This is a genomic window from Streptococcus sp. CF8-6 (assembly GCF_024295845.1).
Lineage (GTDB): Bacteria > Bacillota > Bacilli > Lactobacillales > Streptococcaceae > Streptococcus > Streptococcus oralis_BO.
The window spans coordinates 170742-226030 of record NZ_JANCOF010000002.1; the positions used below are offsets into that span (position 1 = coordinate 170742).

The following is a 55289-nucleotide window of genomic DNA, read 5'->3' on the forward strand; positions in this document are numbered from 1 at the left end:
CCCATGGTCTTAAATCAACTCTTACCCAAGTTAATGACTGGTACCAAGTTATACTCACGAGTGCTCCGTTTCTTTGGAATTGGGGAGAGTCAGTTGGTGACCATTTTAGCGGATTTGATTGACCATCAAACCGATCCGACTTTGGCGCCGTATGCCAAGACGGGAGAAGTTACCTTGCGCTTGTCTACAAAAGCAGTTAGTCAAGAAAAGGATGATCAAGCACTGAACATCCTAGAAAATCAAATCTTGGATCGTCAAACTTTCGGGGGAATTTCTCTACGAGACATTTGTTATGGATATGGGGAAGAAACCAGCCTAGCAAGTGTCGTTGTAGAAGAGCTAAAGAAGAGACAGAAAAGCATTACTGCGGCAGAAAGCTTGACGGCAGGTCTCTTTCAGGCTACTTTAGCAGACTTTTCAGGTGTTTCAGCTATCTTTAATGGCGGTTTTGTCACTTACAGCCTAGAAGAAAAGTCTAAGATGCTGGATATTTCCGAGAAAGAGCTAAAAGAACACGGGGTCGTTTCTGAGTTTACGGCTCAAAAAATGGCAGAGCAGGCACGACTTAAGACTCAGTCTGACTACGGAGTTAGTTTGACGGGTGTGGCAGGGCCAGATAGCCTAGAGGGGCATCCAGCTGGTACAGTTTTTATTGGACTGGCACATGCAAAAGGGACAGAGGTTATCAAGGCTAATATCGCAGGACGGAGTCGAGCAGATGTTCGACAGATTGCGGTCATGCATGCTTTTAACCTAGTTCGCAAGGCTTTATTAAGTGACTAAATTTTGGTATAATAAAAGATAGGTCTAAGGACCAGTAGAATATAGGAGAACAAAATGGCGAAAAAACCAACAAAAAAATTAGATGAAATTGGGAAAAAATTTGGAGCTGACCGTGAAAAAGCATTGAACGATGCTCTTAAATTGATTGAGAAAGACTTTGGTAAAGGCTCCATCATGCGTTTGGGTGAGCGCGCGGAGCAAAAGGTTCAAGTGATGAGTTCAGGCTCATTGGCTCTGGACATTGCTCTTGGTTCAGGTGGTTATCCTAAAGGACGTATCATCGAAATCTACGGACCAGAATCATCTGGTAAAACAACAGTTGCCCTTCACGCTGTTGCGCAAGCTCAAAAAGAAGGCGGTATCGCTGCCTTTATCGATGCGGAACATGCCCTTGATCCAGCCTATGCTGCAGCCCTTGGTGTGAATATTGACGAATTGCTCTTGTCACAACCAGACTCAGGTGAGCAAGGTCTTGAAATTGCAGGGAAATTGATTGACTCAGGTGCCGTTGACCTCGTCGTTATCGACTCGGTTGCAGCCCTTGTACCTCGTGCAGAAATCGATGGGGACATTGGAGACAGCCACGTTGGTTTGCAAGCTCGTATGATGAGCCAGGCCATGCGTAAACTCGGAGCTTCTATCAATAAGACCAAAACGATTGCCATCTTTATCAACCAATTGCGTGAAAAAGTTGGTGTCATGTTTGGAAATCCAGAAACAACTCCTGGTGGACGTGCTTTGAAATTCTACGCTTCAGTCCGTTTGGATGTTCGTGGAAGTACACAAATCAAGGGTACTGGCGACCAAAAAGATACCAATGTCGGTAAGGAAACCAAGATCAAGGTCGTGAAAAATAAAGTAGCTCCACCGTTTAAGGAAGCTTTCGTTGAAATCATGTACGGAGAAGGGATTTCTAAGACTGGTGAGCTCTTGAAGATCGCAAGTGATCTCGATATTATCCAAAAAGCGGGAGCATGGTACTCTTACAAGGGTGAAAAAATCGGACAAGGATCTGAAAATGCTAAGAAATATTTGGCAGATCACCCAGAGATTTTTGATGAGATTGACCATCAGGTTCGTGTTCAATACGGTTTGATTGAAGATGAAGAGGGAACCACTCCTACCTCTGTCGCAGAAGATTTGGCACCTAACCAAGAAGTGACGCTTGACCTAGGCGATGGACTTGAAATCGAAATTGAAGATTAAAGATAAAACGGCTCTTTGTCAACTGTAGTGGGTTGAAATCAGTTAAGATCGAGAAAGGACGAATTTCGTCCTTTCTTTTTTGATGTTGAGAGCGATGAGAATTCTAGTTTTAAAGTTGTCAAAGTTCCGAAAGCCAAAAGCGTTTCGTTTGATGAGTTTAATGAGATTATTAGTCGCTTCCAATTTTGCGTTGGAATAAGGTAACTGAAGGGCATTGACGATTTTCTCCTTGTCCTTGAGAAAGATTTTAAAGACAGTCTGAAAAAGAGGATGGATCTGCTTTAGATTGTCCTCAATGAGTCCGAAAAATTTCTCGGGTTCCTTATTCTGAAAGTGAAAAAGCAAGAGCTGATAGAGATTATAGTGGTGTTTCAAGTCTTCTGAATAGCTCAAAAGCTTGTCTAGAATTTCTTTATTCGTCAAGTGCATACGAAAAGTAGGGCGATAAAATCGTTTATCGCTGAGTTTACGGCTATCCTGTTGAATGAGTTTCCAGTAACGTTTGATAGCCTTATATTCATGAGATTTTCGCTCAAACTGATTCATGATTTGGACACGCACACGACTCATAGCACGGCTAAGATGTTGGACAATGTGAAAACGATCTAGAACGATTTTAGCGTTTGGGAGTGAAACGGTCTAGGAGACTGTTTCAGCCTGAGCTTAGAAATTCGAAAGCGAAGCTGTTTAGCTAAGTCATAGTAGGGACTAAACATATCCATCGTAATGATTTTCACCTGACAGCGAACAGCTTGCTCGTAGCGAAGAAAGTGATTTCGGATGATAGTTTGTGTCCTACCTTCAAGGACAGTGATGATGTCGAGCTTTTCAAAATCTTGCGCAATGAAACTCATCCTTTCCTTAGTGAAGGTATACTCATTTCAAGACATAATCTCTGGAAGACGAGAAAAATCATGCTTAAAACGGAAGTCATTAAGCTTGCGAATAACAGTTGAAGTTGAAATAGACAGCTGATGAGCAATATCGGTCATAGAAGTCTTTTCAATCAACTTTTGAGCAATCTTTTGATTGATCATACGAGGGATTTGATGATCTTTCTTGGCGAGGGAAGTCTCAGAGACTATCATTTTCGAACAATGATAGCACTTGAAACGGCGTTTTCTAAGGAGAATTCTGGTAAGCATACCAGTTGTTTCAAGGTAAGGAATTTTAGACGATTTTTGAAAGTCATATTTCTTCATTTGGGTTCCGCAATCAGGACAAGATGGGGCGTCGTAGTCCAGTTTAGCGATGATTTTCTTGTGAGTATCCTTATTGATGATGTCTAGAATTTGGATATTAGGGTCTTTAATATCGAGTAGGTTTGTGACAAAATGTAATGATTTTATAAGATTCTTTCTAATGAGTTGTTTAGTCGCTTTTCATTATAGGTCATATGGGACTTTTTTCTACCTTGAATATACAATATAAGTGCACAATAAAAACTCATAAGATTTTCTAGTAAAATATGTAGAATTGCCGTTTATATTTCCTGCCAATTACTGACATAGTATAACCAAAGCCTGTCTCTTTTGGAGAAATACCCGTCGGAACACAAGTATCTTGTTCATTCAGCATAGTTTTCTCTTTCTAATAAATGATCTGTATCTCAATTAGTAACCACACTTATAGTTAGTTGTAAAAGTATCTCAATTGTAGTAAGCAACTTCCGCCCTTTTCGCTTTACTATCTTATCGTATAAGTCAAGCAGTTCTTTATTAAGAACCTCATATATAATAAAGAATACACTAAACGGCTATAATAAAATCCATAATCTATTTTTGTTGAAATAGTATTATACAAAAAATCAGAATATAAATATTGCTTGCGTACAGAAAAATGCGTTCTAATAACCCAAAGAAGGGTTTTAAAAAAGGTAAAATAAGTGCGGCGACCAATCCATATAAACCAATCTTTATCAGCCATTCTATTGCCAAGAAGAAAACAGCTAACGAAGGTACTAATGCACTCATTACATCGGTCAATTGAAAAAGAAAAATGGCCAAGACGGTAAACTGTAAAATAGCAAATAGCAAGTGCAAGCGGCCGCTGATTGTTTTGCGGCTTCCTTCAATATCTGTTGGAAAAACCATAATTCCGAAATAGCCCACCAAGGCCAGTACCAATAACCAAATAGCTTTTTCTTTAAAGGCAGTCTCATAGTTCCAACAGATAAGAGCACCTATCAAGAAAATATTACGGAATGTACTGACAATTCCTGCCCAGTTAAAAAGATATTTATACTCCCCTACACCGTAGTCACTGACAGCATGTCTGACTGGACTGTAGATACCCTTATTTTTTATATGCAAGTCTAACATTAAATAGAAATAGACTAAAATACAAAGGATGACTAAAAAACTAAAACAGCTGGTCAACATATAAAAGAACCTTCTTCCTTAATAAATATAGAATTCAAAGCAGATGAAACAACCTCGGTTTAGTATAGTCTTCGCCTTTATATCAGCAAAAATATACTGGTATTATTGCTGATATGCACAGCAGATGAAAAAAGGAGATTATCTGTTTTGTGATAAGTATAAGCAAAGACAAGACCTGACATAAAATGAGGTAAAACGCCTAACAATTCATTGGCTGTAAAATGATTGACATGAATCATGGCAAAACAAAGACTGGATAAAAAAATCGCCACTCCCGCAGAGCAATATTTTTTTAAAAAATTTAGCAAAATATAGCGATAGATAATTTCTTCAACAAAAGGTCCTAAGACACCTAAAACCAAGATTAGCAGAGGTACAGGAAATAAATTCATTGCCGATCCAATATTGGTATCGTTAGTTAAGTTTGCCTGGTCAATGTTAAAAAATGAATAGCCTAACTGAGCTAAAAAACTGCCTGCTATCGTAAAGAGGGTCATCGCTAAAAAAACAAGCAGTGTAATCCCCAAACTTTTCAGCTTATGCTGTTTTATCCACAACAAATTTTCCTTTAACCGATAGCGCAACACATAGAGTCCAAATAAAGCTAGGAAAATATAAGCCAGCAGCGGGATAATCATCCTAAGTGACTGATTTCCATATGAAAAATGTATAAAATGCGGAATTACAAAAAGAAGAAAATAAATACCCGCAATTAAGGCTAATCCTCTTGTTTCTTTCGTCATTTCTGACCTCCAATATTAATGATTGTATTTTTGAAAATGAGAATAGATGAAAAAGATTAAGAAGCAGAGAAAAAGGAAACTAAAAAATAGGATATTTGTCAGACTAACGAGCGAGCAGCATAGGAATACACCAACTAAGCCAAGCATTTGCCCGATTTCCACCTTACTAACCGAATGAGATGTCGATTTTAGCAAAACTGTCCGACCGCATAATTCATCTAAAGAAATATGATAAATATCTGCTAACTGTATTAGACTGATGCCATCTGGAATCGTTTTGTCATTTTCCCAGTTAGAAACTGTTTGCCGGGAGACACCAAGCAAATTAGCCACTTGAATCTGACTATAGCCAAATACTTCTCTGCTTCTTCTTAACTGGTTTCCAAGCATTTCTCTTTTCATCATCATCATATCGTTTTTCTCCTTTTTGGTCTAGGTTAAATTCTTTAACATTTAGGGGGGAGCTAAGTCAAAATTCTTTGACAGGCCCTATTGTACAACTTTTAACCGATTAATCCGTTTTATGTTATTTTTTCTCAATTTTCTCTTAAGAGTAAAAGAATATCATTTTTAATATAATTCGTACTTCTTATCATCTTAATAAATTCGTAAGGATATTTAGTCCTCTTTCTAATTCTTCCATATTCTCTGGCGAACAGATGGATACTCGTAAGGCTGACTGCTCTATGATACCGCCGACAAAAAACCGTTCTGCACAAAGAATTTCTACACCATGCTGCCGGGCAAGAGTTTCAACTTCATATCCTTTCCATTCCTTTGGTAATGGCAGCCATTGAAATAAAGCAAAAGGATTCTCAGAAGTAACTTCAGGGAAGAACTGACGGTAAAGACGATTGCGTTCTTCTGACAATCGGTTTTTTTGCTGGATAATTTCTTGGGCTTGTCCACTTGAAATGAGTTCACTGGTAATTTCAGCATTTAACAAAGAGATATGAGTATTGATATTGTTAGCTGTAAGTGAAATCTTTTTGATAAATCGGTCAGGCACGACCATATAGGCGATCCGCAAGCCAGGAAACAACGCTTTTGAAAGCCCATGTATATAAAAGGTACAGTCAGGAATCAGGCTGGCTAATGGAGGCAGCTGTTGCTTATTGATAAAGGCATAGGTATCATCTTCAATTAACAAAAGCTGATGTTTTATGATGATATCAGCTAAAGTTTTTCGGCGCTGTGCGGTTAAGGTAGCACCAGTTGGATTATTGTTTGTCGGCACTAGATAAATTCCCTTAATCTGATGCTGTTGGCACTTTTTCTCCAAATCTTCAGGAAGAATGCCTTTAGTATCAGATATGATGGGAATCAATTCAATCCGAAACTGACGGGCTAGGGAGATGAAATTGGTATAGGTAAAGGTATCTGTGGCAATCTTATCACCAGCCTGAAATACCGTTAAAAAAAGCAAAACAAGTGCGTTTTGAGTGCCGGAGGTTAGAAAGATATTCTCTTGAGAAGTACTGAGAGAAAAATTTTTCAGCCAATAGTGGGCAATTCTTGTGTGCCAGTCGGTATCATTAACCGTATCAAAGCGAAAGAGTCTATCAATAGAAGGGCTCTGCAGCAATCGCCTAACGGTATCTGATGCAATAGTGTTCAGTTGATAGTAAGGTCTCAGATTACCGAGTGGAATTAGTGACTGATTCTTTTCAAGCGTCCCTAAAGGAGTTGCTTTATTTGGCGACACAAACGTTCCCTTACCAATAACAGCATAAATGATTCCTTTTTGTTCGCATAGTTTAAAAGCTCGTGTAATAGTGCTGAGATTAATATCTAAAAAGTCTGCTAACTCACGCTGTGGCGGCAATTTGGTTTCAGCTGCCAGCCGGCCACTGACAATATCTTGCTCTAGCAACTCTGCCAGTGTAAGGTACAGAGGGGCTTTTAACAGTTTCTTATTAGGTTTCCACGTCATGGGATAATGTTCAAATGAATTAACAGACATATTCTCTCCTTATAAAATTATCTTGCCGACAATTTTTTGGATAATAAGAGCCAATTTTTTATTTATAATGATATTGTACGAATTGTATGGTTTTAATCTTATTATAGCAGATTAAAAGGAGAAAATAAATGACGGACTTAACTAAAGGAAATGAATTAAAAACTATACTCTATTTTTCTGTTCCCATCCTCTTAGGAAATTTATTTGAGCAATTATATAATGTGACAGACACTGCCATTGTCGGAAATCTTGTGGGGACAAAAGGATTGGCAGCTGTTGGTGCTAGTGCTCAAGTAGTAGCCTTAACAGTTGCCCTTTCAACAGGAATCTCCATTGGAGCCAGTGTACTTATCTCCCAGCTTTATGGAGCAAAACGTTTCCAAAAGATGAAAGATATTCTTGATACGAACTTGATTTTCACGAGTATTCTAGCTTTTATTTTAACAATTTTGGGGATTTTCTATTCGAGCATATTTCTAAGACAATTAAATGTACCTCAATCTTTATTAGCTGATGCGGATGTTTATTTAAAAATTATCTTTTTAGGCTTGGTGCCGCTTTTTGCATACAATACTTTAGCGAATTGTTTGAGAGGGATTGGAGATTCTAAGACACCAACTTATATTTTAATTAGTTCGGTTTGTCTGAATGCATTTTTAGATGTAGTTTTTATTGCTGGCTTTCATTGTGGTGTTGCTGGTGCCGCCGGTGCTACTGTCATCGCTCAGTACTTTTCTTTCTTTGTCTGTTTATTGTACATGAAGCAAAAATATCCAGACTTATTTCCTCATTTATCCGATTTAAAATGGAGCAGCAAAGAATTGCGTTCATCGTTATCTATTGGGCTTCCTGCTATGCTGCAGCAGGTTTTCATTAGTTTTGGCTTTCTGGTGATTCAGTTTCTTGTTAACAGTTTTGGAACAAGCGCTATTGCAGCCTATACAGCAGCGTCTAAGGTTGACTCTTTTGCAGAAATGCCTGCTGTTAATCTCGGACAGGCATTGATGAATTTTACAGCTCAAAATGAAGGGGCTGGGAAAAGAGAGCGCATTAGCAAGGGTGGTAGAAGTACCTTATTATTTTCAATCAGTTTATCAATCTGCATTTCTGTTATGATTTTTGTTTTTGCTCCAGCATTCATTTCCATTTTTAATCATGATGCAGCCGTCATTCAAATCGGTCAACAGTATTTGCGTATTGTATCAAGCTTTTATCTGATTTTCGGAGCGATGCAGGTGTTAAATGGCTTATTATTAGGTTATGGAAAATCTCTTCTTCCTTTGATTGCTTCTATCACAACTTTCTGTATTCTTCAAGTGCCTTTAGCCGTCTTGCTATCCCGTACTTCCCTAGGATTTAATGGCATTTGGATGGCCGCCCCTTTTGGCTGGACGGCAGGCTTTCTGATGCGACTGTTTTATTATAGATATATTTTAAGAAGAGCAAACTCTCTGTAGAATGAATAAGCATAAACTATGCTGGCTTTTCTATCTCTAATCCCTTTTTATTCTTTTTACAATGAAAAGGGATTTTATTATACTCTTAGAATTGACAAAACAATGTAGACAGTGTATACTAAAAATGTAGACGATGTATACTTTTGGAGGAGAGATATGAAACGCAACACAGCAGAATTGAAAGAAAGACTTATTCAGACAGGAGTGGAAGAGATCAAAAAACATGGCATTGATCAACTTTCGCTGAGAACTATTGCTAAATCTTGTGGTGTGACCCACGGAACTCCTTATCGCCATTTTGAAAGCAAAGAAAATTATTTAAAAGTGGTTTTAAAACGCCTCTCTACTTTTCTCAATCAAGAAATGCAACAGGAAATTGATTTGGAAGCTTCTGCTCGTCATCAATTGGCTAAAATGGGATTTAACTTCATCACCTTTGCCAAACAGTATCCATATTTCTTTGAAGCTCTCTTTGTTAAATTTCCTTTCAAATATATGAAGGTCACACAGGATACTATTTCGCTGGATTCAGATTTACCAGGTTTTGAAGAATTTAAGCGTATTGTTTTGAAGCTCCGTAAAGAGGAACAGTTCACCAATAGTGAAGCTGAAACATTGTTTCACTTTTGGAGTTTCGTTTCAGGTCTTGCCGTTCTGGCGAACAGTCCCATTGGTTATGATTTTGATAACAAAGCGATTCAAACTACTATTGAGCATATGCTTGATATTTATATCAAAGGAGAACGATCATGAATATTTTAATCATCTATACTCACCCAACCCATCAAAGTTTTAACGGAGCGATTCTCAAGCAGGTTCAAGCTAACATTTCGAGCAAACATTCTGTTAAAACCTTAGATTTATACAATGAGCAATTTGACCCGATATTACGATTTGATGAAAGTCATAAACGGCGTGACTTAGACAAAGTTGTTGAAATGGAGGAATACCGTGATTTGGTTACTTGGGCAGATCATCTAATCTTTATTTTCCCTCTTTGGTGGAGTGGCATGCCTGCCATACTTAAAGGGTTCATTGATCGTGTCTTTGTAGCTGGTTTTGCTTATTCTTATAAAAAAGTCGGTCTTGAAGGACATTTACAAGGAAAATCTGCTTGGATTATCACGACTCATAACACACCTTCTTTTGTAACACCTTTTGCTCAGGACTATGGTAAAGTCCTGAAAAATCAAATTTTAAAAACTTGTGCTGTTGCACCGGTTAAATTGACTCAATTAGCAGGTGTCGAAAAGATTTCCGATGATAAACGCCAACAATTTTTGGAAGACATAGCTCAGATCGCCAGCTGCATTTGATAAATGTCAATAAAATTATAAAAACAGACTTTTCTTGGAATTTTGACTGTATGTCAGGTAGAGAGCAAGAAGAGAGGAGATGCTGATGTTAGAATTAAAGCATATTACAAAGATTTACAATAGTGGTGAGGAAGAAAACCGAGTACTGAATGATGTATCCATCCGTTTTGGTGAACATGAATTTGTCTCTATCCTAGGCGCTAGTGGCAGCGGCAAAACAACTCTCCTCAATATTATTGGTGGTTTAGATAGTTATGATGAAGGAGATATGATTGTAGATGGCACTTCTACGAAATCTTTCAAAGATAAAGATTGGGATAGTTATCGTAATGGGACCATTGGTTTCATCTTTCAAAATTACCAGCTCATCAGCCATTTGTCAGTATTAGAAAATGTTAAAATAGCTCTATCTATCTCAGGTTTATCCAATAAAGAAAGTCAGGAAAGAGCTGTTGTAGCTCTGAAAGATGTTGGACTGGAGCAGCATATTCACAAGAAACCCAATCAATTATCTGGTGGTCAGATGCAGCGAGTGGCTATTGCTCGGGCCTTGGTAACCAATCCTAAAATTATTTTAGCTGATGAACCTACTGGCGCACTAGACAGTAGCACTAGTATACAAATTATGGAATTGATTAAGAAAATCAGTCAGGGTAAGTTGGTTATCATGGTGACTCATAATCCTGAGTTGGCAGAAAAATGTAGTAGTCGAATTGTCCGATTATCAGATGGAAAGATTATCGAAGATACAGCCCCAAATCCTCAAATTGATTCCAATAAGGGTTACAAGCTGGGCAAAACTTCTATGTCTTTTGCTCGGGCAATTAGCTCTAGTTTTAAAAATTTACTGACTAAGAAAGTTCGGAGTATTTTAACGATTTTTGCAGCAAGTATTGGAATTATAGGTATTGCTTCTGTTTTAGCGATTTCATCTGGGATGAATGGCTATATTAAAAGTATGCAGGAAGACACCCTTTCCACTATGCCCATAACTATATCAGCAGCAGACTCAGGAGGAATTCGAACTTTATCCGATCGATTAGCAGAAAAAACTGAAGAACCAATCAAAGAAATCAAGGTAGCTGAGCAAGGGAGAACACATCAGAATCGTTACACTGAAGATGCTCTAGGGGGAAAAGACGGCGATTTCATCTCATATATGAAAAAGCATGCTAAATCTTACTACAAAAGTCTAAATTTCAATACTGGTTATACTCTTAAGGCTTTTGTCAAGGATACAGATGGTCAGATCCATCAGATTCAAGATAATGTGGTACGAACTTTGATGGCAACTACTACCAACTTTGCAGTTCTTCCAACAGATGAAACCACCATTACGGATAAGTACCGATTAGTTGCTAGCGAAGATAAGATATTTAAGTATCCAACTGCTAATCAAGTTATTCTATTTTTAGATTCAGATGGTAGTTTAAGCGAACAACAACTTGCTATGTTAGGTTATAAGGGAAAAAATAAAGTAAAGATAGAAGAACTTCTTGGTAAAGAAATCCATGTTCTTACAAATGACCAATATTTCCGACAAATTGGAGAGCGCTTTATTCCTAATGAAGTGACAGACAGCCTTTATCAAGAAGGGCAAACTCTGAGAATAACAGAAATCATGCAGCTAAAGGATGCTACCACAACCCCATTTAATGGAACGATTGGCTATAGTCAAACTTTTCTCAATCAATTATTGGAGGTAGAAAAAAGTTCAGCTATTGTTCAAGCACAGGAAAAAAGCCAGACCCGTAGTGTCTTGGACATCAGTGGCGAGGTTCTGTCAGAAGAAAGCTACCAAACAATGATGCAACAACTAGGAGGTGACAACACACCAACAAGTTTAAGTTTTTATGCCAAGTCTTTTGAAGATCGAAAGAAGATCCTGCAAACTATACACACCTTTAATGAAGATGTGGCCAAAAAATATGGCAAAAACAGCAATGATTATGAACGCTATTCTGTCTCCTATACGGATATGGCAAAAACAGTATCAGAGGCTTTTACTGATATTATTGGTTCTGTAACCTTTATTCTAACTGCCTTTTCAGGCATCTCACTGTTAGTTTCTTCCATTATGATTGGAATTTTAATCTATGTTTCTGTTGTAGAGAGAACGAAAGAAATCGGAATTTTGCGAGCTCTGGGAAGCCGTAAGAAAGATATTTCGCGCATCTTTAATGCTGAAGCAGGGCTGTTGGGTTTGAGCTCTGGGGTATTAGGTATCGGAATAGCAACACTTCTGACTATTCCTATTAACCAATTGGTAGTTGATTCGTTGAATATCAAAGGTTTCACAGCTAACCTCTCTCCTGAGAATGCAGCTGTATTAGTGGTTCTTAGCATTATTTTGACATTCTTTGCCGGCTATATTCCTTCCAAGATTGCCGCTCGCAAGAATCCTGTTGAAGCTCTTCGAACCGAATAGAGCAATGCATGAATCGGGAAATTCTATTCCTTTGGGTAATCTGAGATAGAGTCCTAAAGAGTATCTAAAAATAGTTTCATAATTTCTGTAGTAAGTAAAATTATCCTACTTCACTAATTTATCATACCATTCGTAAAAACCAATAAAACACCGATAAGTATTTGAAATAGGGAATAGAGAATATTGGTTAAAATGATAGAAATTGTCTTGCCACACTAACAGATTTGCTATTTTCATTTCCTCAAAACAACTAGCTGTTAAAGTAGGATAATTATAGCTGCTAACGGCTCTGATGGTGAAGTAATTGACAAATGAAATCACAACACCGGATAAAGATTGATGATTTCTTAATTCAAAAAATAGGAAGAAAAACTAAATCATAGAGCTCAGAAATGTCTAAATTGAATAATATCTTATGAAGTATTTATGAGGAATTTGTGTACCTAATTTGATAATTCAGTACCTAATAAATAGGGAGAAAAATATAGATGAAAACATTAATCATAGTGACACACTCAGATATGGGACATTCAACCATTAATAAACATTGGATTGAGGAATTGGGGAAATATCTAGAAGAATATACAATTTCATGAATTATATAAAGAATGCCCAGAAGGTACTATAAATAAAAAAAGAGAATAGTAATTAGTTGAATCTCATCAAAACTTAGTTTTTCAATTTTCTATATTTAATTTTTCTAGTCCGTCATTGCTAAAAAGTGGATAGATAATGTATTAATTTATGGTTCGTCTTATGGTAAAAATGGAGGAGATAAATTACAGAGGAGAAAAATAGCATTAGCAGTATCTGCTGGGATTCAGGAAAAGGATTATCAACCTGATGGGAAATATTATTATACTCTTGAGCAGAGATTAGTTCCTTTTAAGATTTTATTTAAATTTTTATTGTCGCTGAAATTATCGTGATCTCTTTGCTTTTTATGGTTCAGAGAGGACACCCGGTTTCAACAAAGTAAGAAATTGAGAGAAGCGCATCTGCCTATATTCAATTTTTAAAACATATATAATATTGGTCGTTAGGAGGTATTTATTATGGCTGTTTTGCAACTTCATAGAAAATTAAGTTTTGTCAATGACAGAGGCTTGCTTTATCTGATAGTGGACGATGTCAATCAAGGCAAAGTTACTGCAATTGTAGATAAGCAAATTGAACTATCGGCAGGAAAACATTCTCTTTATATTAAAGACATTCTGGGATTTACAAGTCAGACATTACTTCTAGATATCAAAGAAAATGACAATGTCTCTGTTACAGTTGGAAACGCCCCCTCTTTCATTGTGTTAGTTGTTTTACTCCTTATCTTATTTATTCTGTTTAAGACTATGCCGTTTACAGCTGGTCTTTCTCTGGTGAATTGGGGGCTTCCAATTTTATGGATTATTTTCTTACTTTATTTAGTAGTTTTTCGCCGCCATAATCTTTATGATATTTCAAAATAAGGCAAACTTGCAGAGCAGTATGCTCAGTTCTCCTAGTTTTGTTTAAAGAATAGAATGAACAAGTTGAGAATTTGGCAATCAGATATTTTAGGTTGGGAATAATATATTGTAAGTAAGGGATTTTAGTAGTATAATGAGGACAGCCCGTTTGAATAACTACCACATTTTTTCTTACGGTATAATACAACAGGTTTTTTGTTAACTTATTCCACCTATCACTATGAATATAAACTATATAAATTAGCCAAAATTTGATGATAGAGTGATAAGCTAAAAATCTGGATTTAGTCATATAAATTAAGATTGTTATGAACTAAATTATTAGTGATCCCTTTGTGGAAGGATGTAAAGAGACGACTATCACGGAAGTGTTGTTTGCGATTGTCGTCGGAAACAGATCTCACAGTAGAATATTGTACAATTCATTGGCAATCATTAACAAGGAGGAGTTTAATTAGACGATGAAAACAATCGGTTTAATCGGGGGTATGAGTTGGGAAAGCACCACTTCTTACTACCAAATTATCAACGAAACTATCAAAAGGGAACTAGGCGGTCTGCATTCTGCTAAAATCCTGCTTTACAGTGTGGATTTTGCAGAGATTGAGCATTATCAGGCTGTTGGAGACTGGGACAAGAGTGCGCAGGTGCTGGCGGACATTGCCCAGCGCTTAGAGCAGGCGGGTGCGGACTTTATCGTCATCTGTACCAATACCATGCACAAGGTTGCGCTGCAGATTCAGAAGAAAATTGCAATTCCAATTTTGCACATTGCGCAAGCAACTGCTCAAGCCCTGGTAGATGATGGTATTCGAAAGGTTGGACTCTTGGGGACTAAGTACACCATGACCCAAGACTTTTACAAGGAGAAATTACTAGAATCTGGGCTAGAAGTGCTGATTCCAGACCAAGCAGGCATTGCGGACGTCAATCGGATTATCTATGATGAACTCTGTCTGGGAGATATCAGAGAAAGTTCAAAACAGACATATCTTACCGTTATAGACGATTTAAAAAATGCTGGTGCAGAAGCCGTTATCCTAGGCTGTACAGAGATTGGTCTTCTAGTAAAGCAATCTGATATAGCTCTTCCTCTTTATGACACAACAGTTATCCATGCAGAGAAAGCAGCGAAGATGGGGATTGAGTGAAAGAATGGTTGTATTTAGCTTAAGTTCTTAAGACTATGAGTCAATTATTGGGGGATTTACCCACTACAAATATTATAGAGCCATCATAAAAACGCATAATATCAGGTATTCATAACCTTGATATTATGCGTTTTATTGTGAGAAAGTTCATTAGACTTCTCTTCCTTGAAACAACTAATGATCACTAAAGCGTCTGTATTTGATATGAAAATCAAAATAATGCTCATCTTGTAATTTTTGGAAGATGTCGCGATAGGCTTCCTCGTCGAAATGGTCACCGCGGTAGAGAATTTCAAAACTCAAGCCATCATACTCTAGAAAAGCGTTAGCTGTTTTAAAGCCATTTTGTTGATAGAAGCTCATACGAGCTTTTCTTTGTTCCAAGTTATCGCATTCTTCATCCAATCGCTCCACTTCAAGCAACATGGTCCGCTGATAAAAATCAGTTAGTTTGTCGATAATTTCCTTCCCATACCCGTGACTTCTTAAGTGAGGCATGATGGCGAAAAAGCTAATATAGAAGGCCTTTTGGTTGGAGATGGCAAAAGCAAAGCCAACAAATTCTTCTTCGTTATAAAAAGCAAAAAAGTGGGCGTCATCTCGGTCCTGGTAGCGCAAAAACTCAGAAAGAGGGACTCGTTCTTCCTCGGGGAAAGCTTCGTTATTTAGCTTTTCAACTTTATCAAGATCTGGAAACACATCGGTTATTAATTGACTGGTCAAACTCATAAATGACCTCCTTTTCTTGATTATAGCAAATTGTCTCTCTGTAAGCAATTGATTTCAGGATTCGTTAAAGAATCTTGTCGGTCCTCTGGAAAGCTGATATAATATCTTTATGAATAAAAAACGAACAGTGGACCTGATTCATGGCTCCATTCTTCCCTCACTTTTGAGCTTCGCCCTTCCAATTCTGTTGTCCAATATCTTCCAACAACTATATAATACAGCTGACGTCTTGATTGTAGGGCGGTTCCTTGGACAAGAATCCCTAGCAGCTGTAGGAGCAACGACGGCTATCTTTGATCTGATTATCGGCTTTGCCCTCGGAGTTGGAAATGGGATGGGAGTTGTCATCGCTCGTCTTTACGGTGCTCGTAATTTTGCTAAGATTAAAGAAGCTGTTGCAGCAACTTGGATTCTGGGTGCCATCCTGAGTGCTCTTGTCATGCTGATAGGCTTCTTCCGTCTTTATCCACTCTTGCAATATTTAGAGACACCTGTAGAAATCCTTCCTCAATCCTATGAGTACATCTCCATGATTGTTACCTGTGTAGGGGTTAGTTTTGCTTACAATCTTTTTGCAGGCTTACTGCGCTCGATTGGCGATAGCCTTGCGGCTCTTGCTTTTCTTATCTTTTCAGCTATCGTTAATGTGATCTTGGATTTATATTTTATTACGCAACTGCATCTGGGAGTTCAGTCTGCGGGTCTTGCAACCATTATCTCGCAGGGTTTGTCAGCAATCCTCTGTTATTTTTATATTCGTAAGAGTGTTCCAGAGCTTCTTCCGGGTCTCAAACATTTCAAATGGAATAAGGCTCTCTATGTGGATCTCTTGGAGCAGGGACTAGCCATGGGTCTGATGGGGTCAATCGTCTCTATCGGTAGTGTCATTTTGCAATCCTCTGTCAATAGTTTTGGTGCAGTCATTATCAGTGCTCAAACGGCAGCACGGCGAATCATGGCCTTTGCCTTATTACCAATGACGGCTATTTCAGCATCGATGACGACTTTTATCTCTCAAAACTTTGGGGCGAAACGTCCCGAACGTATTGTCCAAGGCCTTCGTTTAGGGAGCTATTTGAGTATGTCTTGGGCAGCCTTTGCCTGTGTTTTCCTATTTTTTGCTAGTCCTAGCCTAGTTTCTTTCTTGGCGAGTTCGACAGACAGCTACTTGGTAGAAAACGGGACCTTGTACTTACGTATCAGTTCTGTATTTTATCCATTTTTAAGTCTTTTATTGATTTATAGAAATAGCTTGCAGGGATTGGGGCAAAAGGTCCTTCCTCTCGTTTCCAGCTTTATAGAACTAATCGGGAAAATCGTTTTTGTGGTTTTGATTATCCCTTGGGCAGGCTATAGGGGGGTTATCCTTTGTGAACCCCTTATCTGGGTTGCCATGACCACCCAACTGTACTTTTCACTTTTCCGCCATCCCCTGATAAAAGAAGGCAAGGCAATCTTGGTAGCCAAAGGACAATCCTAGCTGGATTTGCTGAATAAAATCCATTTCCTCTAGTGAAAATCGAAAAAACTTGTGTTATAATAAGAAAGATTAAAATGTGAAAAAAGGAGATTCCTAATGGGACGTAAATGGGCCAATATCGTAGCCAAGAAAACGGCTAAAGATGGAGCTAACTCTAAAGTATATGCAAAATTTGGTGTAGAAATCTATGTAGCAGCTAAAAAAGGGGATCCAGACCCGGAATCAAACACTGCTTTGAAATTCGTTATCGATCGTGCGAAACAAGCCCAAGTGCCAAAACACGTTATCGATAAAGCGATTGATAAAGCAAAAGGAAACACAGACGAAACCTTTACAGAAGGACGTTACGAAGGTTTTGGACCAAATGGTTCTATGCTGATTGTTGATACTTTGACTTCAAACGTCAACCGTACAGCGGCTAATGTCCGTGCTGCCTTTGGTAAAAACGGCGGAAATATGGGTGCTTCAGGTTCGGTTTCTTACCTCTTCGACAACAAGGGTGTTATCGTATTTGCTGGTGAAGATGCAGATGCAGTCTTTGAGCAATTGCTTGAAGCGGATGTGGATGTGGATGATGTAGAAGCAGAAGAAGGAACAATCACTGTTTACACAGCTCCAACAGACCTTCACAAGGCTATCGTTGCCCTTCGTGAGTCAGGTGTCGAAGAATTCCAAGTGACAGAATTGGAAATGATTCCTCAGTCAGAAGTGGAATTGTCAGGGGATGACCTTGAAACCTTTGAAAAACTGTACAGTGTTCTTGAGGACGACGAAGACGTACAAAAGATCTACACAAACGTAGATGGATTCTAATAAATAAAAACAAGCCCTTGAAAACATTGGTATTTCAAGGGCTTTTGTTATGTCTTTGTGTAGAAAAGGGGCAGGTAAGGGGCAGAATTAAAAAACACTATCCAAAGTTTTTACAAGTTTATCTTCCATATCTTGAGTTGTATGGGAATAAATCTCAAGTGTCATTTTTGCGTTTGCATGTCCGACACGATCCATAATTGACTTAATTGGAAGCCCGGCTTCCGCTAAATAGGAAATATGAGAATGTCTGAAAATATGACTTGACAGATTTTTTTCTATTCCAGCTTTTGCGCCGTATTTTTTTATAATTTGAATGAAAGATGGTAACGTTATTGGGCTATTCCAAACCTCTAAGCAAAAGATATAATCATCATCTTTTAGTGGTTGATAACGTTCAGTGAGTCGAACCACTTGACGTTGTATGGCCTTTATAACTGCATCTGATACCAGTATTGTTCTAATGGATTTTGCGGTTTTTGGCAATGTTTTTATTTTGTTGATTGAGTCAAAATTACCTGTAATTTCAATCTTATTATTTTCAAAGTCTATATTTTTGAGTTGTAATGCCGTCAACTCTCCATACCTCATACCAGTGAGAGCAAGAACCGTTACCATATCGGCATATTTTTGCTGATACGGTCGATCATTCAGTGCATCTATTAATGCTTTGATTTCATCCATAGTCAAAAACTTGTTGCGCTTTTTTTCAATATCTTCTAAAGTTTCCGGTTTTTTAGGAATAACCGTGTAATTAACCTCATTATTTTCAATATAAGAGTATTGAACTGCATAATCGAAGATACTTTTGAGTCTACTGCGGACTCTATAAGCTGTATGATATCCTTTGCTATCAATAATATTTTCAATCTTACTCTGGATATACCGTCTATCAATATTAGCTAGTAAAGTGTTAGATGGTATTTCTTTTTTCATAGTCGCATCAACAAAAGTATAATTGTGCTTAGTAGATGCTTTGACTGTTTTAGACCAAGAATTGTAAAAAAGGTTATAGATCTCTTCAAATGTAATGCTTTCTACTTGTTTTGTGCTGATTTTTTTCTTTATCTTTTCTTGCAGCAAGATGGCAGCTTGATTTTTAGCTTGAGGGGTTTTCTTTTCCATTGTGACTGATACTTTTTTTAATTTCTCAGTATATGGATCCTTATACCGTTCAAAAAATTTATATTTGCCGGTTGGTAATTCTTCCATCCACATTTGCTTTTCACCTCATTTCTTGGTAAAATAGACATAGAAAAGAGGGCTTTTTAATGCCTGTCTTTCTATACATCCTACTCCACGCTCAGAGTCGCCAAACTTTTGAGAGCGTGGGGCTTTTTTGTTTTGTCTAGACTTTGTAAATGTCAACGACCTCTCCGATTGTGCGGATGTCGTCATTCTCTGACAAGTGAATTTCCTCGTATCCACTATTTAGACTTTGAAGATACCAGGAACCGTCATAATCTCTTTTCAATTTCTTGACGAAGTTCTTACCGTTAATTTGGAAGATACCGATTGAATTGATATCTACCTGACTGGTAACTTTGATGAACAATAGATCATTATCTTCAATGAGTGGTTCCATACTATCGCCTGCCACTTTAGCGATGGTGTCATAACTTTCTGGGACATCTTCAGTTCTAAGTTTCACTTCCATGTGAAGATTATCTTCCTGGAACGTTCCATGGCCTGCAGCAACCAGTCCCTCAACATAGTCTATAATGTAGTCATCTGTTCTATACTTTTCTAAGACCGTGGTCGCTTTCATGTTGATTTGCTCGTTTAATAGAACTGTAGCATAGTCGATTACATTTGCTTGTCTATCTTCGTCTAGTTGATTGAAGATGGTTAGAATTTCAGCCTGATCAATATCAATGCCGTTAAAATAATCTAGTGGGACATCGAAATAATCAGCAAGGATTTTGACAGATGAGAGTCTAGGTTCCTCTCTATCATTTTCCCATTTTGAAATTTTACCTTTATTAAAATTGATAGTGTCAGGATATTCCTTGTTCAATATATCCGCTAACTCTTCAAGAGTTAGATTATGGCTTTTTCTAAGCTCTTTTATTTTGTTTCCTATCATTGTTGTTGCTCCTTTTTCTATAATGATAATACCATAAAAGTTTCGTTAACGCAAATTATTTTAAAAAAATTAAAAAAAGTTGTTGACAACGAAAAAATAAAAGTGTATACTTAACTCATAAAATAAAGTTGCGAAAACGACAACTTGGAAAGGAGAGGTCTATGGAAGGTTCACTAGTACTGGATAAACCATACCACAATTTAAAAGGTATCATCGTTTCTAAAGGTTTGAAACAGAATGATATTGCCGACAAGTTAGGGATGGATAAGTCTACACTTAGCATGAAAATCAACCGATATAAAGGGCGAGACTTTACATTCTCAGAGGCAAGTAAGCTGGCAGAATTGCTAGGTGTCAAGATGGAGGATTTCTAGCAGTATTTTTTTACTCTAAAAGTTGCGAAAACAACAACAAAGAAAGGAGAAAGCAATGAAAGAAATTGAAAAAAATGCCCTCAATGATGTTTTGAGGACAATTATACTTATAAACGGAAAGATTGAAGAAATTGCTGAAATTCAAAAGCAGCAGGAAATACTTATTTCTTATCTTCGAGGGATGATAGCAGGCTCTGAGTCTGAGTGATTCTATCTTGAGATTGTTGAATAATTGACTGATAGCCAAATTGTGATTCGTTTAAATTTAAACCACGAATGATTCCGGGAGAATAGTTTGACTGATTTTTTTCAAGAAGATTTAGTATTTTGTCTAGCTTTTTAGTTAGTTTATCATCAAGCTCATCTAATGTAACGCTTTTATCAAGACTACTCTCAGGCATTTTGAAGTTTTCAAAACTTTGAATTTTAGATTTCAAATTTTCTTTAGATTCTTCAATTTTCGATACATCTGTATCATAGAAAACGGTACGAGTCGTCATAACATCAAAAGGAAGTCTTTCTCCTACTCTTATGATTGGGACAAGAGGCAGTTCAAGCGCCTGTCTAAAACCTAACTCGTAGAATGCGTTGGGATTATGGTCTGTCATATCTGCTATAACCATAGGAGCAGTTTTAAGGTAATTGATAATTGTAGCGTTGATGTTATCTACCGCATTGACGTGGTCAACACGAACAGGTTTATAACCAAGTTCTTCACAAACAGGGGCGATAAGATACTTATATACATTGTCAGCTCGTTCTCTGGTAGGTGTTCCAGATTCACCAATAGCAGTTACAATAAAACAAATTTTTTCAGTCATAATTATACTCCGCAAATTTTATTATCTTTATTATACCAAATTTAGAAAGGAATATTATGAACGAAATTTTTAATTTTCACGGGCAAGAAGTCCGTACTATGACAATCAATGATGAACCATGGTTCGTTGGAAAAGATGTCGCTGACATATTAGGATATAGCAAAGCAAGAAATGCAATTGCTCTTCACGTTGACGAAGAGGACGCCCTAAAGCAGGGCATCCCTACTAGCGGTGGAATGCAAGAAATGTTGATCATCAACGAATCAGGATTATATTCGCTTATCCTATCTAGCAGATTGCCACAGGCGAAAGAATTTAAGCGCTGGGTGACATCAGAAGTCCTTCCAGCTATTAGAAGGCAAGGTGGTTTTATCCGTGAGGACCTAGATGAAGATGCCTTTATCGCTCTCTTTACTGGACAGAAGAAATTGCGTGAGCAACAAGCCAGCATGATTGAAGATATCGACTATCTCAAGAATGAACAACCAATTCATCCAAGCTACGCTCAATCTCTATTGAAGAAGCGTAAGGCTCGAGTAGTTGCTTGCCTTGGTGGAATTGACAGTCCAGCTTATGCTGACAAACGCTTTGCTCAGTCGGTATTTAGACAAGCTGAGATTGATTTCAAGGAGCATTTCAACATTAGTCGCTATGACTTACTACCAAAGAAATTCGCTGAAGCTGCATCGAAGTATTGGATAACTTGGGAGCCATCTACCAACACTAAGATGAAAATCATGGATTTGAACGCTTTTAACATAGCTCAGAGAGGATGAAAATTAGACCACAAAAAAGCACCTGACCGAAGTTAGGCGCTCAACAAAATTACTACTTAAATTATAACATGAAAGGGGCAGATATGGAAGCAATTGAAGTTGTGAGAATTAGGGATGTGATCATTGAGAAGGTTTCGGCCAACGATGAAGAATTAGAACACATCTTTGGATGCACAAAGCGACAAGCAGGAGACATGAGACGAGAGATGAAGAAATTACCTAGTCAACAGAAGCACCTCAGAAACGATGGCCAACTTGTCACAATTAAAGGGTTTGACGCATACCTGCAATATAGAGGTAGTCGAGAATGGAAAAAAGAAATGGAAACAAGCAAGAAAATGAGGTCGGTCGGATGAACGCTTTCATCGCATCACTGACTTTAAAAAGAATTAGAGGTATAGAAAATGGAAATTAAATATGTTTATGAAAAGACACAATTAGGGTGGGGTTGGCAAGTTGCCCTAGACGGACAAAAGCTATTCTATCCTTTTGGCGAACTAAAAGGTTTGAAACGCTTTGTGAAGGAAAATTTGGATATTTTGATCCAGAAGCTAGAAAGTGAAGAAAACTATGGACTAGCCTTCTATGCCTGTGGGTATAACGGACAGTCACAACAAGAGTACATAGATTGTTGGAAAAAACAAGGTTTGACCGTGTTTTAATTCAAGGAGAATAATATGACAGAACCAACTTTATCAAGCCAATTGTTTGGCTTAGCAGTGATTTTCATTGGAATGTTTATCTTGCTGCTATTTACAGCTAAAAATGAAAAAACGGATGAGCAAAATGTTGTGGTCATCATCGAAGAAACCGAGGATTTCGGAGAAGTCGCACGAAGAAACCTGAGAATGTGTGATAGAAAATCAACCTATGACACACAGCCTCCTATTGGACTGACTTCATCAATCGAGGATGTGCCACAAGTTTTTAGAGCATGCATCGAAGACTATGACAGGCTTGCTTGTGATTACCAGGAAGAAGCAAGTAACAATGATTTTCTAAGAAAGCAAAATGCAGACCTCTTAGAAGAAAATGGGCGTTTGCTTTATCAGGAAATGACTATGGAATCTAGAAGAAATCAACGCAAATGGGGAGCTAGAGCATAAAAACAACAAAAACTAAAGGAGGGAAGTCATGTCTGAAATCAAATGGATTAAGATTACGACGGATATTTTTGATGATGAAAAGATACGCCTTATTGATGCACTACCAGATCATGATGCAATTTTGGTTATATGGTTTAAAATCCTAGCTCTTGCTGGCAAACATAATCGCAACGGACTTTTGATGATGTCAGATAAAGTTCATTACACTGATGAGATGCTTGCAACAATCTTTCAAAGGCCTCTGAATAGTGTAAGAATGGCTCTTGGAATTTTTGAACAATTCGGAATGATTGAAATTATCGATGGTGTTATCACGCTGCCAAATTGGGAAAAGCATCAAAATATTGATGGGATGGAAAAAATCAAGGAGCAAACACGCAATCGTGTTGCAAGGCACCGTGAGAAACAGAAAAATCTTGCTCTTGGTAACGTTACATGTAACGTTACAGTAACGGGCGGTAACGCACTAGAAGAAGAAGCAGAAGGAGATAAGACTAAGATTAAGAATAGATTAGATAAAGATAAGAATATAACTACTACTAGTAGTGAGTATATCTTAGAACTTTTTCAGTCTGAGTTTCGTAGATTACTATCAGGTTTTGAGATTGAGGAAATTAATCATCTGTTAAAGGAAAATGATGTTGAACTAGTTAAAGAAGCATTGAGGACCGCTGTTAATTTAGGAAAATCAAACGTTAAATACATAGGTGGTATTTTGCGAAATTGGCAGATGAATCAAGTTACAACAGTTGAACAGGTTCAACAATCTCAAAAACAACATCAAGAAAAAAAATCAGGCAAGGAGGCGACAGACGAATGGGGATTTTAGAACTTATCGAGCAATTTGAAGATGACTTTTATCCGATAAGCGAGGAAAAGAAGTCACTGCTTGCAAAACAATCTCTTTCTACCGTTACTGCTTGCCTGTCAGATATGGCTAGCTGGAAAGCTTGTGGAGGTAAGGTATCATGGTAACTGATGCTTTAGAAGAAATGGCTCTCTCTTATCACAGAAATACTGAAGAACAGGATGAAATTTGCGACAAACACAAAATTCCTTTGATTAAGATTATTCGTACAAATGATGTTCTCTGTCGCTTATGCGAATCGGAACGGATTCATGCAGAGAATCAATTAAGAGTAAATGAGCTTGCTGACGCAGAATACGAGAGAGAACGGAAGTTCTATCTTGAGAGATTCTCTCTCTATGATGATGTACTGAAAAATGCTACTCTTGATAACTTTGACACACCAACTGAAAAAGAGGTTGAAAAGTTGAAGTTTGCCAAAAAAATTTGTAGAGAGTGGGCAGGTGGAGCGAGAAACAATGTTGTTTTTCAAGGCGAAGATGGAACGGGTAAAAGCCATCTTGCTTTTGCCATGATGAAAGCTTTATCAGAAGCTACAAAAGAAATTGCTATCTTTATCAATGTCACTGACTTGCTGATGAAAATCAAGGCGGACTTTAGTCAGGAAGAGTTCCTGGTCAATAAAATCGCTAGTGCAAAGTTTTTGGTCTTGGATGATCTTGGTATGGAGAAGGACAGTGAGTGGTCCTTCAGTATTCTTTACAACATTCTCAACAAAAGGGCCAATACGGTTATCACGACTAATCTGACTGCACAAGAAATTCAGAAACGCTACGGTCGGCCGTTTATGAGCCGGTTGATGAAGGGTGTAGACAATGATCATCTGATGGTTTTTAATGACCTGAAAAATAAAAGGAAAGAGTATTTTTAGATATGAATGAAATTAAAGAAAAAGCCTTGGCTAAGTTGCTAGAGGAATTAAATCAACCACATGATGCTGCACTTGACCGTGTTCATAACTGGATATGCGATCAGGAGGATGAGGAATTATTTAAAGGAATCTTAAAAGAGCGATACTCTCTGAAGTGTGCTTTAAGCCATGCTAAAGAAAAAGCTCGTAAATTTGCTGAAAACGGAGTCGCTTGTATCGATGATGCTACTGTCTTCAGATGGGTTAGAGAGTACTTTATCTCAAATTCACAAGTATCTAACATCAAGCAGGTACCTGTTGAATCTGTCAAGAAGAAGGTAGAAAAGCCTAAAAATCCTTCTGAAAATAAAGCTGATGCGGTCAAAATTAAGAAAGAGAAAGGAGCAGTCGAAAAGCAAATGAGCATTTTCGATTTCTTGGACGAATGAAATATGAACAATGCAAGCGAGAAGCTGACAGACGATTGAAACCACCTGCAGATTTTTGGAGCTGGTGCTACTCGCAAATCACAACGTATAGATGGAGCAATAAGGACAAGACAATAATCGCTTCAGACTTGGACCTTGGCCATTGTATTGAAAAGCGACTGACAAAGTCGTCACGGCTCACTTTTTATGACAAGACCTACTTTTTCTCAATCATTCTCAGCACGTCTAAACGCATCGAGATTCAATCTTATGAATTTAGCTCGAAGCTAGTCGAAGGGAAACAATTTATTGATTTTCAACTTACTAATTTAGAACGATTTGAAAATGACAAACACATAAAGATTGGCCAAGATTTCAACGGACAATTTTATCCGTATCTATTCGCCAATTTCTTTAGTGGCGGTTTTTACACAGGAAATATTTTTTATCCAAACAACTGGGCTGAGAGACTTAGAAAAGTATCTGAGCTCAAATATTTGAAGTTTGGATACATCGATTACTGGGAAATTGAACGGCTTTACAAATACAAGTTTGAAATTGAATTCGCTCAGAAAATTCATGCTTATAGGTTGGCCAACGAAATCATGTATCCAAATTATAGGTTTGGATTCACAAGAAGCGTAGATATGCGAACCTTGAACCGCAGATGGCTTCAGAAGAATAAACATTTTTTCAAAAATTCAAATCGCAGCTTTAACGAATTTGAATTGAGCCGTCGATTAAAAGAACGGAACGGCCAACTAGTGCCTGGCATTGAGTCTTATCTGACTTACCACGATATCAAGCATATACCGAAAGGTATCGGGATCAATAAGTTTCAGAATTGGGTTATCAAGAATCATATTGACTTCAATGAATACCTTGACTATCTCAAGATGCTACGAGAAATGGGCATTGAGCCTGAAGGTGATGCTATGCTTGTGCCAAAGGATTTCACGGCCATGCATAATCACACAGTCGGATTATACAATCAATTCGTCGAAGAAAAACAAAAACTGGAAGATAAGAAGAAACGCAAGCAACTTGAAGCTGAGTTTAAACTTAGAGAAGGAATGGATAAGACAATCAATGGATACGCATTCCATGTCCCTAGAAAAGTGGCTGAGCTGATCTATGAGGGCAAGAAGCTACATCACTGCGTAAGCTCATACACAGACAAGCATTTTAAAGGGGATACCTTAATAGTGTTTGTCCGTTTATCAAACCAACCTAAAAAACCTTTGTACACACTCGAAGTGAGACAAGGGAAGATAGCTCAGTTTCGTGGCAAGTATAACCAAGATGTACCAGCTGAAGTCTGGGACATAGCCAAGGAATGGATGAAACAAACGAAATTAGTACCAAAGTCAGCATAAAGGAAAAAGGAGTTGGAAGATGATGGAAGAATTAAAGAAAAAAGTTAATGGAGTATACGGCTGGTCGGTAGAAGACGGGAAGCCCAAACTTCCCAAGCAAGATTTACCACAAGCAGTGAAAGACCGGGCGGACTATTTTTGGGAAATGGCAGAAGATGGTATGACGTTTATGGGAGCGATGGAATGTATCTTCGCCGATAAAAAACCTACAGACTATGATTTGGGTGCTACTAAGGATTGGTTGCCAAAATCTAAGGAGTTTGATGATTGGGTCGGCTATTCACCAGGCATGTCTCAGTTAGTTATTGCAGTTTATTTAATTTATGGAGGAAAGGAAGATGAATAAGCAGGAAGGGATTGAAGTTGAGGAGGTGGAATAAATGGAAAATTTAATGTTTTGGGGGATGTTTATTGCTTGTTTGCTGATTTCGGCTATGACATTTTATATTATGTACTCTCAAGCGATGGTCAACAGAGATTTGGAAAGAAAATACTATGACTTAAAACAAGAAATTTTAAGAGTTTTTGGTTGGGATGAATATGACTGGGCAAATAATTTTAGGGATTATGCTCGTAAAGTTGAAGGACTTATCAAGTTTAAAAAAGAAATTGAACAACTTGAAATTATTAAAAAAGCATTAGAAGTCAAAAGTTTGGAAGAGTTGCAAAAGAAGAAAGAACAGATTGAAAGTGTAATCAAAACGCTAGAAAAATAAGGAGGTGGAGTGATGAATGAACAGTTCGTTTTAGAATTACAGAAATTGCTGAATTGCTTTCCTGATTCATACGTAAATCGCAACCTTGAGGTAATTCTTATACCTAAGACCAATACTTACTTTTCTCTAGTCGGTTGTGGCACAAAGAGGGACATAATTGCAAAAGTCTTAATGTGGTGCACTAGGGATATAGCGAAAGTTAGACCTTATCAACAACACAAACGAAATATCGCCTTCTATGTAGACAATCGTGACCGTTTGAGAAAATATTTAGGTTCTAATATCGATGTAGATGTGGTTTATCATCACCTAGGAAATGGAATTAACAAAGAACTCACACACAGATTTATCGAGAGCGGTTTTGATATGAACTTACTTTATAGAGAAATTAAGAGCAAGGAGTAGAGTGATGGAAGAAGTTATTATGGCTACACTGCCTAACAAAGAATTAAATCGTTTGATTTAAATTGAAATCGCAGTTGAAAATCTAATCGAGAACGGAGTTCTTGATCAAGATTTGTTCAATGAGTATTTGAGAGAAATATAGATTAAGGAGGTCACAGATTGAAACGAAAAAGCATATCTAAAGTCATGAGACAAAAAGTTTTGGATAAATACGGTGGTCACTGTGCTTATTGTGGCAAGGTTTTGGACTTGAAAACTTTGAGAGTGGATCATCTACACCCTCACTATTTAGGTGGAGAAGATAGTTTTGAAAACTATATGCCAGCGTGCTATCAATGTAATTTCTACAAATCTACTCTTCTGTTAGATGAATTCAGAGAGCAGATGTCTACCTTGCACGAGAGAATCAGTAAGCCGTTCATAGCAAGACTTGGTTTAGATTATGGAATTATTAAAATTGAACCGTTCGACGGAACGTTTTATTTTGAGGAGGAACACGAGAAGTGAAACGATTTATCGCAATATGGATATTATTATCTGCAGGATTGAATGTCTGGCAGAGTATCCAGATTAAGAAATTAGAAGAAAAACGCCCAATTATCGTCTATAAAGCAGATAATCAAGGCGCAGAAATCAAAGGCAGAGTCGTCCACAAGGAGCAGATTGGCGAACTCTACACGATCACAATACAGAACTACGGCATTTTCGTAGTCACGCAAACAAGCTACAAATCATTGAGGATTGGAGACGAGGTGAGATTATGAAACCTAAAAAATATCCGTATTCAGGAAGAAGAAAAAAACAAGAAACGCCGTCGCCAATATTTTCTGCACGACCAATTTTTAAAGAAGTTCCAATTGTAGAAGAAGTTAAGGTTGAGTTCAAAGTTGAAGCCAGTACAGGGCGTATATATCCAGAAACGATAATACATTTAGATATTTCTGGATATGGAAATAGAGTACATTCAGTGCATCGCTTCCCTGGTATCTTACTGAGTGTCGGTGAGTCAATCCAACTAAAGATACTCTTTTATAAAAAACTTAGAGATTTTACTACAGATCGTTTCTTGACGTTTAGGGAATCTGATTGGAAGTTCTTTATCCGTGACCTGGTCAATGAATTTGCGCATTAGAAAATTATTGAGGAGAAAAAATGAAACCAGAAAAAATTGACAATGTAAACAAGCCAAGCCATTACCAAGGCTCAAAAGGTCTTGAAAGTATTGAAGTGATTGACAATTTTATTGGCAAATTGCCAGGCAAGGCAGCATGGTGCTGGGGGAATGCTATCAAGTATCTATTGCGCTTCCAAAAGAAGAACGGTCTTGAGGATTTGAAAAAAGCACGCAAAAATCTTGATTGGCTTATCGAGGAGATGGAATATGAGAATAAAAACATCAAATGATTCTATTATCAACGTTGATAGCGTGAAACGTAGCATCACAATTGAAGGAGTTGAGTTTGGTTCAGATTGTAGTGCTTTGGTATCTAAGAACAAAGACGGGACAGGAACAATCACTCTGATATTTGAAGGAAAAATTATTTGAAATAGAAATGAGGTGAGAGATGCCTTTTTTTCCAGAAATCAACGAAGCCAAAACTAAAGAAAATGCCAAGAAAATTTTAAAAGGATATCCTCGATGGCGTCGTGTGGCCAATGATCAAAATGGTCAAAAGGTGACGACTACATACTCTTTCATGCCTCGCAATCCAGGAAGCGACACGACTAGTCAGGTTGAGAAGCTTGCTATCAGAAAAGTAGATGCAGAAATGGAGTTAGATGCGATTGAGCAGGCAGTCAGCGAGCTACATGATCCATATTACCGCAGAATCATATATGAAAAGTATATGGTTTGGCATCGAAAAAAAGATGAGACGATATACAACGAACTTTCAATCTCAGAGAGCTCATATTATGAGATTCTTGATAAAGCTTTATTGGCATTTGCAGAACTCTATCGAAACGGTGAACAGGTTTCGATTATGGAGTAAATGCGGAGTAAGTCGGGAGTAAATATATAATTTTTTGTGCTAAAATTATATTATGAAATATTTGTAAAAGACAGGCACACCCTGTCTTTTTGTCTGGTTTGGAGGTGATATCGTGAAAAAAGTAGAACCTATTCGTGAACTTGATGACATTGAACGGATGAAAGACTTTTTGAAATCAAAGAGTGAGCGAAACTATGTCCTAATCATGTGCGGTCTGTATTCTGGAATGCGCATCAGCGATATCATACCTCTTCAAGTCAAGCAAGTGACAGGCGATAGGATAGAAGTCATTGAGAAGAAAACAGGAAAGGTTAAGCGATTCGCTATCAATCCAGAGTTAAGAAAAGCTCTAAATCATTACATAAAAGCAAATGATCTACAAGGATACGATTATCTGTTTCCAAGCAAAAAGAAAGTTAGGACAGACGGTGTGCGGATCGCTCACATCGGAAGAGTTGCAGCTTACCAGATTTTAAAACAAGCAGCTGAACATGTTGGCTTGAAGAACATTGGAACACACTCCATGAGAAAGTCGTTTGGGTATCATCATTATAGACGAAATCAAAACGTAGCGATTTTGATGGAATTGTTTAATCATTCATCACCAGATATTACTCTGGATTATATTGGTATTAAACAAGATGAATTGGATGATTCGATGATGAATTTTAGTTATTAAAAACCTATTTATTTAACACATTGAAAAAATGTAAATTAGTTTTTAATAAAATAGTTGTAATCACTTGATATACTTGACTTTTGAGAATGTTAGTTTTATTTAACAGAATATAAGATATGTTAAATATACGAGGGTGTGAGAAGCTAAAAAAACTCCCCCCCTGCATCATAAAATTTAGCCCCTACCAACTAAAAAGAAAGGCCCCTCCCTAGATGAATACCCCCAAGGAAAGACCGGACCGGAGCGGTCCTCACAGAGTTGCTTTTGAAAAGAATAAAAATATCATTCTCAAAACAAGAAATACTTGTGGGATTTGTGGACTCCCTGTCGATAAATCATTGAAGTACCCACATCCTCTATCTCCGGTAATTGACCATATCATTCCAATCAATCGAAACGGTCACCCATCAGATATTCAAAACTTGCAGCTAGCCCACTGGCAATGCAACAGACAGAAGTCTGATAAACTGTATGCTGACGATAGATCAGCCAATGCTACTGTTGTAGGTAACAGGAACTTGCCACAGTCCAGGGACTGGACTAGGTATAGAGCTTGATAGTTCAATTAAGAAATAAAGAAACCTTTTTGCAAAAAAGAAAAACAAAAAAATATTTAAAACTTGAAAAAATAATAGATATGTGTGAAGTAAGTCCTAGCTGAGGATAGGGGGGTATCCCCCCTCCCACTAGGCGCTCGCGAGCTTCACGCCGTCACTGTACATTTTTTCTCGCGCCAAATCATCACAATGAAAGGAGAACGATTTGGAATTAAGAGGGATTGAGTATCTTAGGAGAAAGTTGAATCTCTATCGGAGTAGAGTCAATCTGAGATACAAGCATTATGCAATGCAGCATTATGAAGCACCTACAGGAATCACAATTCCTGCACATATCAGGGCAAAGTACCAAGCTGTCCTTGGTTGGGCTGCAAAGGGAGTTGATAGTCTTGCAGATCGTTTGATTTTCAGGGCATTTGCTAACGATGATTTTAACGTCACAGAAATTTTTGATCGTAACAATCCTGACATCTTTTTTGATAGTGCTATTTTAGCTGCACTGATTGGTTCATGTAGTTTCGTCTACATTTCGAAGGGTGAAGATGATGAGGTGAGGTTGCAAGTCATTGAATCGAGTAATGCAACTGGTGTCATTGATCCTATCACTGGCTTGCTTGTGGAAGGTTATGCGGTGTTGGCTCGTGATGATTACAATCGTCCAACGCTTGAAGCCTACTTCGAGCCTAATGCTACTCACTTCATTCCGAAAGATGGGGAGCCTTACTCGGTTACGAATGAGACGGGTATTCCTTTGCTGGTTCCGGTCATTCATCGTCCTGATGCGGTCCGTCCGTTTGGTCGGTCTCGTATTACCAGGGCAGGGATGTATTATCAGAAATACGCTAAGCGAACTTTAGAGCGAGCTGATATTACGGCAGAGTTCTATTCGTGGCCACAGAAATACATTCTTGGACTTGATCCTGATGCGGAACCTATGGAGAAATGGAAAGCTACTGTATCAAGCTTGTTGACGATTTCTTCAAGTGATAAAGGCGAGAAGCCAAGCGTTGGACAGTTTACTACCGCTAGCATGTCACCTTTTACTGAACAGCTGAGAACTGCTGCTGCTGGATTTGCTGGGGAAATGGGCTTGACCTTGGATGACCTTGGTTTTGTTTCAGATAATCCATCATCTGTGGAAGCCATTAAGGCTAGTCACGAAAATCTTCGTCTTGCTGGTCGGAAGGCTCAGCGGTCGCTAGGTGCTGGATTGTTAAATGTCGCTTATGTTGCAGCTTGCTTGCGTGATGAGTTCCGTTATGCAAGAAGTCAGTTTGTAAGAACAACAGTTAAGTGGGAGCCTTTGTTTGAAGCTGATGCGAATACCATGACTATGATTGGTGATGGTGTTGTCAAATTAAATCAGGCATTACCTGGTTACATCAACGCAGAAACCATTCGAGACCTTACTGGTATCGCTGGAGACATGTCTGCTAAGCCAGCAATCAGCGAGGTAGTGACAGATGGAACATGATATTTTACCTAGCCTCTTGAAAGAGGTTCAAGAGAGATTTGAGCAAGATTTTGGTAAGAGCGAGATTGTCAGGAATGCTTTTGCTACATTGAAGGCGAAAAAAGCTACTTACAAAACAGCAAATGAGTTCGCGATTGAAATTGGTGAGATTCTCTCTAAGGTTCTAGGAGCTTCTCTAAGCGCCGATAAATTACCGGACGGAAAAATGTATTACAATATCGCTCAGCGTTTGCTGACGGACGTGCTAGGACGAAATCACGAGCTTGTAAGTGGTTATGCTAGTGATGTTCAGAAGAATTTGAACGATAAAGCGAAAATCGGTCTGAAAGTTCAAGTTCCTGAATTAAATCTGGATCGAATAGCTGGCATAGTCAATCGCTTTTCGTCTGAGGAGAATTTTGAGGATGTCAGTTGGTTGCTTGGTGAACCTATTGTGAACTTCACCCAATCAATCATTGATGATAGTATTCGTAAGAATGCGGAGTTTCATGCTAAAACGGGATTGGTACCGACGATTAGTAGGCAGTCTACTGGACGTTGTTGCAAATGGTGTGATAGTTTAGTAGGAAATTACATATATGGTGAAGAACCAGCGAATTTCTACAGAAGACATCAGCATTGTACTTGTGTAATTGATTATCATCCTAAAAACGGGAAACGTCAGAATTCTTGGACTAAAAAATTCAGCAAGGATAGTTCAAACGAGCTAGAAATTCGTAAGCAAATGAATATTGATGTGCGTGATAATAATCGCAAAGCAGATATTCAGGAATACAAGAAAATAGTTGATGTTTTAGGAGTTCAAAATGCCCCTATTTCACTAGCAAAGTTTCAGGATTTGAAGTATAATGGTGGTGAGGGATATCAAGAACTAAAAGACCGTGTTCGTTGGTCTCAGGCTAGCTTTCCTACTGAAAAATCTTTCAACGGGCATTTCAGAAAGCATAGTGAAGAATTTGGTAATATTACACAATCGCAGTATCTTGAACTAGGGAGAACACTTTTAGGTGAACCTATTGGAGATAATGTACTTGGTTATGATACGGAATACCGACGTGTAAGATATGATTTAGAAAAAAACATATTTGCATTGGGTGATAACAAAAGGGGACGTGTTACAACGATCCTAAAACCAGAGGAAGGAGTGAATTATTTTGAGCAAGATTGGAAAAGGCAACTTGGTGATGATCAATGATGAAGAGTATGTACATTGTCCGGTCTGCGGAACATTGACTGCTGTTTATGACATTTGTGATCATTGTAATTGGCAAAATACGGGTGAAACCAACATTGATGGAGGTCCAAACAAGATGACCTTAACAGAAGCTAAGCAAGCTTATGTTATGGGTGAACCGATTAAATAAAAGCACTTAACTGAAGTTGAAGTTAGGTGCTTTTATTATGCTTTGAAAGGAGTCAGAAAATGAAGTACAGAAAGAAACCTGTTGTGGTTGAGGCAGTTCTTTGGAACGGGAATAACTATAAAGAAGTAATTGACTTTGCAGAAAATAAGATTTGGTTTGATGCACTTGGGAATATATGCATTGATACACTTGAAGGTGATATGATAGCCAAAAAAGGGGATTATATTATCAAAGGAGTTCAAGGTGAATTTTATCCATGCAAACCAGATATTTTTGCAGAAACTTACGAAGAAGTAGAGTATCTGAATATTTTAGCTAGTATCTAGGAGGTGATCCAATATCTCCCAGCGATAGGGTTATCATGCGATGACGATTGAAAGGAAATTAGAATGGCGAGGAAGAAGAAACTTGGCAATCAGAATCCTACTCAATCGGTGATTTTAAAATACGTCAAGAAAAATTCAAAAGCTAAAGAAGCGATTGAACTTTACGAACGGACTGGTCTTTCTTGCTATGCTTGGCAGAAGAATCTTTTATTACCTATGATGGCTGTTGACAAGAACGGTCTTTGGGTGCATCAGAAGTTTGGTTACTCTATTCCTCGTCGTAATGGGAAATCTGAACTCCTATATATAGGTGAAATTTGGGGGCTACATGAGGGATTGAATATCCTACATACGGCTCACCGGATTTCTACGTCACATGCCTCTTTTGAAAAGGTTAAACGATACCTCGAAAAAATGGGTTATGTAGATGGTGAGGATTTTAATTCCATTCGGGCGAAGGGTCAAGAAAGAATCGAGCTGTATTCGACAGGTGGTGTTATCCAATTCCGTACTAGGACATCAAATGGTGGTCTTGGTGAAGGTTTTGATATGCTGATCATTGACGAGGCTCAGGAGTACACGACTGAGCAAGAATCTGCTTTGAAATACACGGTTACGGATAGTGAGAACCCTATCACAATCATGTGTGGGACACCTCCAACACCAGTATCAAGTGGTACGGTCTTTACTAAGTACCGTGAGACTTGTCTTTTCGGGAAAGGGAAGTATTCAGGATGGGCTGAGTGGTCGGTTTCTGATGAAAAGGAAATTGACGATGTGGAAGCCTGGTATAATTCCAATCCATCCATGGGCTATCACTTAAATGAGCGTAAGATTGAAGCAGAGCTTGGTGAGGATAAGCTGGACCATAATATTCAACGTTTGGGATTTTGGCCGACTTACAACCAGAAATCTGCTATTTCTGAAACTGAGTGGAATGAGCTCAAGGTGGACGATATTCCAGAATTGTCTGGCAAGCTGTCTGTTGGTATCAAGTATGGCCAAGATGGAACGAATGTGGCATTGAGTATTGCTGCACGAACCAAGGATGGACGTTTCTTTATCGAGACAGTCGATTGTCAATCCGTTCGTAATGGGAATGAGTGGATGGTTGCTTTCCTGCGTCAATCAGACGTGGCTCAAATTGTCATCGATGGCGCAAGTGGGCAAAAGATACTGGACGAAGAGTTGAAGGACTACAGAATCAAGAATGTGATTCTTCCGACGGTGAAAGAAATCATCGTGGCCAACGCTCTTTGGGAACAGGGAATTTACCAGAAAACCATCTGTCACGCTGGCCAGCCATCGCTATCAAAAGTAGCCACTAACTGCGATAAGCGGAATATTGGTTCGAATGGTGGTTTTGGATATCGATCGCACTTTGACGATATGGATATTTCTTTGATGGATAGTGCATTGCTTGCGCACTGGGCTTGTGCTACGACTAAGCCTAAGAAAAAGCAAAAAATCAGTTATTAAAATAAGCGGTTTTGTGACTGCTTTTTTTGATGCCCAAAATTACCGAACTGCCGGGAAAGCAGGAGAAAGGAGACATGAGAATGTCAGAATTTAAACCAATCACAACACAAGAAGAATTTGATGCTGCTATTAAGGATCGTTTATCTCGTGAGAAAGCGAAGTATAGTGACTATGACCAGCTCAAATCTCGAGTTACAGAATTGGAAACAGAAAATGTCGGCTTGAAGTCAACAATCGAAGCTAACAATCAAAGTAAGGCGGATGCTGACAAGCAACTTGAAGAAATGCAGAATCAAATCGCTGGTTATGAGACGGCTAGTCTGCGAACTCGAGTAGCTTTGCAACATGGACTGCCTTACGACCTTGCAGATCGTTTGCAGGGAACTGATGAAGAAAGCTTGAAAGCTGATGCAGAGCGCTTAGCTGGGTTTATGAAACCAGTAAGTAAAATTGCACCAGTAAAATCAACTGAACCAATTGTCCCTAAAGAGGATGATGACAGAGCTATGGTTAGAAACTTGGTTCAAAATTTAAATATCGAAGATTAAAGGAGAAAAAATATGTCAGAAGCTCAACTTTCAAAAGGAAATCTATTTGATCCAGAACTTGTAACAAAGGTAATCAACAAGGTGAAGGGTCATTCGTCAATCGCTAAGCTATGCCCTCAAAAACCAATTCCGTTTAATGGACAAAAGGAGTTCATTTTCGATTTCGATTCTGATATCGATATTGTAGCAGAAAATGGCAAAAAGACTCATGGTGGTGTAAGCCTCGAACCTGTAACTATTGTGCCGCTCAAAGTTGAATACGGTGCCCGTGTATCTGATGAATTTTTACATGCTTCTGAAGAAGCAAAAGTTGATATGCTCACTGATTTTGTTGAAGGTTTTTCTAAAAAATTAGCTCGTGGTCTTGATATCATGAGTATTCATGGTATTAATCCACGAACAAAACAAGACTCTACTATTATTGGTGATAATTGCTTTGACAAAAAAGTTACTCAAACAGTACCTTTCAAAGATACTAACCCAGATGAAAGCATGGAAGATGCTGTTGGTATGATTGATGGATCAGAACGCGACATCACTGGAGCAATTTTGGACCCTATTTTTACCACTGCACTCTCTAAAATGAAAAATGCTGAAGGTGGGAAATTGTATCCTGAATTGGCATGGGGTGGTGTACCTGAAGCAATCAATGGTTTGACAGTGGATAAAAACCGTACTGTATCCTACTCACAAACAGATCCTAAAAACACAGCAATCGTTGGAGACTTCGAAACTATGTTCAAATGGGGATATGCAAAAGAAGTTCCAATGGAAATCATCAAGTATGGTGATCCTGACAATAGCGGTCGCGACCTTAAAGGGTATAACCAGATTTATATCCGTTGCGAAGCATACATTGGATGGGGCATCATGGATGCTGCTAGTTTCGCTCGTATCGTGAAAACGGGAGGTTAATCATGGCTGAGTATGTAAACCAAAAGACAGGAGCAACAATCAACACTAACACAGAAATTTCTGGGGGTGATTGGGTTCCAATTGCAGCATACAAACCTTTGGACTCATTGACCAACGCAGCATTGAAAGAAATCCTTGATGAAAAAGGGATTACTTATGATAGCCGCTCCACAAAAACTGAATTGATTTCGCTGATTGAACAAGCGGACACTGAAGTCCAGTAGTCGCTTGACTGGAGGTAGAAATGGAAAACTTTGCAACAGTCGAAGATTTGAAAAAATTGTGGCGAGCGTTGAAATTCGATGAGGAAAAACGAGCCGAAGCGCTGTTGGAAGTTGTTTCTCATTCTCTTCGCGTTGAAGCTAAAAAAGTTGGCAAAGATTTAGATGGGTTAGTGGCTACTGATCCATCTTTTGCCATAGTAGTCAAGTCTGTAACCGTGGATGTGGTCGCTCGCACCTTGATGACCTCAACGGATCAGGAACCAATGACTCAAATGGCTGAGTCTGCTCTTGGATATTCCTTCAGTGGTTCTTATCTAGTCCCTGGTGGAGGTCTTTTCATCAAGGACTCTGAATTAAAACGTTTGGGTCTCAAAAAACAAAGATATGGGGTGATTGATATCTATGGGACGGATTAAAGGAATTACTGTAACGTTGATTGGAAAAACTAAGACTGGAAAGGATGACTTTGGGCATCCTATCTATGAGAATACTGAAATCCAAGTAGATAATGTCCTGGTTGTTCCAGCTTCGACAGAAGATGTCACTACTCAGCTTAGTTTGACTGGGAAGAAGGCTTCTTATACGCTAGGAATCCCAAAAGGCGATCAGAACGAGTGGAAAGACCGTGAGGTTCGTTTCTTTGGGCGCAAATGGAGCACGATTGGCATTCCTTTGGAAGGCATTGAAGCCATGCTGCCTCTGGACTGGAACAAGAAAGTGATGGTTGAAGCGTATGAGTAATTTCAAAGTCAATCTTATCGGTGCGGGTGTAGGAGCCCTTTTGAAATCCAAAGAGATTCAGGACATTCTGAACAAAGAAGCGACAGTCATTAAAAAAAGATGTGGCCCTGGTTATGAACAAGATAGCCACGTTGGTAAGACAAGGGCAAATGCTATGATTTATCCAGCAACGCGAAAAGCGAAGAGGGATAATTTGAAAAATAACACGTTGTTGAAGGCGGTGCATTAGATGATTGAAATTATTATCAAGAAATATCTTGACGGTCATTTAGATGTACCGTCATTTTTTGAGCATGAAGCTGAAGCTCCCGATAGCTTTGTCATTATTCAAAAGACAGGTGGAAAGGAGCGAAATCATTCTGGTAGTGCGACCTTTGCTTTTCAAAGCTATGGCCCAACTATGCAGAAGGCTGCAGAGCTTAATGTGAAAGTGAAAAGTGCTGTGAAGGGATTGATTGAATTAGATTCAATCTGTGGTGTCCACCTGAACAGCGATTACAATTTTACGGACACTGAAACGAAACAATATCGATATCAAGCTGTATTTGATATTAATTATTTTTAAAAGGAGAAAATAAATGGCAACAGAAGCAAATGTTACGACTGCAAGACCTAAAATCGGAGGTGCGGTTTATTCTGCACCTCTTGGAACGGCACTGCCGACAGACGCAACAACAAAGTTAGATCAGGCGTTTGAAGCACTAGGTTATATTTCAGATGACGGTATGACCAACAGTAACTCGCCAGAGTCAGAAAATATCAAAGCTTGGGGCGGCGTCGTTGTAAGCTCAGTTCAAAAGGAAAAAACAGACACATTCAAATATATGCTTATTGAAGCATTGAATCTACACGTTTTGAAGGAAGTTTATGGACCAGATAATGTATCTGGGGATTTGTCATCAGGAATTACGATCAAGGCAAACTCAAAAGAATTGCCACATCACTGTCTGGTAATCGAAACAGTTCTAAAAGGTGGTGTACTTAAACGTATTGTTATTCCTTCAGGAAAAGTAACTGCCATCGATGAAATCACTTATAACGATGGAAGTGTTCTCGGATATGGTACGACAGTCACTGCCTTTCCTAACGCTGCTGACGACACACACTATGAATACATCAAAGGAGCTTAATCATGTCAAAACAAAATCGTAAAAAGAAGAATAAAGGAGCTGCGCCACAAATTAAAACAATCCGTGGGGTGACTTCGACCGGATTTGCTTTTGAAATCACAAAAGAGCGCTTGGAAAACTATGAGTTGCTCGAAGCAATCGCTGAAGTAGATACAAATCCGGCAGTTTTACCAAAAGTGGTCAAACTTATGCTTGGTGACAAATCAGAAGATTTGAAAAACCATGTGCGGACTGCGGATGACATTGTTCCTTTGGATAAAATGGGAGCAGAAATTAGTGAGATTTTCACAAGTCAGAACCAGTTAAAAAAATAGCGCTCCTTGCTAGAATGATTCAAACAGATGAAGATGCTCTTATTTGTGATTTAGCTGAAACATATGGGATTTTTGATTACAGACAGTTACCTGCTGACCAGGTAGCTGTTTTTGCTTTTGGTCTGAGAGATGATTCACGGATCAAACTAGCAATGACCAATAGCAAAGTTCCTTTTGAAACATTTTTGCTTGCGGGTGTGCTTGATAGGCTTTCTGCTCTTGTTTGGTTTAAAACAACAGATGGACAGAAAGGAATCAACAAACCATTAATGGTTGCAGAGGAGCTGACAGTTAAAACTAAAGCTAAAGAAAGAAAAGAGATGATCTTTGATTCTGGTGAGGACTTTGAAGAATATCGTCAGCAAATTCTAGAAAAGATTGGAGGTGAGGATTAGTGGCGACAGAAATAGCACAGGCTTATGTGCAATTGATACCATCGGCCAGAGGCATTACTGGCAAAATCCAATCGCTCCTCAATCCTGAAGCTAGTGCAGCAGGACAAAGTGCTGGACAGTCATTAGGTTCTAGTCTTGTTGGTGTTATGACGAAAGTTATTGCAGCGGCAGGGATTGGCAAGGCATTTTCGGCAGCTATCAGTGAAGGAGCAGCGCTTCAACAATCGCTCGGAGGTATTGAAACTCTTTTCAAAGGTTCTGCTGACAAGGTGAAGGGATATGCTAATGAGGCTTACAAGACAACAGGTCTCTCAGCTAATGCCTACATGGAGAACGTGACAGGCTTCTCTGCAAGTCTCTTGCAGTCTTTGGGTGGAGATACTAACAAGGCTGCTGAAACGGCTAATATGGCCATGATTGATATGTCAGATAATGCGAACAAGATGGGTACATCGATGGAGAGCATTCAGATGGCTTATCAAGGATTTGCGAAGCAAAACTATACTATGCTAGACAACCTTAAACTTGGCTATGGTGGTACAAAGCAAGAAATGCAACGTCTCTTGGCTGATGCAGAGAAGTTGACTGGTGTTAAGTACGACATTAACAACCTTTCTGATGTTTATAGCGCCATTCATGCTATCCAGGAGAATTTAGACATCACTGGGACAACAGCTAAAGAGGCAGCATCTACTTTTAGCGGATCGTTTGAATCCATGAAAGCAGCAGCTCAGAATGTACTTGGTAAGTTAGCTCTAGGGGAGAATATCCTGCCTTCTCTACACGCCTTGCTAAAAACAACATCGACTTTTCTCTTTGATAATTTTTTGCCAATGATTGGCAATGTTTTTTCAGGCCTTGGATTGGTTCTGACTGAAGGGATTAGCCAGATTGCTTCTCAGCTTTTTGGGGATGCCTTTGGGAGTGCAGTTTTTGATCAACTGTCTCGTGTGACTGGAATCTTTGAGACCTTTTTTGACATGATTTTTGGGTCATTAAGTAAACAGGATAACATTGATATTCTGAATACAATTGGTTTTAGTGAGGAAGCAGCAACTCAAATTGTTAATATCGCAGATAATATCCGAATTACTTTTGAGAACATTGGTTCTGCAATTGGTGACGTACTAGGGATTGTCGGTGATTTCGTCGGAGATCTTTTAGGAATCAAAGACGGAGAGCAGGGAGTGAACCTTCTTGGAACAGCATTTGAATCCGTTACAAATTTTGTTCGCAAAGCTTCTGAACACCTTAGTAAATTTACAAAATGGCTGAAAGATTCACCTATTGCTTTAGATGTTCTAAAATCGGCAGTTGTCGGAATTACAAGTGCATGGGCTGGATACAAAGCAGTAATGACTGTAATAAAAGGAATAGAAGCAATCAGAAATGCGACATTATCCATCACGAATGGGCTTATGTTGGCTCAGTTCGTAAGAACAGGAGCACTCACTACCGCAGAGGCAGCGAATGCAGCTGCTACCATGGGGGCAAGTGGAGCATTTGGTATTTTCAATGCAGTATTAGCAGCAAACCCGATTGGTCTAATCGTAACGGCAGTGGCAGCATTGACTGCTGGCCTTGTATGGTTCTTCACACAAACAGAAACTGGTCAAAAGATTTGGTCCTCTTTTGTGGATTGGATCAAGCAGGCATGGCAGGGGATAGCTGATTTCTTTGTTGGTCTTTGGTCTGGTATCTCTGAAGGTGCTAGCACTTTGTGGGATGGAGTTGTTACAACATGGAATGCTTACGTTGAGTCTTTAAAGGCGATGTGGAATACTGTTGTAACATTCTTTTCTGACTTATGGGAATCAATCAAGGAGGCAGCATCTACCGCTTGGACAGCGATTACTACAGCTGTTATGACGGTTGTTCAACCGTTCATTGATGGATTCATGAATATTTGGAACAACATTTCAGATGGTCTTACTCAAGTTTGGGAAGGAATTAAACTAATCTTTGAAGGCGCTTGGGAATTTATCAAATCGATTTTCTTGGGTGCTATTTTAATCATCATTGACCTTGTAACAGGAAACTTTGGTCAATTAGGAGCAGATCTTTCTCTGATTTGGGAAGGAATTCAAAATGGCGTTTCCATGATTTGGGAGGGAATCAAAACATACTTCTCTGGAGTCGTGGATGTTATCGTTGGATACGCTACTGGTGTTTTTGAGAACTTCTCTAATGTTCTGAGTACAATTTGGGAATTTATCAAAACCGCTGCGTCTATGGCCTGGGAATGGATAAAATCCACAGTATCGAATCTAATTACTGGATTAATTCAAGGCGCTCAAAACTTATGGAATAACTTTGTAAGTTTCTTATCCGGTCTTTGGGAAAATATCAAATCAACAGCTAGCGCAGCATGGTCTGGGCTAAAATCACTTGTACTTGGTTTCATCAATGGACTTGTTAGTGGTGCTCAAACAGCGTGGAATACCATGAAGCAAGCGGTAAGCAGTCTAGTATCAAATGTAACAAGCATTTTCAATGGAATTAAAAATATCAATCTTTGGTCTGCTGGTAAAGCAATCTTAGATGGATTCTTGGGAGGATTAAAATCAGCCTGGGAAGGAGTTACTAATTTTGTTGGAGGTATTGCAAACTGGATTCGTGACCACAAAGGTCCTATTGAATATGACCGTAAGTTATTGATTCCTGCAGGTAATGCAATCATGCAAGGTTTAGACCAAGGACTGCAAGACCGGTTTAAAGGTGTTAAGGAAACAATAGGTGGTATGGCTGGAGAAATCTCTGATGTGTTTTCAGGTGATAATCTGGATTTAAATTCAACTGCATCTGTCACAAAAAACCTTGAAGCCCGTTTGGCCATGCCATCAGCTCAACTTGAAGTACAAGAGAGTAAAACAGTGTCTGAGATAGCGATTATGAGGTCAAGTTTGGAATCTATCCTTACCTCTATCCTTGAAAAATCGTCAGACATCTATCTAGACAATGAGAAAATCTCATTGAACACTTACGAACAACATGGTTCTATTTTAGCAAGGGAGGGAATCTAATGGGTTATATGATCATTAATGGCTTTAATACATCGACCCTTCCAGGTTGTATTGTGACCGACTTTGGAGAAGTTGAGGCTGCCAAACCGAAAGGGGAGGTGGCCGAGCTTCATGGTGTGAATGGAAGTTATCGAGTATTAGATGGTTCTTTTGATAGTTACGATAGAACATTTACAATTCACGTTACAAAGATGATTGATATCTCGATTATCCTGGATAAATTTCAATCGAATGACAATGAGTTGGAATTTAGCTATCATCCTGAATCTGTTTTTTATGCTCATTTTTTAACTGCTAGCTATAAACCTTTTGGCAATCATGCATGGCAATTGAAAATCAAGCTAAACATGCAGCCTTTTCGCTATCAAAAAACGGTTAATTCTGAATCTTATAATGGACCAGGAACAATTAACAACCCAGGAACAATTTACTCTGAGCCCATCATTGAAGTTCAGGGAGATGGAGATGTATCGATTACTATCGGCCGAGAAACAATGTATCTCAATGTGAAAACGAAAGCTACAATTGATTGTCGGCAAGGTAAGCAAAATATCTACAATGCTACTGGAGCGGTACAGAACACGCTCAGAAAGCGCGGTGGGTTCTTTGAAATCCCAACGGGAAGGAGTGGGGTTACATTTACTGGAAATGTTCTTAGATTGATTATTCGACCTAATTGGAGGTACAAGATTTGATTTACTTAACAAATGGGAATACTCCTCTAAATGCTGCTTATGCAGACAAGATTTCTCAAGAAGCAAATAGTACCTATCAACTGACTTTTCGCTTTCCGACCTCAGATGCTTTGTGGGAGAAGTTGAAGGCAGAAACATTTCTAAAGGCTGATGACCTTCATGGTGAACAGGATTTCGTCATTTTCGAGGTTCAAAAGAAACAAGGCTATATTCAAGTCTATGCGAATCAATCCTTTACACTATTGAACAACTATGTCATCAATCCGATTTCTTTGGATAGAGCGACTGGTTCAACTGCTTTGAGTCGCTTTGCTGGAAGCATCACTCGTGATAATCCGTTCTCATTCTTTTCCGACATCGACGAACGTCACACGTTCAATACTGATAGTATCAACGCGATGGTCGCTTTTACAAAAGATAAGCATTCTATCCTTGGTCAGTGGGGTGGCGACCTTGTGCGCCATGGATACCAGGTTCGGCTTTTGAAAAATGGCGGTTCAGAAAATGAATCGCTATTTATGTACAAGAAGAACTTATCTAGCTATCAACAAAAGACATCAACTAAGTCTTTGAAGACTCGAATCACCTTCAAGACTACCGTCAAAGGTGAGGGAGAAAAGGCGCCTGACCGCAAGTTTTCTGTAGTTGTGGATAGTCCTCTTATTAACAAGTACAGTCAAATCTACGAAGATGTGATTGAGGTTAATGACCAGTCCGTAAAAGATGAAGCGACTCTTAGAAAATATGGTGAGCAGTATTTTAGAAATACACTCTGCGATATGCTTGAAGACAGTTTAGAAATTCAAGTTGAAGGAAAGAGTGATGTACCTGTTCAAATTTTTGATATTGTCAGTCTATTTCATGATCGATTCAAGATGGACGTTCGCAAGAAAATCACGAAGTATACTTACTCCCCGATGGCTAAGAAGCTACTATCTATTGGATTTGGGCAATTTAAGTCAGGCTTGTCCAATATGCTTTCTAACGCTGTTAGTGATGCCGTTAAAAATGAAACTCAGCACTTGCAAGGGCAATTCGCTACACAACTAGCAAAAGAAATCAAGAATGCCGACCTCGCTTTTGACCGAAAAAAAGAGGATTTGGTCAACCAATTCACAGACGGTCTTAACGCTGCCAAAGCACGAGCCGAAGAGGTCAAGAGACAACTCTCTGACACTATTGACCAGCGCTTCAGCAGCTTTGACAATGGCCCATTACAAGAAGTCAAGCGTAGAGCTGATGAAGCGTTGCGAAATGCTGGTGCGAGCTCATCTCTTGCTCAAGAAGCTAGACAAATCAGCGAGCAAGTGAGACAGCAGCTTGATAGAAAGGCTGACCTCGTCGAATTTCAGCGAGTGAAAGAAACCAATCAGCTATACGAACGAATAATTGGTCGTAGTGAGTCTGACATCGCTGATAAGGTCGCTCGCATAGCTCTGACCAATCAACTATTTCAAGTCGAGGTTGCTAAAAATGTCGGAGATAGCCGAAATTATGTGAAGAATGCTGATTTTAGGGGTGGTTCTAAAAATTGGAAAGAATCGAATATATCTGGATTAAATTTCAACTATGAACATTCATCACAAAATCGAAATAAATCGGGCGTGCATATTTATGGTACATCTATAAATGCTCGTTATTTTGGATTGCAACAGACATTTAAAATCGAGCTAAAAAAATCCGACAAAATCACTCTTTCTTTTTTGGTTTCAAAAGATGGGTACAACACTTTTTCTGGTCTTGACGTCGGGTTACATTATAGGAAAGATGGTGCAATAAAATCACAGGCATGGAAGGAGATTTCAAACAGCGACATAACTGCATCCACTTATAAAAAACTTAGTTTTAATTATGAGTTACCAGTTGATATCGATGAAATCAATTTGATGTTTTATGGAAATCCCGGAAAATCAATAAACCTTTACATTTCAGAGGTAAAACTTGAAACTGGAAGTAAAGCGACACCCTTCACACTAGCTCCTGAAGACACTGACGAAGCTGTTCGTACAGTTCAAAATCAGCTTGCTGGCTCCTGGGCTGTTCAGAATTTGACAAGCGCAGGTTCAATCGTCTCGCAAATCAATGTGACTAACAATCAAATCTTGATTGAAGCCGAGAAAATCCGTTTGAAAGGCAAGACCTTGCTGGATGAATTGACAGCGATTGATGGTTACTTTAAGAGATTATTTGTTGGAGAGGGCAATTTTTCGAAGTTGAATGCTGAGATTATTGGCTCAAAGACTATCACAGCAGATAAGCTCATCATGGACCAAGCTATGGCTCGGATGTTCGTCTCAAGCGATATCTTCACGGATACGCTTGCTGCTAAAGAAGCCTTTATCAATAAACTTCGGTCAGTCGTAGTCACAGCGACTTTGCTCGAAGGGTACAAAGGAAAAATCGGTGGTTTTCAGATTGGTACGCATGATAAGGACCCTAACACTTTTTGGATAACAGGAGCGAATAGTTTTAGAGTAGGTATGGGTGATGTCGGGCCAGGAAATTGGGGGAAAACAGCCCTTTGGGTGAATTGGGGAGATGACTGGAACAAACCCGGGGAAAATGCGTGGTTTGTCAACGCCCGCGGAGAGATGATGTGTTATAATCGGGCGCATTTTTGGAATGTTCCGATTATTCACGGGGATTTGCGTGTTGACGGGGATATTTTTTACCAAAAAGATCAATATAATCGAGGATTCTGGATTTATTCTCCAGACTATAAAAAAATTACTCGGTCAAATGGATATTTATATTTATATGGGGCGAATTTTGGAGGTTCCGACTGGATTCCTATGAATAAAGAAATCTCAGACCGTCGATATAAGCACAATATCGAAGCTAGTACAGTCTCAGGTCTCGATATTATCGAGCAACTCAAGACATACAGCTATCGCAAGGAATATGATGACAAAGTTGAGGACATTTCTTGCGGTATTATGGCGCAGGATGTCCAGAAATATGTTCCTGAAGCATTTTTTGAAAATCCTGACGGTGCATACTCATATCGCACATTTGAACTTGTGCCTTACTTAATCAAGGCCATTCAAGAACTCAATCACAAAATAGAAAAAATGGAGAAAACAGATGAACGAACAGGACAAACAAATCAGCAGTCTAGCGATTAATTCGCTTGGTGAAAGAGTCGGTAAAGAGGCTACTCAATCAGCCACGCTAGAAGCCCTCTACACAGTTACTGCGATGGAGCTTGAACAGATGAAGCAAATCATTGAATCGGATGAAAAACTCAAAGCGAAATTTGAGGAAGTGAAAGGAAAAATGACAAATGGCAATTAACAATTATGAACTGGCAGGCAAGCCTTATACTCGTGGACTTGGAGACAATCTCAAGACAGTAGTTGAAATTCGTCTTTCAGAAGGCAGTCGATACAGTACGAACCTGCGTGAGTTGTCAGGAGACCGCACGTCGGAGCAAGAGGACGTCTTGATTCAGGCGGTGCTAGATATCATCAAGGCTGAACTAGATCCAGGTTCTGCAATCGTGAAGGCACAAGCTGAAATTGAACAAGCGGTTCAATCTTTGGCAAAAGCTAAGACTGATCTCTCAGCGAACAAAGAGAACATTGATAGCGTATCAGCGATTACTGAGGTTCTCATCGCACTTGCGGTTGGCCAGAGTGGTGGTATGCCCACGAATACTTATAGCAAGGTTGCGCAGTTCATCAAACCTCTTATAAAAGACCGTCGTTACACGAACGGCGACATTGTATCGATGCCGTATCCTTACGACACGAATCCGAAGTGGCCGAAAGAAACACCAACGATCCTGAAATTCCAGATGCAACCATCTGAAGGGTACACCTGGAAAGAACAGGCTCTTGCTGAAATGTTGCAAAAAGGCATTTTGACCGTGGTCATGCCAAGGATTGACTAGAAAGGAGAGTGTATGCAAATCGAATTTTTTAATTTTTTCAGAAGCGTAATCCAGACTGAGGACGGACTGGTTTTGTACGCTCTAGCTTTGATTGTTTCAATGGAAATCATTGATTTCTTAACTGGAACGATTGCTGCTATCGCAAACCCTGACATCGAGTATAAGAGCAAAATCGGCATCAATGGACTCCTTCGTAAGATTTTAGGGGTCCTCTTACTGATGATCCTCATCCCAATGTCCGTACTCTTGCCTGAAAAGACAGGCTTCGCATTCTTGTACTCGATCTATCTCGGGTACATCGCATTTACTTTTCAATCTCTTGTTGAGAATTACCGTAAATTAAAAGGAAATGTTACTCTTTTTCAGCCGATTTTAAAAGCATTTCAGCGCTTGCTTGAAAAAGATGACGACAAAAATAAAGGAGAATAACACATGCAACAAATTACAGAAATCATTATCGCTTCAGCTACTGGAATCTTGACTGTTTTGGCAGGTATCGCAGTCAAATCAATTAAGGACTTTTTGATTAAAAAAGGCGGTGAAAAGACCATCAAGATCGTTGAAATCCTTGCTAAAAATGCAGTTAATGCCGTGGAGCAGGTTGCTTCTGAGACTGGATACAAGGGCGAAGAGAAACTGGAGCAAGCACGCACTAAAATCCGTGCTGAGTTGACCAAATATAACATCAGCATGACTGATAAAGATCTTGATACATTTATCGAGGCATCGGTTAAAGAAATGAACGATGCGTGGAAAGGGGAGTAAGTATGGGACTAAATCTTGAAACAGCTATTGCTTGGATGCGTGCTCGAAAAGGGCAAGTATCTTATAGCATGGATGATCGCAATGGCCCTGACTCTTATGATTGCTCAAGTTCAATCTACTACGCCTTATTGAGTGGAGGTGCCGTGTCGGCTGGTTGGGCAGTCAATACAGAGTATGAGCATGACTGGCTCAAAAAGAACGGATATGAGCTCATCGCTGAGAACACTCCATGGGATGCTCAGCGTGGAGACGTCTTCATTTGGGGACGTCGTGGATATTCTAGCGGTGCTGGTGGTCATACTGGTATTTTCGTAGATAGTGATAACATTATCCACTGTAACTATCGTTTCGACGGTATTACAGTGAACGATCATGACGATATTTGGCTCTATGCAGGACGACCTTACTATTATGTGTATCGCTTGACTAATCCATCTGCAGCTGCCGAAGAAGTCAAAACTGGCTGGCAAAATGACGATACTGGATACTGGTTCGTTCGAGCTAATGGCTCCTATCCAAAAGACCAATTTGAGTACATTGAAGAGAATAAATCATGGTTCTACTTCGACAGTCGTGGATATATGTATTCTGAAAAGTGGCTCAAACATACTGATGGTAAATGGTACTGGTTTGACAAAGACGGTTACATGGCCACTTCTTGGAAGAAAATCAATGGAAAATGGTATTACTTCAATCGTGATGGCTCTATGCAGACTGGCTGGGTTAAATACTACGAAAGATGGTATTACCTCAATTCAGAAAATGGCGATATGGTATCGAACGCCTTTGTCCCATACAACGGCGGATACTACCTCATGCTTGAAGATGGTCGCTTGGCTGAAAAAGAAAGCTTCAACATTGAGCCAGATGGGCTCATCACTACAAAATAATTTTTAAAAAATAGAAAGGAAATTCTAAAATATTGTTCTAACCGCAGGCTTAGGCTTGCGGTTTTTTTGTTTGCTCTTTTAAAAAAATCGTAGTATAATGAATACGAGTTATATTTTAGTTCTCGAACAGTGAGAATAAGGTTTAACCGAACACAACCTTTTTAGAAGGTGGCGCCCGAATCGGGCGCATTTTTTTGTTTAGAAAAAAATATTTTAAAAAAAGTTAAAAAAGTTAAAGAAAAGTGTTGACAATGTATAACAAATGTTATATACTATACTTGTAAGATAAATAAAACAAAAAACGGAGGAACTTACAATGAAAAACGGACACATGATTCTTGGACAACGCTGGACAAACGCGATTCGCAACGAGGCTGGAACATCAACTAAAATGTTCAACTTATCTAAAAAAATTGTTGAATTTCCTGATAATAACTTACAAGAAATTCACAGTGCACTTTACGGCTTGTTGCGCGCAGGATATGACATCAGCAATATGCGCGATGTGGAAGAACTTGCTAAATATGTTGACGTGAAGAAATCACACGGGAAATTGCTTGATGTTACAAGAGATGATATCGAATTATATCACAGACTTTTCGTAGCGAGATTTGGCAAATAACAATAAAAATACCCCCTCAAAAAAATGAGGGGGTTTGTAAGATAAAACGGCTGACAGAGTGATCAGCCTTAGAAAGAGTATAACATGAAAGTAGATACAAAGCAAATCGAATGGCTATTGAAAAATGCCAGTGGTTACCAGATCTCAAAAATGAGCGGAGTTGCTCAACCGACGATTTCAGCTCTATTGAAAGGAAAAAGGAAAGTTGAAAATCTCACAATAGAGACTGGTCACAAATTAACTGAACTTGCGAACCAAATGCAGAAAACGTCTTAAAAAGCCAATTTCAAGGCTTTTTTATTTTCCTGAAAGTACTTTCTAAAATAAAAAAATCTTAATTTTTTTGTGTTTTCTATTGACAGTGTATAACAAATGTTATATACTATACTTGTAAGATAAATAAAACAAAAAAAGAGGAAAACAAAGATGAAAAAAGTAGCTTATGACAAATCAGGAATCATGAAAGAAGCTTGGGAAATGTTCACACGTAACTATCAAATTTGTGACTTTGAATATGCAGACTTTTCTGGTCGTGAATACTTCGAATATGCTTCATTTGCTGATTGCTTAAAAGAAGCATGGGCACATGAAAAAGAAGTTGTTGAACGTGTTAACCAAAAATTTGAAAACGCTGAAACATCTGAAGAAGTCAAAGCTTGGGATTGGGCTTGCAAGAAATTGGGTGTTGCGTTTGAAATGGATGCTTACACAAAAATGACAAACGTTGAAAACATGGAAAAAGAAGCCTGGTCTGGAACAAGCGTATGGTCATTGGCTATGCGTGCAGTAAAATTACACATGGAAGTAGCAGTATAAAGAGTAAGATATGGTAAAAGATGATTTAACGCACCAGCATTTCGGTCGCCTGATCGTTCTTGGCGACGTTGGGAAAAGAACTGGCAAAGGGAGAGTTCTCTGGCATTGTCTTTGTGAATGTGGACGAGTTACTTTCGTTCGTGCTGACCATTTAAAAAATGGTTCAGTGGCCTCTTGTGGTTGCTTGAATGAAGAGAAAAAGCATGAACGCTTCAAAGATTTGACGAATACTGAAACAGATAATTTCAAAATCATTGATAGAGCGTACTCGAAAAATCAACGTGTTTACTGGAATTGTATCTGCAAACATTGTGGAAATCATACTGAATTACAAAGCAACCAGATTGAACGATATTCTAGTTGCGGATGTAAGCACAACCGCAGTAAAAAAGAGCGAATGGCTGAAATCAGTGATCCTGAATCGTTAAAGACCAACAAGCCAACTGCAAAAAGTAAGACTGGAGTCCGTGGTGTTTACTACAACAAACGTAAAAAGAGATACGTTGCTTATATCAATGTTGACAAGAAACAAAAATTTTTAGGCAGTAGCGTAGATTTGAAAGAAGCAGCAGAGATTAGACGTAAAGCTGAAATCGAATATGGATATAAACAAAAACAGTGATTTTTTCACTGTTTTTTATTCTTTTACGAATAGATAAGTAGGAGGAAGAAAATATGAACATTTTGAACATTGAACTTGCGAGCGTGGAGCAGACAGATTTAGGTTTTGAGCATTGGGTGGATGTAACTTACCAGGTACCGATTTTAAAAAATGAGTACACAGTCAAGTTGTTGCTTTTCATGGAATGCAAGATAGAGGACCAAGAGGTTATTGAATACCTAGTATCAACCTGGAAGTATCGGGATCTCGTGCTGCATTCAGTAAGAATGTATGAGATGGAAAGAGAAGGGGCAAAAAAGGGGCAAAAATGTCGTAAACCTCTGTAAAACGATGTAAAACCAATTGTTTCAAAGTTGAAAATATAGCGTTTTTATAATATATAGGAATTTGATGTAAATATATGTAATGGTGTTTTTAAAAGTAGATGGGTTCTAATAGAAAAACGAACAGTTTTACTAGCTGTTCGTTTTTTTGATATTTGAACTTAGACTCTGGTTTCAGAATCGTTTTGTTGCTTGTTTTTTTCTAGACCTAGACCGACTGCATGTTTTTGGACGAGCAAGAGTTGTCCATTGTCCGATTTTGCAAAAGTTAAGGTAACGGTCTTGATCTTGTCTCCAATGGAAATATAGGTGATTTTTCTCGTATCGTACCCTCCGATAGTGGAATCAAACTCGGAGTCTGGCAGTCCGTGTTTTTTGATAATATCCTTGTAATTGGTACCACCTTTTCCTTTGTTATCAAAGTCACCTTCGATTAAGGCGTCGAACTGTTCCTGGGTCCAGGAGAAGTTATCGTCTTCTTCCTCCTCTTCAGGGAGTGAATCAATGGTATCATCTGTCAAGTCGCGTTCCATTGAGGAGCTAGCTTCTCTATAGGAACGGTTAAACTCTTTGACAAACTCTTTGTAGACATTAGCATACAACATTTGGGTCGTAAAGAAAAGTACAACAGAAGCAACTGCGAGGGATGTTCCGATAATGGCCATTGTTTTCCGTTTTTTGAGATTGGCAATAAGTCCGATAATACCTAAGATCAACGCGACAATAGCGATGAAAAACGATAGATAGTTAATAAACGGGATCCAAGATCCTAAAAGTGCGATGGCTCCAAAAATGGTTGCTAAAATCCCTAAAACTTTTTGTTCTTCTGGTTTCATTTGAACGTTTTCTCCCTTCATCAAGTGAATGGATTCCTATCCACGGTAGCTAGTGCTTATTATAGAGAAAATATTCTCCAATGTCAATTCAGACTAAAATAGTTCTCTAGGAAACTTTTTTCTTGACATCTCTTCTGAAAGTGATAAAATAGTTCTCATGGAAACGTAATTAGTTCTCCAGAGAACTATATTTAATCGTGAGAAAGGAGCAATCATGGACAAGCCGATGTTGATGTTTAAACGTTTTGGATACCAGGCTCATCTGATGATACAGAAAGAAGCCAAGCGATGTGGCCTTGAATTTATGGGTGGACCGCAGGGGCAGGTTCTGCGTTTTTTAGATTGCCAAGAACAGTCTGAAAATCTGGTCTTAATTAAGGATATCGAGCAGGAACTCAATATTACTAAATCTGTTGCGAGTAATCTAGTCAAGCGCATGGTACAAAATGGTTTGGTTGAACTAGAGGCCAGCCCGAGTGATAAGCGGGCAAAGTTTGTTCGCTTGACGGATAAATCGCGTTCGCAGATGCAAGAAGTTAAGGCCTTTTTTGATCGGATCAATCAGAGTCTGCTAGAGGGTGTTTCAAAGTCAGACTTGGCAATCTTTGAAAAGGTCCTCGGTCAGTTGCAAGAAAATGTTGAGAAGATAGGAGGAGAGAATGAAGAAACTCGCTAAACGTATTACAGGAAAAGAGTGGGGGATGATTGTCCTTGCGATTCTTTTCACTTGTTTCTCGGTCTATCTCGAGTTAGAGGTGCCGACTTATATTTCGCAAATTACAGAATTACTGGGAACGTCTGGAACGCAGTTGGGTGAACTCTGGTCACCAGCTGCGAAGATGATTGGTTTGTCTTTATTGGCTTTCTTTTCATCTGTTATGGTTGGTTTCTTTGCCGCTCGCGTTGCAGCATCCTATACAACCCATCTACGTAGAGACGTATTTCATCGTGTTTTAGATTTTTCGCAGACAGAGATCAAGCGCTTTTCAATCCCAAGTCTCTTGACTCGGACGACCAATGATATTACCCAGGTACAGATGCTCTTTACCATGGGCTTGCAAGTGGTTACTCGTGGGCCTATCATGGCCATCTGGGCCATTGGAAAAATCCTTGGGAAGTCGGAATACTGGCTCTGGGCAGTGGTTGTGGCTGTTATTGTGAATATCTTGATGACTACTGTTCTCATGACTCTGGCCTTTCCAAAACAATCTGTTATCCAAAAATTGACAGATAAACTCAATAGCATCACTCGTGAAAGTTTGACTGGGATTCGAGTTGTTCGTGCATACAATGCGGAAGATTACCAAGATGAAAAATTTGAAGCAGCCAACGATGAGGTAACACGTCTCAATCTCTTTGTCAATCGATTGATGGCGATTATGAACCCGATTATGATGGGGATTTCCAGTGGATTAAGTTTAGCCATTTACTGGATTGGTGCCTATATCATCAACGACGCAAGTTTGACAGAACGTCTGCCACTCTTTAGTGATATGGTAGTCTTCATGTCCTATGCTATGCAGGTCGTGATGGGATTCCTTCTCATGGGAGCACTCTTTATCGTTCTTCCTCGTACCTTGGTTTCGGCAGGACGTATCAATCAAGTATTGGATCTGCATTCTTCTATTGAAAATCCTAGTCATGCACAGACAGCGGATCCTTCAGTTCAAGGACAAGTGGAATTCCGTGATGTGACTTTCCGCTACTCTAAAAACTCAGAAGCAGTCGTGGAACATGTCACTTTCAAAGCAGAAGCGGGTCAAACCGTGGCCTTCATCGGATCGACTGGATCAGGTAAGTCTACGCTTGTCAACCTCTTGCCACGTTTTTACGACGTTTCAGATGGACAAATCCTAGTGGACGGAGTTAATGTGCAAGATTACGATTTGGAAGATTTGCGCAATAAGGTCGGCTATATCCCTCAAAAAGCAGTCCTCTTCTCAGGAGATGTCAAGGGGAACTTGGACTTTGGTAAGAGCAAAGAAACTCCTCTAAGCGAGGCTGCTATGTGGCAAGCTCTTGAATTGGCCCAGTCTAAAAACTTTATCGAGGATAAGGAAGCAGGTCTTGCATCAGAAGTAGCCCAAGGTGGAACCAACTTCTCAGGAGGACAAAGACAGCGTCTGGCCATTGCGCGTGCCTTGGCTCGTAAACCAGAGATTCTCATCTTTGATGACTCTTTCTCAGCCTTGGACTACAAGACAGATCGTATCCTACGCCAAGAACTAGCAGAGAAAACAAAATCCATGACCAAGCTCATCGTAGCGCAGCGGATTTCTACCATTATGGATGCTGACCTGATCGTAGTATTGGATCAAGGAAAAGTCGTGGGACAAGGCACCCACAAGGAACTTCTTGCAACCAACGGAGTCTATCAAGAAATTGCCTACTCACAACTATCGAAGGAGGAATTGGAACATGGAAAATAAAAAAGTGTCGGTCTGGAAACAGTGCAAACCTTATATGGCAGGCCTCCAACTCCCTCTTCTAATAGCAGTTGGGGCTGCAGTCATTTCAAGCATCATTACCGTTTATGGTCCAACTAAGATTAAAGAAATTACCAACTTGATTTCAGATGGCTTGATGACAGGAATTGATTTAGAGGCTGTTTCAAGTATTGCTGGATTTTTGGTTGTCCTATATGTATTTGGCGCCATTCTTAACTATACACAGGCCTATATCTTTTCAACGAGCATTCAGCATTTTTCAAAACGCTTGCGGACAGCAATCGCTGAAAAAATCAATCGTTTGCCACTTGGCTATTTTGACCGTCATTCACAAGGAGATACCCTTTCGCGCGTGACCAATGATGTGGATACGGCAGCGCAATCTCTCAACCAAAGTTTAGGAACTGTTCTTTCAGCTAGTTTCTTGCTGATTGCCGTTTTGGTGACCATGTTTGGGATGAACTGGATTTTGGCATTGGTAACCGTTGTATCAACCCTTGTTGGT

73 protein-coding genes and 1 pseudogene (2 of these 74 cut by a window edge) are annotated in these 55289 nt (G+C 39.0%); 64 read left to right on the top strand and 10 right to left on the bottom strand.

Annotated features, from left to right (window positions below):
- A protein-coding gene (locus NML69_RS04435; protein ID WP_254725424.1) for a competence/damage-inducible protein A crosses the window boundary here: on the top strand, nt 1-783 show its 3' portion. It extends 474 nt beyond the left edge of the window; the window shows 783 of its 1257 coding nt (coding positions 475-1257); the start codon falls outside the window, past its left edge; the stop codon is at nt 781-783.
- Between the two features lie 54 nt (nt 784-837).
- Complete coding sequence (gene recA, locus NML69_RS04440; protein ID WP_254725426.1) at nt 838-1989, top strand: recombinase RecA; 1152 nt, start codon at nt 838-840, stop codon at nt 1987-1989.
- A 42-nt stretch (nt 1990-2031) separates the two neighbouring features.
- Here the strand turns inward: recA and NML69_RS04445 are convergent.
- From NML69_RS04445 to NML69_RS04465, 5 genes and pseudogenes are all read right to left on the bottom strand, one after another.
- Nucleotides 2032-3338: pseudogene (locus tag NML69_RS04445) on the bottom strand (ISL3 family transposase).
- A gap of 426 nt (nt 3339-3764) precedes the next feature.
- Nucleotides 3765-4370 carry a DUF998 domain-containing protein gene (locus NML69_RS04450; protein ID WP_221160396.1) on the bottom strand — a complete coding sequence of 202 codons (606 nt, stop codon included), beginning with the start codon at nt 4368-4370 and terminating at the stop codon, nt 3765-3767.
- A 77-nt stretch (nt 4371-4447) separates the two neighbouring features.
- Nucleotides 4448-5113, bottom strand: a complete 666-nt coding sequence (locus NML69_RS04455; RefSeq protein WP_254725428.1) for a CPBP family intramembrane glutamic endopeptidase — start codon at nt 5111-5113, stop codon at nt 4448-4450.
- A 15-nt stretch (nt 5114-5128) separates the two neighbouring features.
- A complete protein-coding gene (locus tag NML69_RS04460; protein ID WP_254725430.1) occupies nt 5129-5524 on the bottom strand; it encodes a helix-turn-helix domain-containing protein in 396 nt (131 codons plus the stop codon).
- A 181-nt stretch (nt 5525-5705) separates the two neighbouring features.
- The gene (locus NML69_RS04465) at nt 5706-7076 is read right to left on the bottom strand and encodes a PLP-dependent aminotransferase family protein (RefSeq protein ID WP_254725432.1); all 1371 of its coding nucleotides are present in this window, start codon (nt 7074-7076) and stop codon (nt 5706-5708) included.
- 128 nt (nt 7077-7204) lie between these two features.
- On the opposite strand from NML69_RS04465, the gene NML69_RS04470 reads away from it, so the two are divergent.
- The 7 genes from NML69_RS04470 (at nt 7205) to NML69_RS04500 (ending at nt 14891) form a co-directional block, all read left to right on the top strand.
- Nucleotides 7205-8533 (top strand): MATE family efflux transporter, encoded by a 1329-nt coding sequence (locus tag NML69_RS04470; RefSeq protein ID WP_247917891.1) that lies wholly within the window; start codon nt 7205-7207, stop codon nt 8531-8533.
- Nucleotides 8534-8689: 156 nt separating this feature from the next.
- Nucleotides 8690-9286: a TetR/AcrR family transcriptional regulator gene (locus NML69_RS04475; protein WP_254725434.1), complete on the top strand. Its 597-nt coding sequence runs from the start codon at nt 8690-8692 to the stop codon at nt 9284-9286.
- Nucleotides 9283-9849, top strand: coding sequence for an NAD(P)H-dependent oxidoreductase (locus NML69_RS04480; RefSeq protein WP_061407322.1), 567 nt, complete (start codon nt 9283-9285; stop codon nt 9847-9849). The genes NML69_RS04475 and NML69_RS04480 overlap by 4 nt, the downstream gene beginning before the upstream one ends.
- Nucleotides 9850-9934: 85 nt before the next feature.
- The gene (locus NML69_RS04485) at nt 9935-12277 is read left to right on the top strand and encodes an ATP-binding cassette domain-containing protein (protein WP_254725436.1); all 2343 of its coding nucleotides are present in this window, start codon (nt 9935-9937) and stop codon (nt 12275-12277) included.
- A 740-nt stretch (nt 12278-13017) separates the two neighbouring features.
- On the top strand, nt 13018-13206 hold the full coding sequence (locus NML69_RS04490) for a hypothetical protein (RefSeq protein WP_254725525.1): 189 nt from the start codon (nt 13018-13020) through the stop codon (nt 13204-13206).
- A 126-nt stretch (nt 13207-13332) separates the two neighbouring features.
- Entirely contained in the window at nt 13333-13740 is a 408-nt protein-coding gene (locus NML69_RS04495) for a hypothetical protein (RefSeq protein WP_061407315.1), read from the top strand.
- Nucleotides 13741-14201: 461 nt separating this feature from the next.
- A complete protein-coding gene (locus tag NML69_RS04500) occupies nt 14202-14891 on the top strand; it encodes an aspartate/glutamate racemase family protein (protein ID WP_254725438.1) in 690 nt (229 codons plus the stop codon).
- A 174-nt stretch (nt 14892-15065) separates the two neighbouring features.
- Here the strand turns inward: NML69_RS04500 and NML69_RS04505 are convergent, their stop codons facing one another.
- A complete protein-coding gene (locus NML69_RS04505; protein WP_000060287.1) occupies nt 15066-15620 on the bottom strand; it encodes a GNAT family N-acetyltransferase in 555 nt (184 codons plus the stop codon).
- A gap of 109 nt (nt 15621-15729) precedes the next feature.
- Here NML69_RS04505 and NML69_RS04510 point away from each other — a divergent pair, with 109 nt between their 5' ends.
- Nucleotides 15730-17100 (top strand): MATE family efflux transporter, encoded by a 1371-nt coding sequence (locus NML69_RS04510; protein WP_254725440.1) that lies wholly within the window; start codon nt 15730-15732, stop codon nt 17098-17100.
- Between the two features lie 96 nt (nt 17101-17196).
- Complete coding sequence (locus tag NML69_RS04515) at nt 17197-17913, top strand: YebC/PmpR family DNA-binding transcriptional regulator (RefSeq protein WP_049524687.1); 717 nt, start codon at nt 17197-17199, stop codon at nt 17911-17913.
- Between the two features lie 87 nt (nt 17914-18000).
- Here the strand turns inward: NML69_RS04515 and NML69_RS04520 are convergent, their stop codons facing one another.
- Both NML69_RS04520 and NML69_RS04525 read right to left on the bottom strand, forming a co-directional pair.
- Complete coding sequence (locus tag NML69_RS04520) at nt 18001-19122, bottom strand: site-specific integrase (RefSeq protein ID WP_254725442.1); 1122 nt, start codon at nt 19120-19122, stop codon at nt 18001-18003.
- Between the two features lie 136 nt (nt 19123-19258).
- Entirely contained in the window at nt 19259-19996 is a 738-nt protein-coding gene (locus tag NML69_RS04525) for an XRE family transcriptional regulator (RefSeq protein WP_254725443.1), read from the bottom strand.
- A gap of 161 nt (nt 19997-20157) precedes the next feature.
- On the opposite strand from NML69_RS04525, the gene NML69_RS04530 reads away from it, so the two are divergent.
- Both NML69_RS04530 and NML69_RS04535 read left to right on the top strand, forming a co-directional pair.
- The gene (locus NML69_RS04530) at nt 20158-20370 is read left to right on the top strand and encodes a helix-turn-helix transcriptional regulator (protein ID WP_254725444.1); all 213 of its coding nucleotides are present in this window, start codon (nt 20158-20160) and stop codon (nt 20368-20370) included.
- 55 nt (nt 20371-20425) lie between these two features.
- On the top strand, nt 20426-20578 hold the full coding sequence (locus tag NML69_RS04535) for a hypothetical protein (protein ID WP_254725445.1): 153 nt from the start codon (nt 20426-20428) through the stop codon (nt 20576-20578).
- Here the strand turns inward: NML69_RS04535 and NML69_RS04540 are convergent.
- A complete protein-coding gene (locus NML69_RS04540; RefSeq protein WP_254725446.1) occupies nt 20532-21191 on the bottom strand; it encodes a hypothetical protein in 660 nt (219 codons plus the stop codon). The genes NML69_RS04535 and NML69_RS04540 overlap by 47 nt on opposite strands.
- A gap of 56 nt (nt 21192-21247) precedes the next feature.
- On the opposite strand from NML69_RS04540, the gene NML69_RS04545 reads away from it, so the two are divergent.
- From NML69_RS04545 to NML69_RS04780, 48 genes are all read left to right on the top strand, one after another.
- On the top strand, nt 21248-21967 hold the full coding sequence (locus tag NML69_RS04545) for an ORF6C domain-containing protein (RefSeq protein WP_254725447.1): 720 nt from the start codon (nt 21248-21250) through the stop codon (nt 21965-21967).
- A gap of 83 nt (nt 21968-22050) precedes the next feature.
- Complete coding sequence (locus tag NML69_RS04550; RefSeq protein WP_015971711.1) at nt 22051-22323, top strand: hypothetical protein; 273 nt, start codon at nt 22051-22053, stop codon at nt 22321-22323.
- A 48-nt stretch (nt 22324-22371) separates the two neighbouring features.
- On the top strand, nt 22372-22629 hold the full coding sequence (locus NML69_RS04555; RefSeq protein WP_254725448.1) for a hypothetical protein: 258 nt from the start codon (nt 22372-22374) through the stop codon (nt 22627-22629).
- A gap of 15 nt (nt 22630-22644) precedes the next feature.
- A complete protein-coding gene (locus NML69_RS04560; protein ID WP_254725449.1) occupies nt 22645-23073 on the top strand; it encodes a hypothetical protein in 429 nt (142 codons plus the stop codon).
- Between the two features lie 28 nt (nt 23074-23101).
- On the top strand, nt 23102-23902 hold the full coding sequence (locus NML69_RS04565) for a phage replisome organizer N-terminal domain-containing protein (protein WP_254725450.1): 801 nt from the start codon (nt 23102-23104) through the stop codon (nt 23900-23902).
- Nucleotides 23890-24048 carry a hypothetical protein gene (locus NML69_RS04570; protein ID WP_254725451.1) on the top strand — a complete coding sequence of 53 codons (159 nt, stop codon included), beginning with the start codon at nt 23890-23892 and terminating at the stop codon, nt 24046-24048. Before NML69_RS04565 ends, NML69_RS04570 begins: the two co-directional genes overlap by 13 nt.
- On the top strand, nt 24042-24812 hold the full coding sequence (locus NML69_RS04575) for an ATP-binding protein (RefSeq protein WP_254725452.1): 771 nt from the start codon (nt 24042-24044) through the stop codon (nt 24810-24812). The genes NML69_RS04570 and NML69_RS04575 overlap by 7 nt, the downstream gene beginning before the upstream one ends.
- A gap of 2 nt (nt 24813-24814) precedes the next feature.
- Nucleotides 24815-25240, top strand: coding sequence for a Cas9 inhibitor AcrIIA9 family protein (locus tag NML69_RS04580; RefSeq protein ID WP_254725453.1), 426 nt, complete (start codon nt 24815-24817; stop codon nt 25238-25240).
- A complete protein-coding gene (locus tag NML69_RS04585) occupies nt 25237-26595 on the top strand; it encodes a PcfJ domain-containing protein (protein ID WP_254725454.1) in 1359 nt (452 codons plus the stop codon). Before NML69_RS04580 ends, NML69_RS04585 begins: the two co-directional genes overlap by 4 nt.
- A gap of 19 nt (nt 26596-26614) precedes the next feature.
- The gene (locus tag NML69_RS04590; RefSeq protein ID WP_254725455.1) at nt 26615-26941 is read left to right on the top strand and encodes a hypothetical protein; all 327 of its coding nucleotides are present in this window, start codon (nt 26615-26617) and stop codon (nt 26939-26941) included.
- Between the two features lie 34 nt (nt 26942-26975).
- Nucleotides 26976-27311 carry a hypothetical protein gene (locus tag NML69_RS04595; RefSeq protein WP_254725456.1) on the top strand — a complete coding sequence of 112 codons (336 nt, stop codon included), beginning with the start codon at nt 26976-26978 and terminating at the stop codon, nt 27309-27311.
- A gap of 171 nt (nt 27312-27482) precedes the next feature.
- Nucleotides 27483-27716: a hypothetical protein gene (locus tag NML69_RS04600; RefSeq protein WP_254725457.1), complete on the top strand. Its 234-nt coding sequence runs from the start codon at nt 27483-27485 to the stop codon at nt 27714-27716.
- A 159-nt stretch (nt 27717-27875) separates the two neighbouring features.
- Nucleotides 27876-28223, top strand: a complete 348-nt coding sequence (locus NML69_RS04605) for an HNH endonuclease (protein ID WP_254725458.1) — start codon at nt 27876-27878, stop codon at nt 28221-28223.
- Nucleotides 28220-28480 carry a DUF1372 family protein gene (locus NML69_RS04610; RefSeq protein WP_254725459.1) on the top strand — a complete coding sequence of 87 codons (261 nt, stop codon included), beginning with the start codon at nt 28220-28222 and terminating at the stop codon, nt 28478-28480. Before NML69_RS04605 ends, NML69_RS04610 begins: the two co-directional genes overlap by 4 nt.
- Complete coding sequence (locus tag NML69_RS04615) at nt 28477-28848, top strand: hypothetical protein (RefSeq protein WP_254725460.1); 372 nt, start codon at nt 28477-28479, stop codon at nt 28846-28848. The genes NML69_RS04610 and NML69_RS04615 overlap by 4 nt, the downstream gene beginning before the upstream one ends.
- A 20-nt stretch (nt 28849-28868) precedes the next feature.
- Nucleotides 28869-29120 (top strand): DUF3310 domain-containing protein, encoded by a 252-nt coding sequence (locus tag NML69_RS04620; protein WP_015971724.1) that lies wholly within the window; start codon nt 28869-28871, stop codon nt 29118-29120.
- The gene (locus tag NML69_RS04625; RefSeq protein ID WP_015971725.1) at nt 29098-29262 is read left to right on the top strand and encodes a hypothetical protein; all 165 of its coding nucleotides are present in this window, start codon (nt 29098-29100) and stop codon (nt 29260-29262) included. Before NML69_RS04620 ends, NML69_RS04625 begins: the two co-directional genes overlap by 23 nt.
- Before the next feature lie 19 nt (nt 29263-29281).
- Nucleotides 29282-29707, top strand: a complete 426-nt coding sequence (locus NML69_RS04630; protein ID WP_015971726.1) for an ArpU family phage packaging/lysis transcriptional regulator — start codon at nt 29282-29284, stop codon at nt 29705-29707.
- A 112-nt stretch (nt 29708-29819) separates the two neighbouring features.
- Nucleotides 29820-30386, top strand: a complete 567-nt coding sequence (locus tag NML69_RS04635) for a site-specific integrase (RefSeq protein ID WP_015971727.1) — start codon at nt 29820-29822, stop codon at nt 30384-30386.
- A 212-nt stretch (nt 30387-30598) separates the two neighbouring features.
- The gene (locus NML69_RS04640) at nt 30599-30943 is read left to right on the top strand and encodes an HNH endonuclease signature motif containing protein (RefSeq protein ID WP_015971728.1); all 345 of its coding nucleotides are present in this window, start codon (nt 30599-30601) and stop codon (nt 30941-30943) included.
- Nucleotides 30944-31148: 205 nt separating this feature from the next.
- Nucleotides 31149-32417: a hypothetical protein gene (locus tag NML69_RS04645; protein ID WP_254725461.1), complete on the top strand. Its 1269-nt coding sequence runs from the start codon at nt 31149-31151 to the stop codon at nt 32415-32417.
- Nucleotides 32407-33612: a hypothetical protein gene (locus NML69_RS04650; RefSeq protein ID WP_254725462.1), complete on the top strand. Its 1206-nt coding sequence runs from the start codon at nt 32407-32409 to the stop codon at nt 33610-33612. The genes NML69_RS04645 and NML69_RS04650 overlap by 11 nt, the downstream gene beginning before the upstream one ends.
- A complete protein-coding gene (locus NML69_RS04655; RefSeq protein WP_254725526.1) occupies nt 33602-33781 on the top strand; it encodes a CPCC family cysteine-rich protein in 180 nt (59 codons plus the stop codon). Before NML69_RS04650 ends, NML69_RS04655 begins: the two co-directional genes overlap by 11 nt.
- A gap of 59 nt (nt 33782-33840) precedes the next feature.
- Nucleotides 33841-34107 carry a hypothetical protein gene (locus NML69_RS04660; protein ID WP_254725463.1) on the top strand — a complete coding sequence of 89 codons (267 nt, stop codon included), beginning with the start codon at nt 33841-33843 and terminating at the stop codon, nt 34105-34107.
- Between the two features lie 63 nt (nt 34108-34170).
- Entirely contained in the window at nt 34171-35586 is a 1416-nt protein-coding gene (locus NML69_RS04665) for a phage terminase family protein (protein ID WP_254725464.1), read from the top strand.
- An 80-nt stretch (nt 35587-35666) separates the two neighbouring features.
- Nucleotides 35667-36134 carry a DUF4355 domain-containing protein gene (locus tag NML69_RS04670; RefSeq protein ID WP_254725465.1) on the top strand — a complete coding sequence of 156 codons (468 nt, stop codon included), beginning with the start codon at nt 35667-35669 and terminating at the stop codon, nt 36132-36134.
- A gap of 12 nt (nt 36135-36146) precedes the next feature.
- Nucleotides 36147-37049: a phage major capsid protein gene (locus NML69_RS04675; protein ID WP_254725466.1), complete on the top strand. Its 903-nt coding sequence runs from the start codon at nt 36147-36149 to the stop codon at nt 37047-37049.
- 2 nt (nt 37050-37051) lie between these two features.
- Entirely contained in the window at nt 37052-37273 is a 222-nt protein-coding gene (locus NML69_RS04680) for a HeH/LEM domain-containing protein (protein ID WP_015971736.1), read from the top strand.
- Nucleotides 37274-37293: 20 nt separating this feature from the next.
- A complete protein-coding gene (locus NML69_RS04685) occupies nt 37294-37689 on the top strand; it encodes a phage Gp19/Gp15/Gp42 family protein (RefSeq protein WP_254725467.1) in 396 nt (131 codons plus the stop codon).
- A complete protein-coding gene (locus NML69_RS04690; protein ID WP_254725468.1) occupies nt 37676-38014 on the top strand; it encodes a hypothetical protein in 339 nt (112 codons plus the stop codon). The genes NML69_RS04685 and NML69_RS04690 overlap by 14 nt, the downstream gene beginning before the upstream one ends.
- Nucleotides 38007-38243 (top strand): hypothetical protein, encoded by a 237-nt coding sequence (locus NML69_RS04695; protein WP_254725469.1) that lies wholly within the window; start codon nt 38007-38009, stop codon nt 38241-38243. The genes NML69_RS04690 and NML69_RS04695 overlap by 8 nt, the downstream gene beginning before the upstream one ends.
- Entirely contained in the window at nt 38244-38579 is a 336-nt protein-coding gene (locus NML69_RS04700) for a hypothetical protein (RefSeq protein ID WP_061418860.1), read from the top strand.
- Between the two features lie 13 nt (nt 38580-38592).
- Nucleotides 38593-39144 carry a phage tail protein gene (locus NML69_RS04705; RefSeq protein ID WP_254725470.1) on the top strand — a complete coding sequence of 184 codons (552 nt, stop codon included), beginning with the start codon at nt 38593-38595 and terminating at the stop codon, nt 39142-39144.
- 50 nt (nt 39145-39194) lie between these two features.
- A complete protein-coding gene (locus NML69_RS04710) occupies nt 39195-39458 on the top strand; it encodes a hypothetical protein (protein ID WP_368406879.1) in 264 nt (87 codons plus the stop codon).
- Nucleotides 39459-39472: 14 nt separating this feature from the next.
- Nucleotides 39473-39853, top strand: coding sequence for a DUF5361 domain-containing protein (locus tag NML69_RS04715; protein ID WP_254725472.1), 381 nt, complete (start codon nt 39473-39475; stop codon nt 39851-39853).
- The gene (locus NML69_RS04720; RefSeq protein ID WP_254725473.1) at nt 39853-42876 is read left to right on the top strand and encodes a PblA; all 3024 of its coding nucleotides are present in this window, start codon (nt 39853-39855) and stop codon (nt 42874-42876) included. Before NML69_RS04715 ends, NML69_RS04720 begins: the two co-directional genes overlap by 1 nt.
- Nucleotides 42876-43571, top strand: a complete 696-nt coding sequence (locus NML69_RS04725) for a phage tail protein (protein WP_254725474.1) — start codon at nt 42876-42878, stop codon at nt 43569-43571. Before NML69_RS04720 ends, NML69_RS04725 begins: the two co-directional genes overlap by 1 nt.
- On the top strand, nt 43568-46696 hold the full coding sequence (locus tag NML69_RS04730) for a phage tail spike protein (protein ID WP_254725475.1): 3129 nt from the start codon (nt 43568-43570) through the stop codon (nt 46694-46696). The genes NML69_RS04725 and NML69_RS04730 overlap by 4 nt, the downstream gene beginning before the upstream one ends.
- Nucleotides 46656-46865, top strand: coding sequence for a hypothetical protein (locus NML69_RS04735; protein WP_254725476.1), 210 nt, complete (start codon nt 46656-46658; stop codon nt 46863-46865). Before NML69_RS04730 ends, NML69_RS04735 begins: the two co-directional genes overlap by 41 nt.
- Nucleotides 46855-47463 carry a hypothetical protein gene (locus NML69_RS04740; protein ID WP_254725477.1) on the top strand — a complete coding sequence of 203 codons (609 nt, stop codon included), beginning with the start codon at nt 46855-46857 and terminating at the stop codon, nt 47461-47463. Before NML69_RS04735 ends, NML69_RS04740 begins: the two co-directional genes overlap by 11 nt.
- Nucleotides 47464-47475: 12 nt before the next feature.
- Nucleotides 47476-47892, top strand: a complete 417-nt coding sequence (locus tag NML69_RS04745; protein ID WP_254725478.1) for a phage holin family protein — start codon at nt 47476-47478, stop codon at nt 47890-47892.
- A 3-nt stretch (nt 47893-47895) separates the two neighbouring features.
- Nucleotides 47896-48228 (top strand): phage holin, encoded by a 333-nt coding sequence (locus tag NML69_RS04750; protein WP_254725479.1) that lies wholly within the window; start codon nt 47896-47898, stop codon nt 48226-48228.
- A gap of 2 nt (nt 48229-48230) precedes the next feature.
- Nucleotides 48231-49118: a peptidoglycan amidohydrolase family protein gene (locus tag NML69_RS04755; protein ID WP_254725480.1), complete on the top strand. Its 888-nt coding sequence runs from the start codon at nt 48231-48233 to the stop codon at nt 49116-49118.
- 316 nt (nt 49119-49434) lie between these two features.
- Complete coding sequence (locus tag NML69_RS04760; RefSeq protein ID WP_084868232.1) at nt 49435-49740, top strand: hypothetical protein; 306 nt, start codon at nt 49435-49437, stop codon at nt 49738-49740.
- Nucleotides 49741-49824: 84 nt separating this feature from the next.
- Complete coding sequence (locus NML69_RS04765; RefSeq protein WP_254725481.1) at nt 49825-50016, top strand: XRE family transcriptional regulator; 192 nt, start codon at nt 49825-49827, stop codon at nt 50014-50016.
- A gap of 150 nt (nt 50017-50166) precedes the next feature.
- Nucleotides 50167-50556, top strand: coding sequence for an anti-CRISPR protein AcrIIA3 (acrIIA3, locus tag NML69_RS04770; RefSeq protein ID WP_254725482.1), 390 nt, complete (start codon nt 50167-50169; stop codon nt 50554-50556).
- 10 nt (nt 50557-50566) lie between these two features.
- Nucleotides 50567-51178 carry an AP2 domain-containing protein gene (locus tag NML69_RS04775; RefSeq protein ID WP_254725483.1) on the top strand — a complete coding sequence of 204 codons (612 nt, stop codon included), beginning with the start codon at nt 50567-50569 and terminating at the stop codon, nt 51176-51178.
- Nucleotides 51179-51231: 53 nt separating this feature from the next.
- Nucleotides 51232-51504, top strand: a complete 273-nt coding sequence (locus NML69_RS04780; RefSeq protein ID WP_254725484.1) for a hypothetical protein — start codon at nt 51232-51234, stop codon at nt 51502-51504.
- Nucleotides 51505-51662: 158 nt separating this feature from the next.
- Here NML69_RS04780 and NML69_RS04785 read toward each other — a convergent pair whose 3' ends face one another.
- Complete coding sequence (locus NML69_RS04785; protein ID WP_254725527.1) at nt 51663-52358, bottom strand: CD20-like domain-containing protein; 696 nt, start codon at nt 52356-52358, stop codon at nt 51663-51665.
- A 193-nt stretch (nt 52359-52551) separates the two neighbouring features.
- Between NML69_RS04785 and NML69_RS04790 the strand changes: the two genes are divergently transcribed.
- The 3 genes in view from NML69_RS04790 to NML69_RS04800 are tightly spaced (each overlapping or abutting the next) and all read left to right on the top strand, a layout consistent with a single transcriptional unit that may run on beyond the window.
- The gene (locus tag NML69_RS04790; RefSeq protein ID WP_000360527.1) at nt 52552-53013 is read left to right on the top strand and encodes a MarR family winged helix-turn-helix transcriptional regulator; all 462 of its coding nucleotides are present in this window, start codon (nt 52552-52554) and stop codon (nt 53011-53013) included.
- Nucleotides 52997-54766 (top strand): ABC transporter ATP-binding protein, encoded by a 1770-nt coding sequence (locus NML69_RS04795; RefSeq protein ID WP_254725485.1) that lies wholly within the window; start codon nt 52997-52999, stop codon nt 54764-54766. Before NML69_RS04790 ends, NML69_RS04795 begins: the two co-directional genes overlap by 17 nt.
- Nucleotides 54756-55289, top strand: the beginning of a protein-coding gene (locus NML69_RS04800; RefSeq protein WP_254725486.1) for an ABC transporter ATP-binding protein. It continues 1227 nt past the right edge of the window; only the first 534 of its 1761 coding nucleotides appear in the window; the start codon lies at nt 54756-54758; its stop codon lies beyond the right edge, outside the window. The genes NML69_RS04795 and NML69_RS04800 overlap by 11 nt, the downstream gene beginning before the upstream one ends.

What these genes read in the sequence shown, in the direction of transcription:
- recA (WP_254725426.1), top strand. Translation starts at nt 838, where the DNA reads ATGGCGAAAAAACCAACAAAAAAATTAGATGAAATTGGGAAAAAATTT.
- NML69_RS04450 (WP_221160396.1), bottom strand. Translation starts at nt 4,370, where the DNA reads ATGTTGACCAGCTGTTTTAGTTTTTTAGTCATCCTTTGTATTTTAGTC.
- NML69_RS04455 (WP_254725428.1), bottom strand. Translation starts at nt 5,113, where the DNA reads ATGACGAAAGAAACAAGAGGATTAGCCTTAATTGCGGGTATTTATTTT.
- NML69_RS04460 (WP_254725430.1), bottom strand. Translation starts at nt 5,524, where the DNA reads ATGATGATGATGAAAAGAGAAATGCTTGGAAACCAGTTAAGAAGAAGC.
- NML69_RS04465 (WP_254725432.1), bottom strand. Translation starts at nt 7,076, where the DNA reads ATGTCTGTTAATTCATTTGAACATTATCCCATGACGTGGAAACCTAAT.
- NML69_RS04470 (WP_247917891.1), top strand. Translation starts at nt 7,205, where the DNA reads ATGACGGACTTAACTAAAGGAAATGAATTAAAAACTATACTCTATTTT.
- NML69_RS04475 (WP_254725434.1), top strand. Translation starts at nt 8,690, where the DNA reads ATGAAACGCAACACAGCAGAATTGAAAGAAAGACTTATTCAGACAGGA.
- NML69_RS04480 (WP_061407322.1), top strand. Translation starts at nt 9,283, where the DNA reads ATGAATATTTTAATCATCTATACTCACCCAACCCATCAAAGTTTTAAC.
- NML69_RS04485 (WP_254725436.1), top strand. Translation starts at nt 9,935, where the DNA reads ATGTTAGAATTAAAGCATATTACAAAGATTTACAATAGTGGTGAGGAA.
- NML69_RS04495 (WP_061407315.1), top strand. Translation starts at nt 13,333, where the DNA reads ATGGCTGTTTTGCAACTTCATAGAAAATTAAGTTTTGTCAATGACAGA.
- NML69_RS04500 (WP_254725438.1), top strand. Translation starts at nt 14,202, where the DNA reads ATGAAAACAATCGGTTTAATCGGGGGTATGAGTTGGGAAAGCACCACT.
- NML69_RS04505 (WP_000060287.1), bottom strand. Translation starts at nt 15,620, where the DNA reads ATGAGTTTGACCAGTCAATTAATAACCGATGTGTTTCCAGATCTTGAT.
- NML69_RS04510 (WP_254725440.1), top strand. Translation starts at nt 15,730, where the DNA reads ATGAATAAAAAACGAACAGTGGACCTGATTCATGGCTCCATTCTTCCC.
- NML69_RS04515 (WP_049524687.1), top strand. Translation starts at nt 17,197, where the DNA reads ATGGGACGTAAATGGGCCAATATCGTAGCCAAGAAAACGGCTAAAGAT.
- NML69_RS04520 (WP_254725442.1), bottom strand. Translation starts at nt 19,122, where the DNA reads ATGGAAGAATTACCAACCGGCAAATATAAATTTTTTGAACGGTATAAG.
- NML69_RS04525 (WP_254725443.1), bottom strand. Translation starts at nt 19,996, where the DNA reads ATGATAGGAAACAAAATAAAAGAGCTTAGAAAAAGCCATAATCTAACT.
- NML69_RS04530 (WP_254725444.1), top strand. Translation starts at nt 20,158, where the DNA reads ATGGAAGGTTCACTAGTACTGGATAAACCATACCACAATTTAAAAGGT.
- NML69_RS04535 (WP_254725445.1), top strand. Translation starts at nt 20,426, where the DNA reads ATGAAAGAAATTGAAAAAAATGCCCTCAATGATGTTTTGAGGACAATT.
- NML69_RS04540 (WP_254725446.1), bottom strand. Translation starts at nt 21,191, where the DNA reads ATGACTGAAAAAATTTGTTTTATTGTAACTGCTATTGGTGAATCTGGA.
- NML69_RS04545 (WP_254725447.1), top strand. Translation starts at nt 21,248, where the DNA reads ATGAACGAAATTTTTAATTTTCACGGGCAAGAAGTCCGTACTATGACA.
- NML69_RS04550 (WP_015971711.1), top strand. Translation starts at nt 22,051, where the DNA reads ATGGAAGCAATTGAAGTTGTGAGAATTAGGGATGTGATCATTGAGAAG.
- NML69_RS04555 (WP_254725448.1), top strand. Translation starts at nt 22,372, where the DNA reads ATGGAAATTAAATATGTTTATGAAAAGACACAATTAGGGTGGGGTTGG.
- NML69_RS04560 (WP_254725449.1), top strand. Translation starts at nt 22,645, where the DNA reads ATGACAGAACCAACTTTATCAAGCCAATTGTTTGGCTTAGCAGTGATT.
- NML69_RS04565 (WP_254725450.1), top strand. Translation starts at nt 23,102, where the DNA reads ATGTCTGAAATCAAATGGATTAAGATTACGACGGATATTTTTGATGAT.
- NML69_RS04570 (WP_254725451.1), top strand. Translation starts at nt 23,890, where the DNA reads ATGGGGATTTTAGAACTTATCGAGCAATTTGAAGATGACTTTTATCCG.
- NML69_RS04575 (WP_254725452.1), top strand. Translation starts at nt 24,042, where the DNA reads ATGGTAACTGATGCTTTAGAAGAAATGGCTCTCTCTTATCACAGAAAT.
- NML69_RS04580 (WP_254725453.1), top strand. Translation starts at nt 24,815, where the DNA reads ATGAATGAAATTAAAGAAAAAGCCTTGGCTAAGTTGCTAGAGGAATTA.
- NML69_RS04585 (WP_254725454.1), top strand. Translation starts at nt 25,237, where the DNA reads ATGAAATATGAACAATGCAAGCGAGAAGCTGACAGACGATTGAAACCA.
- NML69_RS04590 (WP_254725455.1), top strand. Translation starts at nt 26,615, where the DNA reads ATGATGGAAGAATTAAAGAAAAAAGTTAATGGAGTATACGGCTGGTCG.
- NML69_RS04595 (WP_254725456.1), top strand. Translation starts at nt 26,976, where the DNA reads ATGGAAAATTTAATGTTTTGGGGGATGTTTATTGCTTGTTTGCTGATT.
- NML69_RS04600 (WP_254725457.1), top strand. Translation starts at nt 27,483, where the DNA reads ATGTGGTGCACTAGGGATATAGCGAAAGTTAGACCTTATCAACAACAC.
- NML69_RS04615 (WP_254725460.1), top strand. Translation starts at nt 28,477, where the DNA reads ATGAAACCTAAAAAATATCCGTATTCAGGAAGAAGAAAAAAACAAGAA.
- NML69_RS04620 (WP_015971724.1), top strand. Translation starts at nt 28,869, where the DNA reads ATGAAACCAGAAAAAATTGACAATGTAAACAAGCCAAGCCATTACCAA.
- NML69_RS04625 (WP_015971725.1), top strand. Translation starts at nt 29,098, where the DNA reads ATGAGAATAAAAACATCAAATGATTCTATTATCAACGTTGATAGCGTG.
- NML69_RS04630 (WP_015971726.1), top strand. Translation starts at nt 29,282, where the DNA reads ATGCCTTTTTTTCCAGAAATCAACGAAGCCAAAACTAAAGAAAATGCC.
- NML69_RS04640 (WP_015971728.1), top strand. Translation starts at nt 30,599, where the DNA reads ATGAATACCCCCAAGGAAAGACCGGACCGGAGCGGTCCTCACAGAGTT.
- NML69_RS04650 (WP_254725462.1), top strand. Translation starts at nt 32,407, where the DNA reads ATGGAACATGATATTTTACCTAGCCTCTTGAAAGAGGTTCAAGAGAGA.
- NML69_RS04655 (WP_254725526.1), top strand. Translation starts at nt 33,602, where the DNA reads ATGATCAATGATGAAGAGTATGTACATTGTCCGGTCTGCGGAACATTG.
- NML69_RS04660 (WP_254725463.1), top strand. Translation starts at nt 33,841, where the DNA reads ATGAAGTACAGAAAGAAACCTGTTGTGGTTGAGGCAGTTCTTTGGAAC.
- NML69_RS04665 (WP_254725464.1), top strand. Translation starts at nt 34,171, where the DNA reads ATGGCGAGGAAGAAGAAACTTGGCAATCAGAATCCTACTCAATCGGTG.
- NML69_RS04670 (WP_254725465.1), top strand. Translation starts at nt 35,667, where the DNA reads ATGTCAGAATTTAAACCAATCACAACACAAGAAGAATTTGATGCTGCT.
- NML69_RS04675 (WP_254725466.1), top strand. Translation starts at nt 36,147, where the DNA reads ATGTCAGAAGCTCAACTTTCAAAAGGAAATCTATTTGATCCAGAACTT.
- NML69_RS04680 (WP_015971736.1), top strand. Translation starts at nt 37,052, where the DNA reads ATGGCTGAGTATGTAAACCAAAAGACAGGAGCAACAATCAACACTAAC.
- NML69_RS04685 (WP_254725467.1), top strand. Translation starts at nt 37,294, where the DNA reads ATGGAAAACTTTGCAACAGTCGAAGATTTGAAAAAATTGTGGCGAGCG.
- NML69_RS04690 (WP_254725468.1), top strand. Translation starts at nt 37,676, where the DNA reads ATGGGACGGATTAAAGGAATTACTGTAACGTTGATTGGAAAAACTAAG.
- NML69_RS04695 (WP_254725469.1), top strand. Translation starts at nt 38,007, where the DNA reads ATGAGTAATTTCAAAGTCAATCTTATCGGTGCGGGTGTAGGAGCCCTT.
- NML69_RS04700 (WP_061418860.1), top strand. Translation starts at nt 38,244, where the DNA reads ATGATTGAAATTATTATCAAGAAATATCTTGACGGTCATTTAGATGTA.
- NML69_RS04705 (WP_254725470.1), top strand. Translation starts at nt 38,593, where the DNA reads ATGGCAACAGAAGCAAATGTTACGACTGCAAGACCTAAAATCGGAGGT.
- NML69_RS04715 (WP_254725472.1), top strand. Translation starts at nt 39,473, where the DNA reads ATGATTCAAACAGATGAAGATGCTCTTATTTGTGATTTAGCTGAAACA.
- NML69_RS04725 (WP_254725474.1), top strand. Translation starts at nt 42,876, where the DNA reads ATGGGTTATATGATCATTAATGGCTTTAATACATCGACCCTTCCAGGT.
- NML69_RS04735 (WP_254725476.1), top strand. Translation starts at nt 46,656, where the DNA reads ATGAACGAACAGGACAAACAAATCAGCAGTCTAGCGATTAATTCGCTT.
- NML69_RS04740 (WP_254725477.1), top strand. Translation starts at nt 46,855, where the DNA reads ATGGCAATTAACAATTATGAACTGGCAGGCAAGCCTTATACTCGTGGA.
- NML69_RS04745 (WP_254725478.1), top strand. Translation starts at nt 47,476, where the DNA reads ATGCAAATCGAATTTTTTAATTTTTTCAGAAGCGTAATCCAGACTGAG.
- NML69_RS04750 (WP_254725479.1), top strand. Translation starts at nt 47,896, where the DNA reads ATGCAACAAATTACAGAAATCATTATCGCTTCAGCTACTGGAATCTTG.
- NML69_RS04755 (WP_254725480.1), top strand. Translation starts at nt 48,231, where the DNA reads ATGGGACTAAATCTTGAAACAGCTATTGCTTGGATGCGTGCTCGAAAA.
- NML69_RS04760 (WP_084868232.1), top strand. Translation starts at nt 49,435, where the DNA reads ATGAAAAACGGACACATGATTCTTGGACAACGCTGGACAAACGCGATT.
- NML69_RS04765 (WP_254725481.1), top strand. Translation starts at nt 49,825, where the DNA reads ATGAAAGTAGATACAAAGCAAATCGAATGGCTATTGAAAAATGCCAGT.
- acrIIA3 (WP_254725482.1), top strand. Translation starts at nt 50,167, where the DNA reads ATGAAAAAAGTAGCTTATGACAAATCAGGAATCATGAAAGAAGCTTGG.
- NML69_RS04775 (WP_254725483.1), top strand. Translation starts at nt 50,567, where the DNA reads ATGGTAAAAGATGATTTAACGCACCAGCATTTCGGTCGCCTGATCGTT.
- NML69_RS04780 (WP_254725484.1), top strand. Translation starts at nt 51,232, where the DNA reads ATGAACATTTTGAACATTGAACTTGCGAGCGTGGAGCAGACAGATTTA.
- NML69_RS04785 (WP_254725527.1), bottom strand. Translation starts at nt 52,358, where the DNA reads ATGAAGGGAGAAAACGTTCAAATGAAACCAGAAGAACAAAAAGTTTTA.
- NML69_RS04790 (WP_000360527.1), top strand. Translation starts at nt 52,552, where the DNA reads ATGGACAAGCCGATGTTGATGTTTAAACGTTTTGGATACCAGGCTCAT.
- NML69_RS04795 (WP_254725485.1), top strand. Translation starts at nt 52,997, where the DNA reads ATGAAGAAACTCGCTAAACGTATTACAGGAAAAGAGTGGGGGATGATT.